Source organism: Pseudomonas sp. PGPPP4 (assembly GCF_002256045.1).
GTDB lineage: Bacteria > Pseudomonadota > Gammaproteobacteria > Pseudomonadales > Pseudomonadaceae > Chryseomonas > Chryseomonas oryzihabitans.
The window spans coordinates 56236-112036 of sequence record NZ_NKID01000012.1 but is presented as its reverse complement, the minus strand read 5'-3'; the positions used below and the strand labels follow the sequence as shown (position 1 = coordinate 112036).

Here is a 55801-nt window from a genome sequence, read left to right as displayed (position 1 = left end):
TACACGCCCTCAGCCACTGGTGCCCTGCCGCTGTATTCGAGCCGCGTCTTGTGCGAGGCTGGTGCCCTAATTCGTAGTACTGAACAGACCGATGAGCGACTGGTTAGACGAGATCCACTGGAACGGCGATGGCCTGGTACCGGCCATCGCCCAGGACCCCACCTCGGGGCGCATCCTGATGATGGCCTGGATGAACCGCGAATCCCTGGCCCTGACCGCCGCCGAAGGCCGTGCGGTCTACTGGTCGCGTTCGCGCAACCGGCTGTGGCGCAAGGGCGAGGAATCCGGGCACGTGCAGCGCGTCCTCGAGCTGCGCCTGGATTGCGATGCCGACGTGGTGGTGCTGCAGGTGGAACAGCTCGGTGGCATCGCCTGCCATACCGGCCGGGAAAGCTGCTTCTATCGCGTGTTGCGCGAAGGCCAGTGGGAGACCGTCGACCCGGTGGTCAAGGACCCCAGCGCCATCTATGCCGGAGGGCACGGCCATGACTGACACTCTCGCGCGCCTGGCGCAGGTGCTGGAAGAACGCAAGCAGGCCACCCCGGACTCCTCCTATGTGGCCAGCCTCTACCACAAGGGTCTGAACAAGATCCTGGAAAAGGTCGGTGAAGAAAGCGTCGAAACCATTCTCGCCGCCAAGGACGCCGCCATCAGCCAGCAGTACGACGACGTCATCTACGAGACCGCCGACCTCTGGTTCCACAGCCTGATCATGCTCTCGGCCCTGGGCCAGCATCCCCAGGCCGTGCTGGACGAGCTGGATCGTCGTTTCGGCCTCTCCGGGCACGCCGAAAAGGCCGCCCGCACTCAATCCTGACCCCAAGCTTCGCAACGAGGAAAGACCATGGGTATCTTCGACTGGAAACACTGGATCGTCATCCTGCTCGTCGTGGTGATCGTCTTTGGCACCAAACGCCTGAAGCATCTGGGCTCCGACGTGGGCGAGGCCATCAAGGGCTTCCGCAAGGCCATGCACACTGATGAGGACGACAAGGCCGAGCAGCCGGCGCCCAGCGCCAGCACGGCCAACCCGAACGCGCCCCTGAATCGTCCCCAGACCTTCGATGCCGAGCACCGCAAGGTCGAAGAGCCGGTGGTGCGCAAGGACTAAGGCCCCGCCATGTTCGGAATCAGCTTTCCCGAAATGATGCTGGTGGGGTTCGTCGCCCTGCTGGTGCTGGGCCCGGAACGCCTGCCCGGTGCCGCGCGCACCGCGGGTCTGTGGATCGGTCGCCTGAGGCGCAGCTTCAACAGCATCCGCCAGGAAGTGGAGCGCGAGATCGGCGCTGACGAAATTCGCCAGCAGCTGCGCAACGAGCATATCCTGTCCATGGAACAGCGCGACAACCGGCCCAAGCCTGCCGCCTCCACCCCGGAAGCCCAGACCCCGCCGGCCGCCGTTGCTCCGCCCATGCCCCAGGACGTGGTTGCCGAACGCCCGCAGGATCCGCCCCAGACGCCGCCAAGAGCACCATGAGCGACAAGCCTTCCGAACACGATGACCAGGAAATGCCCCTGGTCTCGCACCTCACCGAATTGCGTACCCGCATCCTCAGATGCGTGCTGGCGACCTTTCTGATCTTTCTCGGGCTGTTCTACTTCGCCCAGAAGATCTATGCCTTCGCCTCCGAGCCGATCCGCCGCGTCCTTCCCGAGGGTGCGACCATGATCTCCACGGACGTCACCTCGCCGTTCCTCGCGCCCTTCAAGCTGACGCTGGTGGTATCGCTGTTCATCGCCATGCCGGTGATCCTGCACCAGGTCTGGGGGTTCGTCGCGCCCGGGCTCTATCGTCACGAGAAGAAGGTCGCCATCCCGTTGCTGATCTCCAGCATCGTGCTCTTCTACGCCGGCATGGCCTTCGCCTACTTCCTGGTGTTCCCGATCATCTTCCACTTCTTCAGCAGCATCACGCCGGAAGGCGCCATGATGATGCCGGATCTGAACGCCTATCTGGATTTCATCCTGACGCTGTTCTTCGCCTTTGGCGTCGCCTTCGAGATTCCGGTAGCCACCGTGCTGCTGATCTGGATCGGCGTGGTCGACGTGGCCTACCTGAAGAAGATCCGTCCCTACGTCATCATCGGCTGTTTCGTGGTCGGCATGATCCTGACCCCGCCGGACGTCTTCTCCCAGACCATGCTGGCCGTGCCCATGTGGCTGCTGTTCGAGATCGGCCTGCTGTTCGGCCGCTTCGTGCAGAAGCGCGAGCGCCCGCTGGCCGACGAAGACGCCGCCCCCGAAGCCCAGCCGCCCGCCGAACGTCCGTGAATCTGATCCTGCTCGAAGCGGCCGACTTCACGGCCGCTGACCGGGTCGTGCTGCGCGATCCGCGCCGTCTCGCCCATCTGCGCGAGGTCCACCAGGCGGCTGCCGGCGACCGGATGCGCGTCGGCCTGCTGGATGGCCTGATGGGTACCGGCCAGATCGAGTCCCTCGACGCCAGCCAGGCCTGCCTGACCGTCACCCTCGACCAGCCACCGCCGGCCAAGCTGCCGCTCACCCTGCTGCTGGCCCTGCCCCGCCCCAAGATGCTGCGCCGGGTGCTGCAGACCGTGTCCGCCATGGGCGTCGCACGCCTGGTGCTGCTCAACAGCTACCGGGTGGAAAAGAGCTTCTGGCAGACCCCATTCCTGGCGCCCGAGGCCATCGAGGAGCAACTGCGCCTGGGGCTGGAGCAGGCCCGGGACACGGTGCTGCCGGAGGTGCTGATCGAAAAGAGATTCAAGCCCTTCGTCGAGGATCGCCTGCCCGCGCTCGTCGCCGGCACCCGCGGCCTGGTCGGTCATCCGGGCAACTACCCGGCCTGCCCGCGCGCCCTCAGCGAGCCCGTGACGCTGGCGATCGGTCCGGAGGGTGGCTGGATACCCTACGAGGTCGAAAAGCTGCAAGAAGCGGGCCTGGCGCCCGTACAGCTCGGTGAGCGCATCCTGCGCGTCGAGAACGTCGTACCCGCCCTGCTCGCCCGCCTATTCTAGCCCGCCTGTCTTAGCCCAATCAGGGACAAGAAAAAGCCCCGGTGTCTCGCGACACCGGGCTTTTTCCTGGGCGGAGCGCCGCCTCAGGAGGCGGGCCGCGGACTCATGCTGGCCGGACTGGCCGCGGCATCCGCAGCCGAGTCGCTGTGGGAGCGCGGTCGCAGGGTGGCGTAGGCCTCCCGCCAGTTGCGGTGCTCTTCGGCCTTCCAGACCTGCAGGTGCAGTTGCGCCATGCCGTCCGGATCACTGAGCAGACGCCACTGGTCGTCGCCCTTGGTCTTCTCGGGACCGGCGGCCAGTACCCGCGCCACCCGCTCTTCGCGCAGCCGGCGTGCCGGCTCCACCACCTTGCCATGGCGACCGCGGGCCATGCCGATGGCCAGGGCATTGAGCACCGGATCGACGGTGGCGCGCAGGAAGCCCTTGGTCAGGGCGTTGCGGTTGTTCAGATGCAGGTACTCGTCGGTCGCCACCAGCTCGCGCGGCGGAGCGTACTCTTCCGGGATCAGGAACAGGTGATGACGGCGACTGCCCAGGCCCAGGTTGGTCCGGCTGGAAATCACCGACACCGGTGCCGACAGGATCAGCGACACCACGATGGGCGACAGCCACCAGAGGAAACGCGGATCCAGCCAGGCCACGCCGGCGGTCCAGATCAGACCGAGCAGCATCTGCGAACCATGGCGGCGGAAGGCTTCGCTCCAAGGCGTGTCGTTGTCGTCCCGCTGGGGCGAATTCCACTGCACCGACCAGCCCAGGAAGGCGGCGGTCACGAACACCGTGTGGAACAGCATCCGCACCGGCGCCAGCAGCACCGAGAAGAGCATCTCCAGCATCATGGAAAGGAACAGCCGCAGGCCGCCACCGAATTCCTTGGCGCCCTTGGCGATGATCAGCACCACGCTGAGCAGCTTGGGCAGGAACAGCAGGATCAGGGTGGTGGAGAACAGCGCGATCGCCTGCTCCGGATGCCACTGGGGCCAGACCGGGAACAGCTGGCGGGGCTGGAAGAAGTACTGGGGTTCCAGCAGCTTGTGGATCGCCAAGAGCGCCGTGGACAGCACCAGGAAGAGGAACCACAGCGGCGCCGACAGGTAGGACATCACCCCGGTGAGGAACACCGCGCGGTGTACCGGATGCATCCCCTTGACCAGGAACAGCCGGAAGTTCATCAGGTTGCCATGGCACCAGCGACGGTCACGCTTGAGTTCGTCCAGCAGGTTGGGCGGCAGTTCTTCGTAGCTGCCCGGCAGGTCGTAGGCGATCCACACGCCCCAGCCGGAACGCCGCATCAGCGCCGCTTCGACGAAGTCGTGAGAGAGAATCGCACCGGCGAACGAACCCGTGCCCGGCAGCGGTGCCAGGGCGCAGTGGTCGATGAACGGCTTGACCCGGATGATGGCGTTGTGGCCCCAGTAGTGGGATTCACCCAGCTGCCAGAAGTGCAGGCCGGCGGTGAACAGCGGTCCGTACACCCGGGTGGCGAACTGCTGCAGGCGCGCGTACAGGGTGTCCATGCCGGACGCCTTGGGCGCGGTCTGGATGATGCCGGCACGCGGATTGGCTTCCATCAGCCGGACCAGACTGGCCAGGCATTCGCCGCTCATGACGCTGTCGGCGTCGAGCACCACCATGTACTTGTACTGGCTGCCCCAGCGACGGCAGAAGTCGTCGATGTTGCCGCTCTTGCGCTTCACCCGACGGCGACGACGGCGATAGAAGATGTGGCCGAAGCCACCGACCTCGCGGCACAGCTCCAGCCAGGCCTTTTCTTCAGCCACGCATTTGTCCGGATCGTTGCTGTCGCTGAGGATGAAGAAGTCGAAGTGCTCCAGCTCGCCGCTGGCACGGACCGACTCGTAGGTGGCTCGCAGACCGGCGAACACCCGCGGCACGTCTTCGTTGGCGATGGGCATCACCAGGGCGGTACGCGACTGGGGATCGATCGGCTCGGTACCGGTGGAGCTGGCCGAGATGCTGTACTTGTCGCGCCCGCTGAGCAGTTGCCAGAAGCCCATCAGGGCGGTCCAGAAACCGGCGGACACCCAGCAGAACAGCAAGGCGAAGAGCAGCAGGATGCTGGTCTGCACCACATAGGGCAGCACCTGGCGAATGGATTCGCCCCAGCCCTGGCGGTAGACCTCGCTGAGATCAACCAGCGCCCAGCCCTGATAGGGCAGCACAGCCTTCATGTACCAGGTGGCGATGCCGGTCTGCACCAGCATCAGGATCAGCAGGATGAAGCGCCGGAAGGAACCTACCTTGCGCCAGTGCGCATGGGCATCGGCTTCCGGATCGGGTTGCCAACGGCTATGGTCCTTGCGGCCGAGCAGACGCTTCCAGCTCCGCGCCACGGGATTGGTGCGCCAGGGATCGGGCACCATCATGGAGCGGGTCATGGGCGGGGTGGCCTTGATGAACACCCGCCCCTGGGCATCGCTGCCCAGCAGCTCGCCGTCGTCCAGCGTCTCGTCCCAACCGGCGGCCAGGCGCGCCTCGGTGGAGGCGATCACCGCGTCGGCGCCCTGGGCGCCCTCGCCGCGGGCACCGGCCAGTTGCCGGTGCAGCGACTCGACGTCGGCCGTCTGGTCCAGCGCCTGCCGCTGCCCGGCGGGCAACGGCAGGTGTTCGAGGTAGTCGCCAGCAGCGGCGACCGAGGTATCGCGGGTGGTGTTATTCATTGGCAGGTAGCTGGTAAGTCCAGGTTTCGCTGAGCGGTTTGTCACCCTGGGCGAGGTTGGCGCGCATTTCCACCGGCTTGGTCTGATCCTTGACCTTGAGTCTCAAGGTCAGGCGATAGCCCTTGGTAACCGGGTTGTAGCGCACAGAGTTCTCGACCAGTTCACCGTTGGCATCCAGGCTGACCTGGGAGCCGACCTGCGAATCCTCGGGCAGGTCATCGAGGTTCGGACCTTCGAAGTCGATGATGTAGGCCAGGCTGCCATCGGTCTGGCGTACCAGGTTGGACTGGCGCACGTCACCGGTGGACAGACGGGTCTGGGAGACCCAGGCCAGGTCCTTGGTGTGCAGGTTGGGTTCGTCGGTGGTGAAGTGCAGACGATAGCTGACATCGATCGGCTGACCCTTCTCCGGCAGGGTGTCCGGCGTCCAGAAGGCCACGATGTTGTCGTTGGTCTCGTCCGGGGTGGGGATTTCCACCAGCTCGACGTGACCCTTGCCCCAGTCGCCCTTGGGCTCTACCCAGCCGCTGGGACGCTTGTCGTAGCGCTCGTCCAGGTCCTGGTACTTGTAGAACTCGTGGCCACGCTGCAGCAGACCGAAACCACGCGGATTCTCGATGGTGTAGGTGCTGACCGACAGGCGGCGCGGGTTGTTCAGCGGACGCCACAGCCACTCGCCGTTGCCGGCATGGATGGCCAGACCGTTGGAGTCGTGCAGCGCCGGACGATAGTTGACCTGGGCGCTCGGCTGGTTGGGGCCGAACAGGTACATGCTGGTCAGCGGCGCGATGCCGAGCTTGTTGACGTTGTCGCGCAGGAACACCTTGGCTTCGACGTCGACGGTGCTGTCCTTGCCGGGAGTCAGCACGAAGCGATAGGCACCGGTAGCGCGCGGCGAATCGAGCAGCGCATAGATCACCAGGTTGCGGCGATCCGACTGGGGCTGTTCGACCCAGAATTCGGTGAAGCGCGGGAATTCCTCGCCGGACGGCAGCGCGGTGTCGATGGCCAGGCCACGGGCGGACAGGCCATAGACCTGGTTCTTGCCGATCACGCGGAAATAGCTGGCGCCGAGCATGGTCATCAGCTCGTCATGCTTGTCCGCCTTGTTCAGCGGATAGAGCACCTTGAATCCGGCGAAGCCGAGATCCTTGAGCTGGGCCTGATCGACCTGCAGGTTGCCGAAGTTGAACATAGAGGGATCGTATTTGATCTCTTCGACGTTGTTGGCGGTGACCTCGTTGATCTTCACCGGCACGCTGTAGTGCATGCCCTCGTGATAGAAATTCAGGCGGAAGGGCGTCTTGGCATCCTTCCAGTAAGCCTTGTCCTGATTGAAGGTGATCTGCTGATAGTCGGCATACTTCATGCCGCTGAAGGATGCGGGCAGGTTGCTCTTGGGCGCGACGAATTTCTGGCCGGAGAGTTCTTTGGCCTTGGCGGCCACGTCGTCCAGGCTGAAGGCCAGGGCCTGGGCACTGAACAGCCCCAGAGCGACGGAGAGCCCGATCAGGGCGAAGCCCTGCTTGCCCGGCTTAACTTTGGAATGAGATAACACGCAGCCTCCTAAATCAGCGTACGAATACGTTTGGCGACGGGTGGTCGCGAAACGGATAGGCAGAGGTCCGACTCCCGCAGGGGTCAATGATTCCCCAGTTGGACGACCGTTCAAACTCGAACTGCGCAATCATAGACACTTGGCAGGGCGCTGTAAGGGGCGCCCTCACTAAATCGACAATAAAAATGTCACTGGTCCGTCGTTGACCAGGGAAACCTGCATGTCGGCGCCGAAGCGCCCGGTCTGGACCTCGGGATGAAGGTCGCGGGCGAGGCCTACCAGATGGTTGAACAGCCGCTCGCCCTGGGCCGGTGGCGCGGCGCTGGAAAAGCTCGGCCGGCGGCCGCTGCGGGTATCGGCGGCCAGGGTGAACTGGGAGACCAGCAGCAAGCCGCCGCCGACGTCCTGCAGGGACAGATTCATGCGCTGCTCGCCATCGGCGAACACCCGGTACTCCAGCAGTCGCTTGAGCATGCGACTGCAGGCGGCCTCGTCATCCGCCGGTTCGATACCGACCAGGACCAGCAGGCCCGCGCCTATGGCGCCTACCGTACTCCCCTCGACCTCGACGCTGGCGCGGCTGACCCTTTGCAGCAGCGCCTTCACTCGGCCTCCTGGGGCAGATCGAGCAACTGGCGGGCGATCTGGTCGGTCGCCCGCACCAGGGCGTCGCAGATACCGGGCTCGCTGGCCGCATGACCGGCGTCGCGGATGATCTGCAATTCGCTGCCCGGCCAGGCGTGGTGCAGGGCCCAGGCATTGTCCAGCGGGCAGACCATGTCGTAGCGGCCGTGCACGATCACCGCCGGGATATGGGCGATCCGGGGCATGTCGCGCAGGAGCTGGTCGGGTTCGAGGAAGGCATTATTGATGAAGTAGTGGCACTCGATGCGGGCGATGGCCAGGGCGTGCTCGCTGAATTTCTCCAGCACATCGGGATTGGGCCTCAGAGTCACCGTACGCCCCTCCCAGCAGGACCAGGCGCGCGCGGCGGACATCTGTGCCAGTTCGTCCGGACCGGTCAGGCGGCGATAGTAGGCCTGGATGAGATTGCCGCGCTCTTCCTCGGCGATGGGGTGCAGATAGTCCTGCCAGAAATCGGGAAACAGCCGGCTCGCGCCCTCCTGGTAGAACCAGTGCAGATCCACCGGGCGACAGAGAAAGATGCCGCGCAGGACCATGGCCTTGACCCGCTCGGGATGGCGCTGGGCATAGGCCAGCGCCAGGGTCGACCCCCAGGAGCCGCCAAACAGCACCCATTGCTCGATACCCAGGTGTTCGCGCAGGCGCTCGATGTCCTCGACCAGGTGCCAGGTGGTGTTGTTTTCCAGGCTGGCATAGGGCGTGGAGCGACCGCAGCCGCGCTGATCGAAGGTGACGATGCGGTAGAGATTGGGATCAAAGAAGCGCCGGCTCAGGCGATCGCATCCGGAGCCGGGTCCGCCATGGATGAACAGTACCGGCAGACCATCCGGCGAGCCGCTCTCATCGACATAGAGCACATGGGGCGCTTCGACGGCCAGCTCGTGGCGGGCGTAAGGCTTGATTTCCGGATACAGATTCAGCATGTCGCGCTCCGCGGGGCAGGGTCGGCCCCTTCATCATAGACCTGCACCTTACCGGGTTTCCACGCTGCCCGGGCTTGCTTCGCGTCCAATGGCACCCGCACCATCGACGGCCAGTCGCCCGAGGAGATAGCCATGTCCCATGCCAAGCTGCAGTTGCTGCTGATCGATCCGCAAAACGATTTCTGCGACCTGCCGGGCGCGGCCCTGCCGGTGCCCGGTGCGGTGGCCGGACTGCAGCGCGTCGCGGCCCTGATCGAGCGCCTGGGTGCCCGCCTCAGCGGGGTGCAGGTGACCCTGGACTCCCATCAGCCGCTGCACATCGCCCACCCGCACGGCTGGCAGGATGCCCAGGGCCAGCCACCGGCACCCTTTACCCAGATCGATGCGGACGAGGTGGCCAGCGGTCGCTGGCAGGCCCGCGATCCGGCCGAACGCGCCCGGGCGCTGGCCTATGTGCAGGCACTGGAAGCCGGGGGTCGCTATCGCCTGGTGATCTGGCCGGAGCACTGCCTGGTGGGCGGCTGGGGCCATGGGGTGCAACAGGATGTCCATCAGGCGCTCAATGCCTGGGGCCGGCAGCAGGGACGCCTGGTGGATTTCATCGCCAAGGGCGGCAATCCCCATACCGAACACTATTCGGCGCTGCGCGCCGAGGTCCTGGATCCGGCGGACCCGGGCACCGCGGTGGACGCGGGCCTGATCGCCCGCCTCCAGGCGGCCGATACCCTGTTGATCGCCGGCGAGGCGCTTTCGCACTGCGTGGCCAGTACCGTTCGCGATCTGCTGGAGTTCTGGCCAGTGGAGCGGCGCCAGGACCTGGTGCTGCTGACCGACTGCAGTCATTCGGTGCCGGGATTCGAAGCCCAGGGCGACGCCTTCCTCGCCGAGATGCGCGCCGCCGGCATCCGCCTGGCGACCTCGACGGACGCGCTCTAGCCCGTCCGTCCGCGGCCCTACTTGATCTCGTAGAGACCGGTGTAGGTCGCCGAAGCCAGCTGGTTGAGATGGATCATGAAGCGACCGACCGCATTGGTCGCGTCCGCCGGCACCGGCAGCTGATCGACCTTGAGCGCATGCAGCTGGAAGATGTAGCGGTGCGGCTTGTCACCCTTGGGCGGCGCAGCGCCGCCGAAGCCGCGGGTGCCATAGTCGTTGATCAGCTGCAGGGCGCCCGCCGGCAGGCCCGAGCCATCGGCGCGGCCGGCGTCCTCCGCCAGGCCCTGGGTGCCGACCGGGATGTTGACCACCACCCAGTGCCAGAATCCGCTGCCGGTGGGGGCGTCCGGATCGTAGACGGTCAGCGCCAGGCTCTTGGTATCGGCCGGCAGATCGGACCACTGCAGCGCGGGCGAGATGTTGTCGCCGTGGGCACCGAAGTCGGCCACGTCGAATTCGTGGCGCTTGGGCATGAAGGCGTTGTCGGAAAAGGCATCGGTCCAGAGTTTCACGGAGAGCTCCTGTGGCCTAGGGCATGTGGGCGTCGGTCTCGCGCCAGACCAGACGATTAAGGTTGTAGCCCTTCTCGCGGGCGATGCGCAGCAGCTTTTCGCTCTGCGCCGCGGAAATGTCGGGCTTGCGCGCCAGCAACCAGAGGTACTTGCGATCCGGACTGCCGACCAGGGCGGTCTTGTAGTCGTCGTCGACATAGAGGATCCAGTAGGGTCCCTTGGCGACGTTGGGCAGGACACCGCTGAACCAGGTGTCGAAGCGCACTTCCAGGCGATCGGTCACGCCCGGCTTGATCGGGGTGGCGGTGCCGGTGGCCTCCTCCACCTTGCCGTCCAGGGTACGGCAGCGGTTGAACACGGCGACCGAGCCGTCGGCCATGACGTGATAGTTGGCTTCGGACTGGGCGCACTTGCGCTGGAAGAACATCGGCAGCCGCGCCACCTCGTACCAGTGGCCCTGGTAGCGCTGCAGATCGACATTGCCCGCGGTAAGCGGCGGGACTTCGCGCGGGCCGCTGGCGCAGGCCGCGAGCAGTCCGGCGGCACCCGCCAGCAGTAGCAGTTTGGTAGAGGTTTTCATCGCAGACCCTGCCCGGCGAACATCGCCACCTTATCGTTGAGATACTGCACGCTGATGAAGGAGCCGCGATCGCCCCAGGTACAGGTGGTGACGCCCAGGGCGCCCGCGCATTCCGTGGGCGCACCCAGGATCTGCTCCACCTCGGCCTTGGTCTGGCCGGCCTTGAGCCGGGAATAGTTTTCCTGATTGACCTTGCCGCAACCGGCCAGCATCAGACTGCCCACCAGCAACAGCGCCAAGCGCCCTTTCATACTTCTGCTCCTCCATCCTGACGGCAAGGCTATAGAGCCCGCCCGGCCGCCAGGGTTCGCTTCGTCAGAAGCTGTTCACGATTTCGCGAGCTAGAGCCAAGCAAGACGCAACGACCAAAGGGAGTAACAGCCAACGGCTGGCCCGCAGGGTGAGCGCCAGCGAATCAAATGCCTAAGAAAGCGGAATTTACAGATAGTAAATGAGCATTTCGAAGGCATTTTCAACGCCGCTTGGCCGACGCGCAGCAGATCGTGAGCGGCTTCTTAGCTGGCGAGATAGGAGGAGCGGGTCAATCCCAGGCGCATGGCGTCGAGGAACTGGGTGCGCTCTCGGGCGGTGAGGCGCGCACTGGCAACCTTATCGCGGTAGTAGGTCATCAGCTCCTCGGGCGAGAGGTGCACGTACCTGAGCATGTCCTCGATGGTGTCGTGGGTCTCGATGCCGCCGTGGCGCACGCTGCCGTCGGCGTCCTGGTAGACGTTGACCGAATCGGTGTCGCCGAACAGGTTGTGCATGTCGCCGAGGATCTCCTGATAGGCGCCCACCAGGAACACCGCCAGCAGATAGTCCTCGCCCTCGCGCACCTCGTGCACCGGCAGGCTGGTCTCGATGCTCTGCTCGTCGACGTACTGCTTGATCTTGCCGTCGGAGTCGCAGGTCAGGTCCTGCAACACGGCGCGGCGCACCGGCTCCTCGTCCAGGCGGGTCAGGGGCACGATGGGCAGGATCTGGTCGATGGCCCAGGTGTCGGGCAGGCTCTGGAACACCGAGAAGTTGCAGATGTACTTGTCGGCCAGCTTGTCGTTGAGTTCGTCGAGCACCTGGCGGTGGGAGCGCTGGCGCGCCTTGAGCTGGTTGTAGAGGCGACGGCAGATGGCGAAGTAGCACTGCTCGGCGAGGGCCTTGTCGCTCAGGCTCAGGGTGCCGGCGGCGTACTGGGCGGCGGCTTCGCTGACGTACTGGGTGGCGCGCCAGTAGGTCTCGGTGACCATCTCCGGATCGGTGTCGCCGAGCAGCTCGGCCAGCCACTGCACCACCTCGGCCTTGCCTTCGAAGCGCTCGCTGGCCGGCACGCTGTCGTTGTGGCGCTCGACGTCGGTGACCTGCATCACCAGCATGGCGTGGTGGGCGGTCATGGCGCGGCCGCTTTCCGAAAAGATGTTCGGATGCGGCAATTCCTGCTGGTCGCAGAATTCCTTGAGCATGCCGACCACGGTACCGGCGTAGTCGTCCATGTCGTAGTTGATCGAGCTGGCGTTGCGCGAGTGGGTGCCGTCGTAGTCAACGCCCAGGCCGCCACCGACGTCGATGTGGTCCAGCGGCAGGCCCAGGGCGCGCAGTTCGGCGTAGTAGCGGATGGCCTCGCGGAAGCCCTGCCGGTAGTCGGCCAGGTTGGCGATCTGCGAGCCCATGTGGAAGTGCAGCAGGCGCACGCCCTGCTCCAGGCCGGCGGCGCGGAAGCGCTCGATCACCGACAGCAACTGGGCAGCGGAGAGACCGAACTTGGACTTCTCGCCACCGGTGTCGGCCCATTTGCTCGACGCCAGGGACGACAACCGCACGCGCAGGCCGACCTGGGGCGTGACCTTGAGCTCGGCCGCCTCCTCGATCACCAGCGGGACCTCGGATTCCTTCTCGATGACGATGAAGACGCTGTGGCCCAGCTTCTGGCCCATCAGCGCCAGGCGGATGAATTCGCGGTCCTTGTAGCCGTTGCAGACGATGGTGCCACCCTTGGGCGCCAGCGCCAGCACCGCCATCAGCTCCGGCTTGGAGCCGGCTTCCAGGCCGATGGAGACGTCACGGGTGGCGATGATGTTTTCCACCACCGCTTCCTGCTGGTTGACCTTGATCGGATAGAGGGCGGTGTAGCGACCCTGGTAGTCCAGGCGCTCGATGTTGCGATCGAAGGCACCGGTCAGGTGGCGCACCTGGCCCTGGAGGATGTCGGGGAAACGCACCAGCAGCGGCAGCGACAGCCCCGCTTCGCGCAGCTGACCGACCAGCACATGGAGGTCGATCGGCTGGCCGTCCGGGCCGTGGGGGCGGACTTCGACGTTGCCGGCATCGCTGATGGCGAAGTAGCCGGCACCCCAGTGGCGAATACCATAGACGCTGCGGCTGTCCGCCACGGTCCACTGGCTGCCGTCATCTTTGCGCGTGCGTCGTGGGGACATTCGCGGGAATCTCCTGTAGGGAATCTTGCTTTGGATGGACCGCCGCCAGGGGCGGTAAGTTGTACGCGGGGGCTGGAAGGCTTGGCCTAGCCGCCCGACCGCTTGGTCTTGAAGCCGCGTTTTTCGAGTTCGCCGAGCAACAGGTCGACATGGTCGCCCTGGATCTCGATGACGCCATCCTTGAGCGCCCCACCGGTGCCGCAGCGGCGCTTGAGCGCGCTGGCCAGGTCCTTGAGCGCTTCCTCGCCCAGGAGCACGCCGCTGACCGTGGTCACCGTCTTGCCGCCACGGCCCTTGGTCTCGCGGCGCACCCGGGCGATGCCGTCGCCCACCGGAGCCGGCGCCTGGGGTTCTTCCGGGCGAATGCGGCCGACGTCGGTGGAGTACACCAGCCGGCTGAGATCCGACAGCGACGAGGTTTTCTTGCTCAAGGGACGGTCCTCCCAGTCGGGTTCAGGCGCCGGGCGCCTGGAGGAAGCCTTGGACGCAGCGCCGGCCGACACGGGCCGCGCTGGTCCGGGGCCGCGCAATGTAGCAGCATCGTCCGCGGATGCTAAGGCGCGAATGCGAGAAATTAAGGCAGGGATGCGACATCCACGCGGCTGAGCGCCAGTTGCAGGGCTTCCAGCGAATCCGGGCAATAGGGTCGCTGACGCGCGTCATCGAGGATGGCCGCCGGGGCCAGGAAGCGCGCCTCCAGCACCTCTTCCGGTTGCCGCCGCAACGGACCGTTCCAGCGCGCGCTGAACACGCCGCCCCAGAGGCGATTGCCCGGTTCCTCGAAATAGAAGGTGCCATGGGCACGCAGGGGCACGCCGCTGACGCCCAGTTCTTCGGCCAGCTCGCGGGCGGCCGACTCCGCATAGCTCTCGCCCGGCGCCACCATGCCGCCGGCGGCGACGTCCCAGTAGCCCGGGTAGAGCGCCTTGCTCAGGGTGCGCCGGTGCACGCAGAGTTCGCCGGCGTCATTGAACAGCAGGATGAAGGTGCAGCGGCCGATCAGGCCGCGGGCGCGCAATTCCGCCCGCGGCACTTCGCCCTGGATGCGGTCGTCGCGATCGACCCAGACCACCCGTTCCCGGTCGGAGGCGGCGCGATGCGCCGCTTCGCGAGCGTCCGGCGTCATCAGCCCTGTTCCAGCAACTGGCGCAGATCGATGATGGCGGCGTTGGCGCGGGAAATATAGTTGGCGATCACCAGCGAATGGTTGGCCAGGATGCCGAAGCCGCTGCCGTTGAGGATCATCGGACTCCAGACCGGCTGCTGCGCCGCTTCCAGTTCGCGGATGATCTCGCGCACGTTCACCGTGGCGTTTTTCTTCGCCAGGGTGTCGGCGAAGTCGACCTCGATGGCGCGCAGGATGTGCGACAGCGCCCAGGCCTGACCGCGGGCCTCGTAGAAGACGTTGTCGATCTGCAGCCAGGGCGTCTCGACGCGCTGCTCGTGCACCTCCGGCACCTGGCCGGCGGGGATGTCCTGGTTCGGCCGCGGCTCGGCGTCCAGGCGCACCCGACCGACGCTGGCGGACAGCCGCTGGGACAGCGAACCCAGGCGGGTCTCGACGTCACCCAGCCAGTTGCGCAGGTTGTCCGAACGCGAATAGAAGTAGGCGGTGGGCTGGCCCTGGGCATTCTGGCCACCCAGGCGCGCCAGGTAACGGTCCAGGGAGGCGATGCCGGCGCGGTATTCCGATTCCGACGAGGGCATGGCCCAGCTGTGGTTGTCGAAGTTGAAGCGCGGCTCGGCCTGGGCCAGGTCGACGTCCTCGGTGGACTGCGACTGGGAACGGGCGAAGTCCTTGCGCAGGGCGCGCGCCAGGTCGCGGGTCTGCACCAGCACGCCGTATTCCCAGGACGGCATGTCGTCGAGCCAGAGGCCCGGCGGGAAGATGTCGTTGGAGAGATAGCCACCCGGCTTGTCCAGCAGGGTACCGGCTACCTGCTTGAGGGTCTCGACCGTGGTGTAGCCGAGCACCAGCTTGCGCCCGCTGGCCGCGGCCGCCTCCTGGGCATGCTGCTGCACCGGGAAGAAATCCGGTTCGCGACTCCAGTACCAGCCTATCGCCAGGGTGACCAGCAGGTAGAGCGCGACCAGCACTGCCACCAGCCGGAGCCATCCCGACCTCAAGTTCCACTCCCGCATGGGCAATTCCTTGCAATGTTTTCAAAGGTGTTGGCGCTTGGACCCCTGCCTGCGGCGCCGGTTGCGCAGCCTTGGCGGCCGGCGCGGGCGCCATGCACCCGGGCAGCCGCTTCCGAGACTAGGGTAACAGGCGACGGACGCTACTCCAGAAGCGACCGACAGTATCCATGCGAGCGGCATGGCCGCCGCTAACCAGGGTACCGCCTCTCCCCTGCCTGCCAGCAATTGGTAGCATAGGGCCACCACCTCAAGAATGACGGAACAATTCGTGAGCGAACCAGATGATCCGAGCCGGGACCGCCTCAAGCTGCACTTCGCGCAACGGGTCATCCACCAGTCGCGCCAGGTGCTGGAGATCTGGCAACGGCTGCAACGAAACGAGTGGACGGCCGGCAGCCTGGTCGAGCTGACCGACGCCAACACACGCCTGCTGCAATACGCCAAGCGCTTCGAGCAGCAGGGCCATGCCGAACTCGCCGAGGCCATCGGCGCCTCCCTGGCCCAGGTCGCCGCCAATCGCGGCCGTCTCAACAGTCAGGCCATCACCGAACTCAGCCTGGCGATGCAGAGCCTGTCGCGCACCGGGCTGCGCCAGGGTGACCAGCTGGAAACCACCAGCCTGCCACCGCTGCGCAAGCCGATCTACATCGCCCTGGTCGACACCGAGCGCGCCGAGCGCCTGGCGCAGCAGATGGAATACTTCGGCGTCACCATCCAGATCATCCACGGCGCCGACGACTTCCGCGCGATGATGGACAGCCGTCACCCGGCGGTCATCGTCATGGACGTGGACTTCGGCGGCGCGGGCGCCGGCATCCAGCTCGCGCTGGAGGCCCAGACCGGTCTGGAGCGCAAGCTGCCGATACTGTTCTACAGCCACCAGGAAGCCGACACCCCCTTTCGTCTGGCCGCGGTCCGCGCCGGCGGCCAGGAGTTCTACACCGGCACCCTGGATTCGGCGCGGCTGCTGGAAAAGATCGAGACCCTCACCCGCACCGTCTATTACGATCCGATCCGTGCCCTGGTGGTGGACGACTCCCGCGCCCAGGCCATGGCCACGGAAATGGCGCTCAACAGCGCTGGCATCGTCACCCGCACCCTGATGCAACCTGGCGCGGTGATGGCGCACCTCGCCGAGTTCGTGCCTGACCTGATCATCCTCGACATGTACATGCCCGAGTGCACCGGCACCGAGCTGGCCAAGCTTATCCGCCAGCACGAGCGCTATGTCAGCGTGCCCATCATCTACCTGTCGGCCGAGGACGACCTCGACAAGCAGCTGGACGCCATGAGCGAAGGCGGTGACGACTTCCTCACCAAGCCGATCAAGCCGCGTCACCTGATCGCCACAGTGCGTACCCGCGCGGCCCGGGCGCGCAGCCTGCAGGCGCGCATCGTCCAGGACAGCCTCACCGGTCTGTACAACCACACCCACACCCTGCAACTGCTGGAAGACGCCTGCTTCCGCGCCCGGCGCAGCCAGCGGCCGATCACCTTCGCCATGCTGGACATCGACCACTTCAAGCAGGTCAACGACCACTACGGCCATCCCATGGGCGATCGGGTGATCAAGAGCCTGGCGCTGTTCCTCAAGCAGCGCCTGCGCAAGTCCGACCACATCGGCCGTTATGGCGGCGAGGAATTCGCCATCGTGCTGCCCGACACCGACCTCGCCACCGCCACCCGCCTGATCGACGAGATCCGCCAGCGCTTCGCCGAGATCCACTATCCGGCACCACCTAAGGAGCTCAGCTGCACCTTCAGCGCCGGCGTGGCGCAGCTGCAGCCCGGCCAGGAGATGCCCGCGCTGGCCAAGCAGGCGGACGAAGCCCTCTATGCCGCCAAGCATGCAGGGCGCAATTGCGTACGCCAGTACGGCCAGGACTGACCAGCCAGATGCCTCTGCTATGATCGGCCGCTGCCGATCGCCGAGAAGCCCATGCGTGTCCTGCTGCTCCTGCTCACCCTGCTGCTGACCCTGCCCGCCGCCGCCGGGCTGTTCGATGCGCCGCGCCCGAGCGCCGCGCTGGGCCTGGACGGTCAGCGCCCCAGTCAGCAATTCCTGCCGGTGGATCAGGCCTTCCGCCTGGAGCAGCGCCGCGACGCCGAGGGCCGCCCCCAGTTGCGCTTCACCATCGCCGAGGGCTACTACCTCTATCGGCAACGCTTCGCCTTCGACACCGACCCCGGTCTGCTCACCGCGCCGGTGGCCCTGCCGCCCGGCGAGCCCAAGCACGATGAATGGTTCGGCGACGTCCAGGTCTATCACGCCGGCGTCGACATCCCCCTGCCCCTGGCGCCCGACCGCGGCGGCCAGATCCGGGTGACCTACCAGGGCTGCGCCGATCGCGGCCTCTGCTATCCGCCGGAAACCCGAACCCTGGACATCGCCGGCCCTGCGCTGGCGACCCCGGTGGCCGCCGCGTCCGTCCCCGCTCAGCTCGACTGGAACCGGATCCTGCTGGCCTTTCTCGCCGGACTCGGGCTGACCTTTACCCCCTGCGTCCTGCCGATGCTGCCCATCGTCTCGGCGGTGGTCCTGGCCGGCAAGGCGCGCCCAGGACGTGGCCTGCTGCTGGCGCTGGCCTACGTGGTGCCCATGGCCCTGAGCTTCGCCGCCCTGGGCGCGCTCATGGGCGTCTTTGGCGCCAGCCTCAATCTGCAGGCGCAATTGCAGTCGGCCTGGGTGCTGATTCCCTTCGCCGCGCTGTTCGCGCTGTTCGCCCTGGCCATGTTCGGTCTCTTCGAACTGCGCCTGCCGGCGGTCCTGCGCGAGCGCCTGGAACAGCTGGCCAGCGGCACCCGCGGCGGTTCCCTGGGTGGCGCGGCCACCCTGGGCGTGCTCTCCAGCCTGATCGTCTCGCCCTGCGTCTCGGCGCCCCTGGCGGGCCTGCTGCTCTATATCAGCAGCACCGCCGACTGGCTTGGCGGCGGACTGGCGCTGTTTGCCCTGGGCCTGGGCATGGGTGCCCCGCTGATCCTCATCGCCGCCGGCGGCGGCGCCCTGCTGCCACGCAGCGGCGCCTGGCTGGTGGGCATGCGCAATGCCTTCGGCGTCCTGCTGCTGGCGGTGGCCCTGTGGCTGCTCGAACGGCTGCTGCCGGGGCCGCTGGCGCTGGCCGCCTGGGGCTTGCTGGCGGCCGGCGTCGGGCTGTTTCTCGGCGCCCTGGAATTCGTGCCCAAGCCACCCCGCCAGCGGCTGCTGCAACTGGCCGGCCTGACCCTGGTGGTCTATGGCGCGGCCGCCGGCATCGGCGCCCTGCGCGGGGCCAACGATCCCCTGCGACCGCTGGGCGATGCCGCGGCACCTGCCGTGGCCGGCCGCGCGGACGTCATGCACAGCCTCAGCGATCCGGCGGCCCTGGCCAGCCGTCTCGGCCAGGGGCGACCGGTGCTGGTGGACGTCTATGCCGACTGGTGCATCAGTTGCAAGCTGATCGAGCGCGAGGTGTTCGGCGATCCCGAGGTCCAGGCGCACTTGCGCGACTTCACGCTGATCCGCTTCGACATGACGCAAAGCACCCGGGAACAGAGGCAGTGGCTGGAACGGCAGGGACTGTTCGGTCCGCCAGCGATCCTGTTCTATGCCGACAATGGCCGGGAGCAGGCCCAGGCGCGCATCGTCGGCGAAATCGACGCCGCGGGATTTCTCGCCCGACTCGGTGAAGCAAAAAGGCTTATCGCCAGCGATTAAAAGAATTTCGCCCAACGTGCGGGCATTTCCGGCAAACGTCTAGCGACTGGACAGTCACCTCTGGTTGCGGCATAGTCCGCGGCCAATCTGGTTGCGAAATCGCGAGGCAAGTGGCTATGGCGCATCTGCTGGTACTGCACGGGCCCAACCTGAATCTCCTGGGCACCCGCGAGCCGGGCGTCTACGGGGCCACCACCCTGGCCCAGATCAACGCCGATCTCGAAGCCCGCGCCACCGCGGCGGGGCATCGCCTGCAGTATCTGCAAAGCAACGCCGAGCACCTGCTGATCGAACGCATTCATGCCGCGCGTGACGAAGGGGTGGATTTCATCCTCATCAATCCGGCTGCCTTCACCCATACCAGCGTCGCCCTACGTGACGCCTTGCTCGCGGTGAGCATCCCATTCATCGAAGTGCACCTGTCGAACGTGCACAAGCGCGAGGCCTTCCGCCACCACTCCTATTTTTCCGACGTGGCGGTCGGTGTCATCTGCGGGCTCGGTGCCAGTGGCTATCGCCTGGCCCTGGAAGCCGCCTGCGAACAGCTCGCCGCCCGCGGCTGAGCGCGACTCAACATCCAGAACATCACCAGAACCCGAGGGGAGAGCCAACGCCAATGGACATCCGTAAAGTCAAGAAACTGATCGAGCTGCTGGAAGAGTCCGGTATCGACGAGCTGGAAATCCGCGAAGGCGAAGAATCCGTCCGCATCAGCCGCAATACCGGCCGCGGCCAGGGCATGCAGACCGTCTACGCCGCTGCTCCCGCTCCGGTCGCCGCCCCGGCCCCGGCTGCCGCGCCGGCCGCTGCCGCTGCCCCCGCCAGCGAAGCCGCCGCGTCGCAACTGACCGGTAACGTGGCTCGTTCGCCCATGGTCGGCACCTTCTACCGCGCCTCCTCGCCCACCACCCCGGCCTTCGTCGAAGTCGGCCAGCAGGTGAAGAAAGGCGACATCCTGTGCATCGTCGAAGCCATGAAGATGATGAACCACATCGAAGCCGAAGCCAGCGGCACCATCGGCCAGGTACTGGTCGAGAACGGTCAGCCCGTCGAATTCGACCAGCCGCTGTTCACCATTGTCTAAGCCCGTGGAGCCCACGATGCTGGAAAAAGTCCTGATCGCCAACCGCGGGGAAATCGCCCTGCGCGTGGTGCGTGCCTGCAAGGAGCTGGGCATCAAGACGGTGGCGGTTCATTCCACCGCCGACCGCGAACTGATGCATCTGTCCCTCGCCGACGAATCGGTGTGCATCGGCCCGGCCCCCTCGCCCCAGTCCTACCTGAACATCCCGGCCATCATCAGTGCCGCGGAGGTCACCGGCGCCACCGCCATCCACCCCGGCTACGGCTTTCTCGCCGAGAACGCCGACTTCGCCGAGCAGGTGGAGCAGTCCGGATTCGCCTTCGTCGGCCCCACCGCCGACGTGATTCGCCTGATGGGCGACAAGGTGTCCGCCAAGAACGCCATGAAGCAGGCCGGTGTTCCCACCGTGCCGGGCTCCGACGGCGCCCTACCGGATGACGAGGCCGAGTGCCTGCGCATCGGCCGCGAAGTCGGCTATCCGGTGATCATCAAGGCCGCCGGTGGCGGTGGTGGTCGCGGCATGCGCGTGGTCGAGGACGAGGCCGAGCTGATCAAGTCGATCAAGCTGACCCAGACCGAAGCCGGCGCCGCCTTTGGCAACTCCATGGTCTACATGGAGAAATTCCTCGGCAATCCGCGTCACGTGGAAGTCCAGGTGCTCTCCGATGGCCAGGGCAACGCCGTGCACCTCTATGACCGCGACTGCTCGCTGCAGCGCCGTCACCAGAAGGTCATCGAAGAGGCGCCTGCGCCCCAGATCGACGAGAAGGCCCGCGAAGAAGTCCTGGCACGCTGCGTCAAGGCCTGCATCGACATCGGCTACCGTGGCGCCGGCACTTTCGAGTTCCTCTACGAAGACGGTCGCTTCTACTTCATCGAGATGAACACCCGCGTGCAGGTGGAGCATCCGGTGACCGAGATGATCACCGGCGTCGACATCGTCAAGGAGATGCTCAGCATCGCCGCGGGCAATCCGCTGTCGATCAAGCAGGAAGACATCAAGATCACCGGTCACGCCATCGAGTGCCGGATCAACGCCGAAGATCCCAAGACCTTCATGCCCTCTCCGGGCCTGGTCAAGCACTACCATGCACCGGGCGGCAACGGCGTGCGGGTGGATTCGCACCTGTACAGCGGATACAAGGTTCCGCCGAACTACGATTCGCTGATCGCCAAGCTGATCACCTGGGGCAAGACCCGCGACGAGGCCATGGCCCGGATGCGCAACGCCCTGGACGAGCTGATCGTCGACGGCATCAAGACCAATGCCGATCTGCACCGGATGCTGACCCGCGACCAGGCCTTCGGCCAGGGCGGCGTGAACATCCACTACCTGGAGAAGAAGCTCGGCCTGCGCCACTGAGTGCATGACGAGCGCTGATTCAGCGAACGGGCTGCCCTCGGGCAGCCCGTTTTCATTTACCCTCCCCGCTTTGACCCGATTCAGGTAGCCCACCATGTCCTGGCTGCAAGTCCGCCTCGCCCTCACCCCCGCCCAGGCGGAAACCTACGAAGACCTCATGCTCGAACTGGGCGCCGTCTCGGTGACCTTCATGGACGCCGAGGACCAGCCGATCTTCGAGCCGGATCTCGGCACCACCCCGCTGTGGTCCCAGACCCACCTGCTGGCGCTGTTCGAAGGCGATACCGACGCCGCCGCTCTGGAACAGCGCGTGCAGCTCCTGGCCAACGGCCTCGTCTACGAGGTGGAGCGCCTGGAAGACCAGGAATGGGAGCGCAGCTGGATGGACAACTTCCAGCCCATGCGCTTCGGCCAGCGACTGTGGATCGTGCCCAGTTGGCACGAGGCCCCGGAACCCGAGGCGGTCAATCTGCTGCTGGATCCAGGCCTGGCCTTTGGCACCGGCACCCACCCCACCACCTCGCTGTGCCTGCAGTGGCTGGACGGCGAACCGGTCCAGGGCCTGCAGGTGCTGGATTTCGGCTGCGGCTCGGGCATCCTCGCCATCGCCGCCCTGCTGCTGGGCGCCGCGCGCGCCGTGGGCACCGACATCGACGTCCAGGCCCTAGAAGCCTCGCGGGAGAATGCCAATCGCAACGGCATCGACCCGGCACGCTTTCCGCTGTACCTGCCCGCCGATCTGCCAGGCGAGCCGGCCGACGTGGTGGTGGCCAACATCCTCGCCGGTCCGCTGGTCGGCCTGGCCGAGCAGATCACCCGCCTGACCCGCATCGGCGGGCGCCTGGCCCTTTCCGGCATCCTCGCCGAGCAGGCCGAGGATGTGCGCGCTGCCTACGCCGGCTGCTTCGACCTGGAACCCACCGCCACCCTGGACGGCTGGGTGCGCATCAGCGGCACCCGCCGTCGCTGATCGATCAGGGCGCCACCGGTCCGCTCACCCAGCGGCCCGGTGCAAGCCCTTCTTTCGCCAGGGCCTTCGGGTACACTAGCGCGCTTCACTCCCTGGCTGTCGCCTCGCCATGACCGAATCCCTCGTCGCCCAGTGTCCGCATTGCCATACCCGCTTCCGCGTCACCCAGGAACACCTGGCTGCAGCGGACGGCGACGTACGCTGTGGCGTCTGCCTGGAAGTGTTCAACGCCAGCAACCAGGCCGCACCCCTGACGGCGCCGCAGCCCATGCCCGTGCCACCTGCGCCCGTGGCCGAACCGGCGCCGACGCCCAGCGAAGCGGCCTGGCCCCATGACGAACTGGACCTGAGCCACCTGGAGCTGGACGCCGAGGTCGCCCGCCTGGGCGCCCTCGAAGAACAGCGCCGCGCGCCGGTCGCGCCGGCAGCCCCGCCCGCGGAGGCAACGCCGCCTGCCGTGGCCACGCCGCGGGAAGAACCGGCGCCGGTCCAGGGCCTGGCGGCCCACCGCTCCCAGGACGACGAAGCCCCCTTCGAACTGCCGTCGCTCGGCGCCGCCTCCGCCGAGCGCGAACCTGAGCCGGAATCCCTGCGCCTGCCGGCCGAACCCGAGGTGGAGTTCGAACCGCAGCCCGACCCCTTGCCGCTTCCCGCCGCCGAACCGGAACCGGAGCCCGAGCCCGAGCCCGCCGTGGAGGCCCGGCCGGAGCCGGACATCGCTCCCGTGCCGACGGCCGCACCGGTGGCACCGCTCGCGGCCACCCGCGCCCCGCTGAAGCCTGCCCCGGCCACGCCGCCCGCGCCCCTCAACGCCGCGCCGGTCGAGCGCCAGGAGCCCGCGCTCGGCCGCGTCGAAGCCGACGACGACGAACGCGCCGAACCCGGCCTGGGTCGGCTCTACGACTGGCAGGAGCCCGTTGCCGAACCCCTTAGCGCCGCGCGCGACGGCGACGACGACGAGCCACTGCCAGCCAAGGCCACGACCGCCCTGCGCAGCGAACCGGAATGGCAGGACGATCCCTTGCTCGACCTGCACGACGATCCGCTGCAGCTGGACAGCCAGCCACGGCGCCCGCACTGGGGTCGCCGCTTGCTGTGGATCCTGCTCTGCCTGCTGGCGCTGCTCGGCCTGGCCGGCCAGTACGTCTATTACCACTTCGACGAACTGGCGCGGCAGGACAGCTATCGCCCGCTGTTCGTCCAGGCCTGCGCCAGCCTGGGCTGCAAGGTGCCGTCCAAGGTCGATGTCCAGCAGATCCGCAGCAGCAACCTGGTGGTGCGCAGCCATCCGCAATTTTCCGGGGCCCTGCGCGTCGATGCCATCCTCTACAACCGGGCGCCCTTCTCGCAGCCCTTTCCGCTGCTGGAATTGCGCTTCGCCGACCTCAACGGCCAGTTGCTCGCCAGCCGCCGTTTCAAGCCCGGCGAGTACCTGAACGGCGAGCTCAAGGGCCAGGACGAGATGCCGCCGCAGACGCCGATCCACATCGCCCTGGACATTCTCGACCCCGGTCCGCGCGCGGTGAACTACAGCCTGAGCTTCTTCTCGCCGGAGTAGCGCCAGGGCGAATTGCTCATAAACTAGCCAACTCGCGCTTTATCCGGAGGCGGCGAGCGGGTATCATTCCCAACCCTTTTCAAGCACAGCAGCCCCTGTCCGCGGCCGGTTTCCGGCGCAGGCGGAACAGGCGCCTATTCGCCAGGGAAAAAGATATGTCGATGGTACGCATCGGCCCTTATACCTTGCCCAATCCGCTGATTCTCGCGCCCATGGCCGGGGTCACCGACCTGCCCTTCCGGCGCCTGTGCCTGGCACTCGGCGCCGGCATGGCCGTGTCGGAAATGGTGACCAGTGACGTGCGGCTCTATGACAGCCGCAAGTCGCGGCTGCGCCTGATCCACGCCAGCGAGCAGGAACCGCGCTCGGTGCAGATCGCCGGCGGCGATCCGGCAATGCTGGCCGAAGCGGCCCAGCGCAATGTCGAACTGGGTGCCCAGATCATCGACATCAACATGGGCTGCCCGGCGAAAAAGGTCTGCAACAAGGCCGCCGGCTCCGCGCTGATGAAGGACGAGGTCCTGGTGGCCGAGATCCTCGCCGCCGTGGTGGCCGCGGTGGACGTTCCGGTGACCCTGAAGATCCGCACCGGCTGGAATCCCGAGAATCGCAACGGCCTGCGCATCGCGCAGTTGGCCGAAGCCGCCGGCATCCAGGCGCTTGCCGTGCACGGCCGCACCCGTGACGACAGATTCCTCGGTGCCGCGGAGTACGACACCATCGCCGCGATCAAGCAGGCGGTCGGCATCCCGGTGTTCGCCAATGGCGACATCGACAGCCCGGAAAAGGCCCGGCGCGTGCTCGAGCACACCGGCTGCGACGGCCTGCTGATCGGCCGCGCTGCCCAAGGCCGCCCCTGGATCTTCCGCGAGATCGCCCACTACCTGGCGACCGGCGAGCACCTGGCGGCGCCGAGCGATGCCGAGGTGGAGGCCATCCTGCTGGAGCACCTCGACGCCCTGCACGCCTTCTACGGCCCGGAAATGGGCGTGCGCATCGCCCGCAAGCACGTCGGCTGGTACCTGGCCGACCGGCCGGGCGCCGCGGAATCGCGCGCCCAGTTCAACCGACTGCAAGACACCCAAGCCCAGCACGCCAGCATTCGCGCGTTCTTCGCGCAGCCCCCGATCGGGAAGCAGGTGGCATGAATTCGATGACCGAGACTTTGACTGGAACAGCGCCCGTGAGTGACAACGGCGACCTCAAGCAGCACCTGACCGCTCCCCTGCAGGAGGGCCAGACGCTGCGCGACAGCGTGGAAAAGGCGCTGCGCAACTATTTCGCCCACCTCGATGGGCAGCCGGTGACCGACGTCTACAACATGGTGCTCTGCGAAGTGGAAGCACCCCTGCTCGAAAGCGTGATGAATTACGTCAAGGGCAACCAGACCAAGGCATCGGAGATGCTCGGGCTCAATCGCGGCACCCTGCGCAAGAAGCTCAAGCAATACGACCTGCTCTGATCCGCCTCATCGCCGGCGGCCCAGGGGGCTTGACCGGCGGTCTCTCTCCTCCTGATGGACATGACCATGACCGACCAGACCTCTCGCCTCCCCGTCCGCCGTGCGCTGATCAGCGTGTCCGACAAGACGGGCGTCGTCGACTTCGCCCGTGAACTCGCGGCCATCGGCGTGGAAATCCTGTCCACCGGCGGGACCTACAAGCTGCTGCGCGACGAAGGCATCCCGGCGGTGGAAGTCGCCGACTACACCGGTTTCCCGGAAATGATGGACGGCCGCGTCAAGACCCTGCATCCGAAGATCCACGGTGGCATCCTCGGCCGTCGCGGCATCGACCACGAGGTCATGAGCGAGCACGGCATCCGCCCGATCGACCTGGTCGCGGTCAATCTCTACCCCTTCGCCGCCACCGTGGCCAAGCCCGGCTGCAGCCTGGCCGACGCCATCGAGAACATCGACATCGGCGGTCCGACCATGGTCCGCAGCGCGGCCAAGAACCACAAGGACGTCGCCATCGTGGTCAATGCCAGCGACTACGCGGCCATCCTCGACGACCTCAAGGCCGGTGGCCTGACCTACGCCCAGCGCTTCGACCTGGCGCTCAAGGCCTTCGAGCACACCGCCGCCTACGACGGCATGATCGCCAACTACCTGGGCAGCATCGACCAGCAGGCCGAGACCCTGTCCACCGAAGGCCGCGCCGCCTTCCCGCGTACCTTCAGCGCCCAGTTCATCAAGGCGCAGGACATGAGATACGGCGAGAACCCGCACCAGCAGGCGGCCTTCTACGTCGAGCACGCCAGCGAAGCCTGCGTGGCCACCGCCACTCAGCTGCAGGGCAAGGAACTGTCCTTCAACAACGTCGCCGACACCGACGCCGCCCTGGAAACCGTCAAGAGCTACGAAGAGCCGGCCTGCGTCATCGTCAAGCACGCCAACCCCTGTGGCGTGGCCGTGGCCGGCGACATCCGCCAGGCCTATGAACTGGCCTATGCCACCGACAGCGAGTCGGCCTTTGGCGGCATCATCGCCTTCAACCGCGAACTGGACGCCGAGACCGCGCGCGCCATCGTCGAGCGCCAGTTCGTCGAGGTGATCATCGCCCCGCGCGTCAGCGTCGAGGCCCGCGAGGTCGTTGCGGCCAAGGCCAACGTCCGCCTGCTGGAGTGCGGCGAGTGGCCCGCCGAGCGCAAGCCCGGCCTGGACCTCAAGCGTGTCAACGGCGGTCTGCTGGTGCAGAGCCGCGACATCGCCATGATCACCGCCGCCGACCTCAAGGTGGTGACCCAGCGCGCGCCCAGCGAGCAGGAACTGCAGGACCTGATCTTCGCCTGGAAGGTAGCCAAGTTCGTCAAATCCAACGCCATCGTCTACGCCAAGGGCCAACAGACCGTGGGCATCGGCGCCGGCCAGATGAGCCGCGTCAATTCGGCGCGCATCGCCGCCATCAAGGCCGAGCACGCCGGTCTGGCCGTGGCCGGTGCGGTCATGGCCTCGGACGCCTTCTTCCCCTTCCGTGACGGCATCGACAACGCCGCGGCCAATGGCATCACCGCGGTGATCCAGCCGGGCGGCTCCATGCGCGACGCCGAGGTCATCGCCGCCGCCGACGAAGCCGGCATCGCCATGGTCTTTACCGGCATGCGTCACTTCCGCCACTAAGGGCCCGTCACGGCGAGGCCGCACGCGCCTCGCCGTCGCTCCAATTTCACGTGCGGACGCCACCCGGCGGTCGCCAGAGGAACACTGCATGAACGTACTCATCATCGGCAGCGGCGGTCGCGAACACGCCCTGGCCTGGAAGGTCGCCCAAGACACCCGGGTCACCAAGGTCTATGTGGCCCCGGGCAACGCCGGCACTGCCACCGAAGCCAAATGCGAGAACGTCGCCCTCGACGTCCTGGCCCTGGAACAACTGGCCGACTTCGCCGCCGCCAACGTCGAGCTGACCATCGTCGGCCCCGAGGCGCCGCTGGTGGCCGGCGTGGTCGACCTGTTCCGCAGCCGCGGCCTGCCCTGCTTCGGCCCCACCGCCGGTGCGGCCCAGCTGGAAGGCTCCAAAGCCTTCACCAAGGATTTCCTGGCGCGCCACCAGATCCCCACCGCCGCCTACGCCAACTTCACCGAGGTGGAGCCGGCCCTGGCCTATCTGCGCGAGCAGGGTGCGCCCATCGTGATCAAGGCCGACGGCCTGGCCGCCGGCAAGGGCGTGATCGTCGCCATGACCCTGGCCGAAGCCGAGGACGCGGTGCGTGACATGCTCTCCGGCAATGCCTTCGGCGATGCTGGGGCGCGGGTGGTGATCGAGGAATTCCTCGACGGCGAGGAAGCCAGCTTCATCGTCATGGTCGACGGCAAGCACGTGCTGCCGATGGCCACCAGCCAGGATCACAAGCGCGTCGGCGATGGCGACAGCGGTCCCAACACCGGCGGCATGGGCGCCTATTCCCCGGCGCCGGTGGTGACCCCCGAGGTCCACGAGCGGGTCATGCGCGAGATCATCGAGCCCACCGTGGCCGGCATGGCCAGCGAAGGCAATGTCTACACCGGCTTTCTCTATGCCGGTCTGATGATCGACCAGAGCGGTGCGCCCAAGGTCATTGAATTCAACTGCCGCTTCGGCGATCCCGAGACCCAGCCGGTGATGCTGCGCCTGCAGTCCAGCCTGGTGCTGCTGGTGGAGGCCGCCCTGGCCGAGGCCCTCGACAAGATCGAAGCCTGCTGGGATCCGCGTCCAAGCCTGGGCATCGTCCTGGCCGCTGGCGGCTATCCGGGCGACTACGCCAAGGGTGACGCCATCGCCGGTCTCGACGCCGCCGCGGCGCTGCCGGGCAAAGTGTTCCACGCCGGCACCAGTCTGCGCGATGGTCAGGTCGTCACGGCCGGCGGTCGGGTGCTGTGTGCCACGGCCCTGGGCGAAACGGTCTCCGCCGCCCAGCAGAACGCCTATGCGCTGGCCCGGGAAATCACCTGGAAGGGCGGCTTCTACCGTAGCGACATCGGCTACCGCGCCATCGCCCGCGAGCGACAGTGAAGCTCGCCTAAGGGATCAGCCTGTTACACTGTTACGTCAACAGACGTGACGGGCTGATCTATACTCGACGTCCGCATTTGCGAAGGGAACTCTCGTGCACCGGCTCTGGATCGCCATAGGCTTTGTGGTCAGCTGGCTGCTGTTGCTGCTGGTGGCCAATTCCGTGCAGGCCGAGAATTCGCCGGATGCGGGCTGGGCGCAATACGAGGATGCTACCGGCGAATTCTCGCTCGACGACGTCCGTGACCGGCTGTCCGCCTTCAAGCCGCTGACCACCGCCCGCGCCCACCGCCCCGCCGGTCCCGGGGCGCTCTGGCTGCACACCCGCATCCAGCCCGACACCCAGCAGCGCCTGCTGCGCATCATTTCGCCCAATGTCGGCTATCTTGACTTCTTCGCCTATCGCGACGACCAGTTGCTCAGCGAGATCCGCGATGGTCTGTCGCGGCCGCTGCTCAATCCGCAGCAACTCAGTCGCGACTTCGTCTTTCCGATTCCGCAGAGCGACCAGCCGCTCGACCTCTTCCTGAGATTCGAATCGCCCCAGCCGATGCGGATCGCCCTGACCCTGAGCAGCAGTGCCGAAGCCGAGATCACCCATCGGCTGGTGATGTTCGGCGTGCTGCTCGGCTGCCTGGCCATGCTGGCGCTGTACAACGGCGCCCAGCTGCTCTATCACCGCAGCCGCGCCACCAGCGCCCTCACCCTGCTGCTGGTGATGCTGGTCTGCGTGGCCCTGAACATCTTTGGGCTGAGCAAGTTCTTCCTCGGCAGCTTCAAGGGCCAGACGCCGCTGCTGACCGATCTGTCGGTGCTGGCCTGCAGCGCCGCCGGGTTGAATTTCGTGGGCGCCTTCTTTGGCTGGCGGCGACTGCCGCTGTGGATCCGCCGCACGCTCAGGGGCCTGCTGGCCCTGGTCGCCCTGGCCGCCGTGGTGCGCATCGCCGCCGGCGAATTCTATGTCGGCGACTGGCTGATGGTGGTCAATGCCCTGGCGTTGTTCGCCTGCCTGAGCATCGCCCTGGAGCGCTGGCACCAGGGCGCCCGCTATGCGCGGCTGCTGGTGGTGAGCTGCGCCTTGCTGGCCCTGGCCGGGCTGATCGCCCTGCCGATCCTGGCCGGTTACGCCAATCCGCCGGTGTGGATGGGCCGCGGCCTGATCGCCAGCTGCATGCTCAGCGGCATCCTGCTCACCCTGGCCCTGGAGGAGCGCCGTCGCTTTCTACGTGAGGAGCACTTCACCCGCACCCGCGACAGAGCCGCCAACCATGCGGAGCTCAAGGGCAAGGCCGAATTTCTCTCGCGCATCAGCCACGAGATCCGCACCCCCATGAACGGCGTGCTGGGCATGACCGAACTGCTGCAGGGCACGGCGCTGTCGGCCAAGCAGCGCGACTATGTGCAGACCATCCACAGCGCCGGTGCCGAGCTGCTCAACCTGATCAACGAGATCATCGACATCACCCGCCTGGAAAGCGGCCAGATCGAACTGGAAGAGGTCACCTTCGACCTCAATGCCCTGCTCGACGACTGCCTGGACATCTTCCGGCCGCGCGCCGAGGAGCACCGGGTCGAACTGCTCAGCTTCATCCAGCCCCAGGTGCCCCGCCGCTTCATCGGCGATCCGACCCGCCTGCGCCAGATCCTGCTGAACCTCCTGGAAAACGCCTTCCAGCGTACCGAGGAAGGCGAGATCCTCCTGGTGATCTCCCTGGAAGAGGCCACCGGCCAGCCGCCGCGCCTGCGCATCTCGGTGCAGGACAGCGGCACCCCGCTGGACGCGGCCCTGAGTCGCCAGTTGCTGTCCACCCACCTCGACCGCCGCGACTTCCTCGCCAGCGACACCGACAGCCTGGACTTCGGCCTGATCATCGCCCGCCAGCTGGTGCTGCTGATGCAGGGCGACTTCGGCATCCAGAACAACGCCGAGGGCGGTTCCAGCTTCTGGATCAGCCTGCCCATCCCGGCCCAGGCGCTGGTGCTGTCGCGCGGCGACAGCGACTATCCGCTGCAGGACGTGCGGGTGCTGGTGGTCGACGACAACGAGCTCTGCCGCAAGGTCCTGCAGCAGCAGTGCAGCGCCTGGGGCATGCAGGCGGTCACCGCCGCCTCCGGACGCGAAGCCCTGGCCCTGCTGCGCACCCAGTCGCACCTGCGGGAATACTTCGACGTGGTGCTGCTCGACCAGCAGATGCCGGGCATGACCGGCATGCAGCTGGCCGCGCGCATCAACGAAGACGAGAATCTCAACCACGACCTCTTGCTGATCATGCTCACCGGCCTGAGCAATGCGCCGAGCAAGGTCATCGCCCGCAACGCCGGCATCAAGCGGGTGCTGGCCAAGCCGGTGGCCGGCTATACCCTCAGGGCGACCCTGGCCGACGAGCTGTCGCGCCGCGGCCAGCGGGTCAGCGAACCCGAGCCCGAGGAGCAGCCCAGCGGCATCCCCAGCGATTTCCGCGTGCTGGTGGCCGAGGACAACAGCATCTCGGTCAAGGTGATCCGCGGCATGCTGAAAAAGCTCGGCGTCGAACCCGACACCGTGAGCAACGGCCTGGAAGCCTTCGAAAAGCTCCAGCAGAACACCTACGACCTGATCCTGATGGATTGCGAGATGCCCCTGCTGGACGGCTTCGGTGCGACGCGCCGGCTAAGGGCCTGGGAACAGCAGAATCATCGTTCGCGCACCCCGGTGGTGGCCCTCACCGCGCACATCCTCGCCGAGCACAAGGATCGTGCCCAGGAGGCCGGCATGGACGGCCACATGGGCAAGCCGATCGAACTCTCGCAGTTGCGCGAGCTGCTGCTCTACTGGGCCGAGCGACGGCGGCTGGACGTGACCCGCGCGGGCCTCAAGGCGACTCCTTGAACCTGTCCTTGACGTAGGTGATCTCGGTCTTGCCGTGAGGGACCGGATTGCCGTCCTCGTCGAGATTGACGAAGACGATCTTGTCGATGGTGAGGATGCTCTTGCGGGTGATCTTGTTGCGCACCTCGCATCTGAGGGTGATGGAGGTACGCCCGAACTCGGTGGCGGTGATGCCCAGCTCGATGATGTCGCCCTGGCGCGAGGCGCTGATGAAGTTGATCTCCGAGATGTACTTGGTCACCACCTTGGGATTTTCCAGCTGCACGATGGCGTAGATCGCCGCCTCCTCGTCGATCCACTTGAGCAGGCTGCCGCCGAACAGGGTGCCATTGGCGTTGAGGTCTTCGGGTTTCACCCACTTGCGGGTATGGAAGTTCATCAGGGCTCCTTGAATTTCCAGGGTCTTAAGGCATCAGATCAGGGCGCGCGCGGTAGATTCCGGTCGACATGAGGCAGAGCGCCACCCTTTGGGTTTATCGCGATCCTCGTTATACTGCCCGCGCATCGCGGCCACCAGGCCGCCCCGCCTTCCGTTCGAGGGGCGCTGCAGCACGCTGCGTTATCCCATCCTAGCCGACCCGCCGCTGGCGCGGGACCCTCGGCGGGCATGACGCCAGACGTTGTCAGGCTCGAGCGGAGCGTTATCAGAACGCATCAACGGCGCCCATTCGCACCTAACGAATGGAGACTCTTCAATGAGCGCTGTCCTCACGCCTGCCGCTTTCAACGATTTCAAGGTCGCCGACATCTCCCTGGCCGACTGGGGTCGTCGCGAAGTCATCATCGCCGAATCGGAAATGCCCGCCCTCATGGGCCTGAGACGCAAGTACGCCGGCGAGCAACCCCTGGCTGGCGCCAAGATCCTCGGCTGCATCCACATGACCATCCAGACCGCCGTGCTCATCGAGACCCTGGTGGCCCTGGGCGCCGAAGTGCGCTGGTCGAGCTGCAACATCTTCTCCACCCAGGACCAGGCCGCGGCCGCCATCGCCGCCGCTGGCATCCCGGTGTTCGCCTGGAAGGGCGAGACCGAAGCCGAATACGAGTGGTGCATCGAGCAGACCATCCTCAAGGATGGCCAGCCCTGGGACGCCAACATGGTGCTGGACGACGGCGGTGACCTGACCCAGATCCTGCACGACAAGTATCCGCAGGTGCTGGAGCGCGTGCACGGCATCACCGAAGAGACCACCACCGGCGTGCACCGCCTGCTGGACATGCTCAAGGACGGCACCCTCAAGGTCCCGGCGATCAACGTCAACGACTCGGTCACCAAGAGCAAGAACGACAACAAGTACGGCTGCCGCCACAGCCTCAACGACGCCATCAAGCGCGCCACCGACCACCTACTGTCCGGCAAGCAGGCGCTGGTGATCGGCTACGGTGACGTGGGCAAGGGCTCAGCCGCCTCGCTGCGTCAGGAAGGCATGATCGTCAAGGTCTCGGAAGTCGATCCGATCTGCGCCATGCAGGCCTGCATGGACGGCTACGAGCTGGTCTCGCCCTATGTCGACGGCCTCAACGACGGCACCGAAGCCTCCGTGGATCGCGTGCTGCTGGGCAAGATCGACCTGATCGTTACCACCACCGGCAACGTCAACGTCTGTGACGCCAACATGCTCAAGGCCCTGAAGAAGCGCGCCCTGGTGTGCAACATCGGTCACTTCGACAACGAGATCGACACCGCCTTCATGCGCCAGCACTGGGGCTGGGAAGAGGTGAAGCCGCAGGTGCACAAGATCCACCGCACCGGCCTGACCGTCGATCCGGCCAACGACGACTACCTGATCCTGCTGGCCGAAGGCCGCCTGGTGAACCTGGGCAACGCCACCGGTCACCCCAGCCGCATCATGGACGGCTCCTTCGCCAACCAGGTGCTGGCGCAGATCCACCTGTATCAGGAGAAGTTCGCCGACCTGCCGGTCGCTGAGAAGACCGCCAACGTCACCGTCATGGTCCTGCCCAAGAAGCTCGACGAAGAAGTGGCGCTGGAAATGGTGAAGGGCTTCGGTGGTGTGGTGACCCGCCTGACCGAGGCTCAGGCCAAGTACATCGGCGTGACCCAGGAAGGCCCCTTCAAGCCCGACAGCTACCGCTACTGATGGCCAGCCCCGCCCGCCAGGGCGGGGCCGCTCACGAGAGAGACGCCGTGAAACCCAGTCTGAGTTTCGAATTCTTTCCCTGCAAGACCGAAGCGGGCCACGAGAAGCTGATCGCCACCGCGCGGCAGCTGGCGAGTCATGGGCCGGAGTTCTTTTCCTGCACCTATGGCGCCGGCGGCTCCACCCGCGACGGCACCTATCGCACCGTGCGCCAGCTCAACGACGAGGTCGGGGTACCGACCGCGCCGCACCTGTCCTGCGTCGGCGACAGCAAAGCCAAGCTGCGCGAGCTGCTGCAGCAGTACCGGGAAGCCGGCATCAACCGCATCGTCGCCCTGCGCGGCGACCTGCCGTCCGGCATGGGCCTGTCCGGTGGTGGCGAACTGCGTTATGCCAGCGATCTGGTCGCCTTCATCCGCGAGGAAACCGGCGATCACTTCCATATCGAGGTCGCCGCCTATCCGGAAACCCATCCGCAGGCGCGCAGCTTTACGGACGACGTGCGCAATTTCGTGTACAAGATGCAGACCGGTGCTGACCGCGCGGTCACCCAGTACTTCTTCAACGCCGACTGCTACTTCCATTTTGTGGAACGTGTCCGCAAACTGGGAGTCGAAGCCCCAGTGATCCCTGGCATCATGCCGATCACCAACTACAGCAAGTTGGCGCGCTTCTCCGATGCCTGTGGCGCTGAACTGCCACGCTGGCTGCGGAAGCAACTGGAAGCCTACGGTGACGACACCCAGAGCATCCAGGCCTTTGGCGAAGAAGTCATGACCGCCCTCTGCGAGCGACTGCTCGAAGGCGGGGCACCCGGTGTGCACTTCTACACCCTGAACCAAGCGGAGCCGTGTATCGCCATCTGGCGAAACCTCGGTTTTTGAAGTCGGCCACGCGAACTGGCGGCGACTTCACCCAATCGTGATTACCGCTACCGGTCATCGCCCGACTCTTCATCCAGCGCAGGATGACGAGGGCGGGCGAGACGTCCGAAACCTTTCGGACGTCAACCGGAAGCGCAACCGCGCCCCCACGTCGGCGGGACGCCGACAGAGACAGGAACCCCGCATGTCCTTCATTTCCCTCGGTCTCTCCGAGGCCCTTGCCCGCGCCGTGGAAGACGCTGGCTACACGAATCCCACTCCTGTTCAGCAACGCGCCATTCCGGCCGTCCTGCAGGGTCGCGATCTGATGGTGGCTGCCCAGACCGGCACCGGCAAGACCGGCGGCTTCGCGCTGCCGGTGCTCGAGCGCCTGTTTCCCAACGGTCATCCCGATGGCCGCCAGCACGTGGCCAGGCAGCCGCGCGTACTGGTCCTGACGCCGACCCGCGAACTGGCGGCCCAGGTCCACGACAGCTTCAAGGTCTATGCCCGTGACCTGCCCATGCGCAGCGCCTGCGTCTTCGGTGGCGTCGGCCTCAAGCCGCAGGTCACCGCCCTGGCCAAGGGTGTCGATGTGCTCGTCGCCTGCCCGGGTCGTCTGCTGGACCTTGCCGGTCAGCAGAGCGTCGACCTGTCCGCCGTCGAGATCCTGGTGCTGGACGAAGCCGACCGCATGCTCGACATGGGCTTCATCCACGACGTGAAGAAGGTCCTGGCCCGTCTGCCGGCCCGCCGCCAGAACCTGCTGTTCTCGGCCACCTTCTCCAAGGACATCACCGACCTCGCCGGCAAGTTGCTGCAGGATCCCGAGCGGATCGAGGTCACCCCGCCGAACACCACCGTCGAGCGCATCGAGCAGCGGCTGTTCCGTATCCCCGCCAATCAGAAGCGCGCCCTGCTCGCCCACCTGATCACCCTGGGTGCCTGGGAACAGGTGCTGGTGTTCACCCGCACCAAGCACGGCGCCAACCGCCTGGCCGAGTACCTGAACAAGCATGGCCTGCCGGCCGCGCCGATCCATGGCAACAAGAGCCAGAACGCCCGCACCAAGGCCCTGGCCGACTTCAAGAGCAACGAGGTCCGCGTCCTCGTCGCCACCGACATCGCCGCCCGCGGCCTGGACATCGACCAGTTGCCCCACGTGGTCAACTTCGAGCTGCCCAATGTCGAGGAAGACTATGTCCACCGCATCGGCCGTACCGGTCGGGCCGGACGTAGCGGCGAAGCCATCTCCCTGGTTTCGCCCGACGAAGAGAAGCTGCTCAAGGCCATCGAGCGTCTGACCAAGCAGAGCATCCCCGACGGCGACATGCAGGGTTTCGACCCGCAGTCCGTACCGCCGGAACAGCCGGAAGTGCGTGCCCCGCGCGAGCCGCGTGGCAAGCCGCAGCAGAATCGCCAGAAAAAGGCCGACAAGCCGGCGCGCAGCGAAGGCAAAGGCCAGAATCAGGGCCAGGGCAAGGCCGCCAGTGGCGAGCAGTCCGGTGCCCAGCCCCAGGGCGAGCGCAAGGGCCGTACCCGCAATCGTCGCGACCGCCGTGATCGCGACGACGCCGGTCAGGCCACTGCGCAACCTGGCCAGGCCGCGGCCCAGCAGCCGCGCAATCGCGATCCGGAAGAATTCCTGGACGACGATTACGACAACTTCGGCAACAGCGTCGACTACGTCAGCCCCTACCAAGGCAAGGGTCGCAACGGCCAGCGCCGTGGCAACGGCGGCAACGGTGCCCGTCCGGCGGCCGCGAACAGCAACGGTCAGCAGCCCCGTCAGGGTCAAGGCCAGGGCCAGGGCGCTGCCCGTGCCCAGCGTGGCCAGCAACAGCAGCAGCCCGGCAAGCGCCGTGGCCAGAATGGCCAGCCCCGCGCCGCTCGCCCCTACGAGGCCGCCCCCAGCGAGCCGCGGGCCTATGCCCAGGAAGAGCGGGCATCGAGCAAGCCGCAACCGAAGATCGTGCACAAGCCGTCGCGTGCCGACCGCCTGCCGACCCTGGAGCAGCTGGAAGACCTGCCGAGCCGGCCGCGCAGCGAGAAGCCCGCGCTGCTGACCCGCAACCGCGAAGCCTGATGAAGTGCGGGCCGCTCAGGCGGCCCGAACTCCGGGCAAAAAGAAACCCCGCCTTGGCGGGGTTTCTTTTTTAAGCTCGCTTGAGAAGTCGCCGAGCGAAGGTCAGGCAAGGCAAAAATCGGCGAGGAAGCGGACCGGGCTCGCGCTCGAGTTTACACAGGGTAAATGAGCATTACGACCGAGCTGGCGATCCAGCCGGTTTTTAACGCAGCATGACCAAGCGCAGGCACTTATCAACCGAATCAGGCGTGGGCGGCGCGCAGGGCGTCAATATAGGGCTCGGCCTGGCGATGGCTGCGGATCAGCTCGATGAAGTCTTCACCCTGATCGTTACGGGCATCCAGATCGTAACCGGCCTCGACGAAGAAGCCGACGAAGCGCTCGAAATCGTCCGGACGCAGACCGCGATAGGCCTTGACCAGCTTGTGCAGAGACGCGGGGGTATCGTCCGCCGGCTCGACCGCGAGAAACAGCTTGATCTGCTCGTCGCTGATCTCTTCACCGATGACCTGCTTTTTATCCTTGCGCATCCTTTGGCTACCTGTGCTGGGGGATTCTTTGGAGAAAAGGAGGACCGATTCTAACCCTGCCCTTCGCCTGCCCGCCAGTGACAAAGCCAAGGCAATACCGCGACTCCGATCAAAAGTTCAATCGAATTGAGCGCACATCCAGCGGCGATAGCGCTCGGCATCGGCGGCGCCTTCCAGCGGTGCCCAGGCTGGTCGCTCACCCTCGCCCAGGGGCACGAAGGGCCCGGCCTTGCATTCGAAGAACAGGCAATCGCCCTCCAGGGCGACCAGCGCATGGTAGTGCCCGGGGGCGAGATCGACGCCCGGGCAACCGGCGCTCTGAGACAGCTCGCGGCGCAGCAGCACCTCACCCGCTTCATCGAAGGTCAGCAGCCCGAGTCGCCCCTGCAGCACCAGCAGACTCTCGGCCTTGCGCGGATCCAGGTGGCGATGGGGCGGGATGTAGCTGTCCTCGCACATCCCCACCACCAGCCGGTGACAGGGCTCGTCCATGGCGTGCAGGTTGTGATGGGCGCGCCGGCGCGGACTGGCCTTCGCCTGCCGGAGCAGGTCGGCGAACAGCGCCTGATCGAACAGCCGGGCGGTCACAGCCCCTTCACGGCGTAGATGCCGGGCGCATTGCGCCAGTAGCCCTTGTAGTCCATGCCGTAGCCGAAGATGTAGCGATCGATGCAGGGCAGGCCGACATAGGTGGCTTCCAGGCCCTTGACCTTGCGGTCGTGAGTCTTGTCGATCAGCACCGCGGTATGGACCTCGCGGGCACCGGCGTGGCGGCAGAAGTCGATGATGGCCTTGAGGGTGTGGCCCTCGTCGAAGATGTCGTCGACGATCAGGACATCGCGGTCGATGAAGGACACCTCGGGCTTGGCCTTCCAGAACAGCTCGCCGCCGGTGGTCTCGTTGCGATAGCGGGTGGCGTGCAGATAGGACATTTCCAGCGGGAAATTCAGCCGGGTGGCCAGCTTGCCGGTCAGGATCAGGCCGCCATTCATGACGCAGAAGACCACTGGATTGCGCTCGGCGAGATCGGCGGTGATAGCCGCGGCGATCCGGTCGATGGCCGCTTCGACCTGGGCTTCGTCATACAGGCAATCGGCTTCCTGCATGACCTGGCGGATGTGGGCGAGATCGGCGGACATGGGGCTTCTCCGGGGGACGGGGCGCCTGCCGGGTGGTTGGCGCGGATAAAAGGCGGCAAAGGTACAGACACCGCGGACCGATCTCAAGCGCCGCCAGGCGGCTACTATTGTCGCAGGGTACTGCCCACCTCGAGTCGGATGCTTTAATGTACCGCGGTTTTTTTGTGCGCCTGCCCTTCCTGCGGCAGGCCTTCGGGCCGCCGGTCGTACCGAAACCGCCCTCGATCCGCTGCCCTACCGTCTCTGGAGAATCCCATGCCCGTCCACGAAATCCGCCACCCGCTCATCCGTCACAAGCTCGGTCTGATGCGGCGCGCCGACATCAGCACCAAGAACTTCCGCGAACTGGCCCAGGAAGTCGGTGCCCTGCTGACCTACGAGGCGACCAAGGACCTGCCGGTGGAAGAGGTGGACATCGAGGGCTGGTGCGGCACCGTCAAGGTGGAAAAGATCTCCGGCAAGAAGGTCACCGTGGTGCCCATCCTGCGCGCCGGCATCGGCATGCTCGACGGCGTGCTCAGCCTGATCCCCAGCGCCAGGGTCAGCGTAGTGGGCCTCGCCCGCAACGAATCCACCCTGCAGGCCCACACCTACCTGGAAAAGCTGGTCGGTGAACTGGACCAGCGCCTGGCCATGATCATCGATCCCATGCTGGCCACCGGCGGCTCCATGATCGCCACCATCGATCTGCTGAAGAAGGCCGGGGCCAAGGAAATCCGCGCCCTGGTGCTGGTCGCGGCGCCCGAGGGCATCGCCGCGGTCGAGCAAGCCCATCCGGACGTGCGCCTCTACACCGCATCCATCGACGAGCGCCTCAACGAGCACGGCTACATCCTGCCGGGCCTGGGCGATGCCGGTGACAAGATCTTCGGCACCAAGCAGAAGGACGCCTGAGCGTGACCGCGCGGGAACCGCTCTGGCGGGAGATCCTGGTCGGCGCCCAGATGCTCTTCGTGGCCTTTGGCGCCCTGGTGCTGATGCCGCTGATCACCGGCATGGACCCCAATGTGGCCCTCTTCACCGCAGGCTTCGGCACCCTGCTGTTCCATCTGGTCACCGGTCGTCAGGTGCCGGTGTTCCTGGCCTCGAGCTTCGCCTTCATCGCCCCGATCATCGCCGCCAAGGCCGAATTCGGTCTGCCGGCGGTGCTGGGCGGGGTGGTGGCGGCCGGCTTCGTCTACACCTTCCTGGGGCTGGCGGTGAAGCTGCGTGGCGTGGGCTTCATCGACCGCCTGCTGCCGCCGGTGGTGATCGCCCCGGTGATCATCTCCATCGGCCTGGGCCTGTCGCCGGTGGCGGCCAACATGGCCATGGGCAAGGCCGGTGACGGCAGCGCCCAGCTGGTGCCCTATGCCACGGCGATGATGATCTCCATGCCGGCGCTGGTCACCACCCTGCTGGTGGCCATCTACGGCAAGGGCATGTTCCGCCTGGTGCCCATCCTCGCCGGGGTCTTTGTCGGCTACGCGCTGGCCTTCGTCTTCGGCATCGTCCATACCGAGGGCATCGGCGCTGCGCCCTGGCTGGCGATCCCGGCCTTCGTCGCACCGGAATTCCATTGGGGCGCCATCCTGTTCATGGTCCCGGTGGCCCTGGCGCCGGCCATCGAGCATGTCGGCGGGGTGATCGCGGTGGGCGGGGTGACTGGCAAAAACTACCTCAAGCAACCCGGTCTGCACCGCACTCTGCTGGGTGACGGCCTGGCCACCTCCTCCGCCGGCCTGTTCGGCGGACCGCCCAACACCACCTACGCCGAGGTGACCGGCGCGGTGATGCTGACCAAGAACCACAATCCGCGGGTCATGCTGTGGGCGGCGGGCTTCGCCATGGTGCTGGCTTTCATCGGCAAGTTCGGCGCGGCGCTACAGACCATCCCGGTGCCGGTCATGGGCGGCATCCTCTGCCTGCTGTTCGGCTCCATCGCGGTGGTGGGCCTCAACATCCTGATCCGCCACCAGGTGGATCTGTCCGAGGCGCGCAACCTGGTGATCGTCTCGGTGACCCTGGTGTTCGGCATCGGTGGCATCGTCTTCGGCAACGGCGAGATCGGCCTCAAGGGCATCTCCCTCTGCGGCCTGATCGCCATCGGCCTCAACCTGGTCCTGCCTGGGCACAACGCCTGGAAGAAGGACGCCGAACCCCCAGAGCGTCCGCTGCTCTAGGGAGTGGCCTCAGGATGCCGGTCTAGGCCGGCATCCGGGGTTGCTCGATCGGCTGCGGCGGCAGCTCCGCCACCTCTTCGCACAGTTCTACCAGCGCCTGCGCCCAGGCCGGGTTGTCGTTGACGCAGGGAATCAGCACCAGCTCCCGGCCACCGGCTTCGATGAACTGCTCGCGCCCGCGATCGCCGATCTCTTCCAACGTCTCGATGCAGTCGGCGACAAAGGCCGGGCACATCACCAGCAGACGCTTCACGCCGGCCTTGGCCAGCTCGTCCAGCCGCGCCTCGGTGTAGGGCTCGATCCACTTGTCCTTGCCCAGCCTTGACTGGAAGGACACCGACCACTTGCCATCGGGAATGCCCAGGCGCCGGGCCACCAGCTCGGCGGTGCGCTGGCACTGGCTGCGATAGCAGACGGCCAGGGCCTTGGCGGTGACCTTGCTGCTGTCGGGCGCGCGCAGGTCGTGGCTGCGATCCTTGACCAGCTTGCGGATGTGCCGCTCGGGCAGGCCGTGGAAGGACAGCAGCAGGTGGTCGTAGGGCTCCGCGAGATAGGGCTCGACGCTGGCCGCCAGCGCCGCCTGGTATTCCGGGCGGTCGTAGAAGGGCGGCAGGATCTTCAGCGTCAGCGGCAGCTGGTGGGCCTCGATCACCCGGCGTGCCTCGACGATGGCGGTGGTGGTGGTGCTGTCGGCGAACTGCGGATAGAGCGGCGCATAGGTCACCTCGCGGATGCCCTGGCTGGCCAGGCGCTTGAGCACCGATTCCACCGAGGGCTCGCCGTATCTCATGCACAACTCCACCGGACCGTGGCGCCAGAGGGGCCGCACGGCCTCCTGCAGGCGGCGGCTGAGCACGATCAGCGGCGAGCCGTCGTCCCACCAGATCGACTCATAGGCCTCGGCCGAGGCGGCGGGTCGCTTGATCAGCACCAGGGACACCAGCAGACGGCGTAGCGGCCAGGGCAGATCGACCACATAGGGGTCCATCAGGAACTGGTTCAGATAGCGCTTCACGTCGGGGACGTGGGGCGAATCGGGCGAACCCAGGTTGGCGAGCAGCAGAGCGTTGGTAGTCATCGTGAATCCTTGGCAGCGAGCAGGTCGGCCAGGGCCGCATCCAGCTCGGGATAGCGAAAGACATACCCGGCCGCGAGCAGGCGCTCGGGTCGGGCGCGCTGACCACCCAGCAGGAGGATGGACAGCTCTCCCATCAGGCGCAGGGCGAAGGCGGGAATCAGCAATCGCGCCGGGCGCCGCAAGGCCCGCCCCAGCGCTTCGGTGAACTCGCGGTTGCGGACCGGCTGGGGGGCACAGAGATTATAGGGACCCCGGGCGTCGCTTCGGTTGAGAAGAAAATCGATGGCCCCGATTTGATCCTGTAAATGAATCCAGGGCATCCATTGGCGTCCGTTGCCCAGACGCGCGCCCAGGCCGAAGCGGAAGGGTGGCAGCAGGCGCAGCAGGAAGCCGTCGTCGGCGGCCAGCACCAGCCCGGTACGCAGATTCACCACGCGAATGCCCAGCGCCTCGGCCTCGTTGGCGATCTGCTCCCAGGCCAGGCACAACTCACCGGCGAAATCGGCACCGGCCAGGCTGTCCGCCTCGCTCACCGGCTTTTCGCCGCTGTCGCCATAGAAGCCGGTGGCCGAGCCGGAGAGCAGGACCGCGGGTTTCTGCGGGCGCCCGCGCAGCCACTCGATCAGCCGCTCGGTGGTGCCGATGCGGCTCTGCCAGAGTTCGGCCTTGCGACTGCGCGTCCAGGGCTTGTCGGCGATGGGCGCGCCGGCCAGGTTGACCACCGCGTCCAGGTGTTCGTCGCCCAGCGCGTCCAGCTGGGCGATGCCGCGCACGCCGGGTCCGCATTCGCGCGCTACCCGCGCCGGGTCGCGGCTGAGCACGGTGAGCTGGTGCCCGGCAGCCGCCCATTGGCGGCACAGCGCGCGGCCGATCAATCCGGTGCCACCTGTCAGCAGGATATGCATGTCGTCACTTCCTTCTCGTATTGCCCTGCCGCCCGTATGCATCTGAACGAAGGGAAGAGGATTGTTTGGTATGGTCGTGGGTCGAAAGATCCAGAACGGTTGCCAGTCGTAGCCGTAGAGCCCTTGCGCACGCAAACGTTCGACAAGGGCGAATCGTCAGACAAGCGAGGTCCATCATGACTGCCCCCATCGCCATCGTTGGCGCAGGAATAGCCGGACTTGCCGCGGCCCAGACGCTGATTCGCGCCGGGCAGCAGGTCCAGATCTTCGACAAGAGCCGCGGCAGCGGCGGCCGCATGGCCAGCAAGCGCAGCGAAGCCGGTGCCCTGGACCTGGGCGCCCAGTATTTCACCGCCCGCGACCGGCGCTTCATCGACGCCCTCAACGAGTGGCGGCGAGCCGGTTGCGCGGCCGAATGGAATCCGGTGCTCTACCAGTATCGCGACGGGCGCCTGAGTCCCTCCCAGGACGAGCAGCCGCGCTGGGTCGGGGTGCCGCGCATGAGCGCCATCACCCGCCACCTGCTGGCCGATCTGCCGGTCACCTTCGACTGCCGCATCACCGAGGTCTTTCGCGGCGCCCAGCACTGGCATCTGCTGGACGCCAGCGGCGAGACCCACGGCCCCTTCGCTCAGGTCGTCATCGCCATGCCGGCGCCTCAGGCCACCGCCCTGCTCTCCAGCGTGCCCAAGCTGGCAGCCACCGTGGCCGGCGTCAGCATGGAGCCGACCTGGTCGGTGGCCCTGGCCTTCGCCACGCCCCTGCAGACCCCGGTGGAAGGCTGCTTCGTGCAGGGCAGCGAACTGGACTGGCTGGCGCGCAATCGCTGCAAGCCCGGGCGCGACACCACCCTGGACACCTGGGTGCTGCACGCCACCAGCGCCTGGAGCAAGGCGCACCTCGACGCCTCCAAGGACGAGGTGATCGAACGCCTGCATGGCGCCTTCGCCGAACTGATCGGCTGTCCGCTGCCGGCCCCGGCCTTTACCCTGGCCCATCGCTGGCTCTATGCACGCCCCGCGCAACCCCACCAGTGGGGCGCCCTGGCCGATCCCGACATGGGCGTCTTCGTCTGTGGCGACTGGTGCTCCAGCGGGCGGGTGGAAGGGGCCTGGTTGAGTGGTCATGAGGCTGCGCAGCAGCTCCTGGGCAGTCTGGATTAATCGACGAAGCGCACGCCGTCTGTAACCTGCGGCGAATCTTTTGCCGCAGCCCCCTGTCGAAAGTTGCACCAAACTTGTACAAATAGGAAAACCTTGTACAAGAAAATACACGACAGGGGATCTCCATGCTTGCCAACGCCTCCTCCAGCCTGCCCCGCCCGCGCCTGGGCATCAGTGCCTGCCTGCTGGGTGACGAAGTCCGCTACAACGGTGGACACAAGGAATCCCGGCTCTGCAGCCAGACCTTCGCCGAGCACTTCGACTTTGTCCGGGTCTGCCCGGAAATGGCCATCGGACTCGGCACGCCGCGCGAACCCATCCGTCTGGTGGGCGACTCCCAGGCGCCGCGCGCGGTGGGCACCGTCGACCCCAGCCTGGACGTGACCGCCGCCCTGACCGGCTACGGGGAAAAGATGGCGGGCGAGCTTGACGACCTGTCCGGCTTCATCTTCATGCAGAAATCGCCCTCCTGCGGCATGGAAAGGGTCAAGGTCTATCACGCCAATGGCCAGGGCAGCGAAACCGACGGTCGCGGCCTGTTCGCCGCCGCCATCATGCGTCTACGACCGGACTTGCCGGTGGAAGAGGCCGGGCGCCTGAACGATCCGGTGCTGCGGGAAAACTTCGTCACCCGCGTCTTCGCCCACGCCCACTGGCTGCAACTGGTGCAACAGGGTCTGACGGCACGGGCGCTCCTGTCCTATCATTCACGCTACAAGTACCAGCTCATGGCCCACGACGCCCATCGCGCCCGGGCACTGGGGCAACTGGTCGGCAGCATCGGCCAGCGCAATCTGGACGAGCTGGGGCAGGAGTACTTCAGCGGCCTGATGGCTGCCCTGAAGAAGTGTGCCACCCGGGGTACCCACTGCAATGTGCTCTATCATCTATTCGGTTATCTGCGTCGGGTCCTGAGCGACAGCGAGAAGCAGGAAATGCAGCAGCTGATCGAGCAGTACCACGAGGGCATCGTGCCTCTGGTGGTGCCCCTGACGCTGCTCAAGCACCACTTCCGCCAGCATCCGGATCGTTATGTGAACGAGCAGGCCTATCTTCAACCGCACCCCGAACGTCTGAGTCTGCGAAATGCCATCTAGCGCCTCTCCCTTGCCTTCGTCATCCAACGCCGAAGATCAGGACTACCAGTCCGCCCTCCATGAGGGCTGGCTGCCCATCCGGGAAATCGCCCGGCGCACCGGCGTGAACGCCGTGACGTTGAGGGCCTGGGAGCGGCGCTATGGCTTGCTGGTGCCCAAGCGCACCCCCAAGGGCCATCGGCTGTACAGCGAGGCCCATGTGGTCCGGGTGCAGCAGATCCTCGCCTGGATCGCCCGCGGCGTGGCGGTCAGCCAGGTCAAGGGCCTGCTCGACGAGCAACGGCCCGCTGCGATACCCAGCGACACGCCCTGGCAGGGCATCCACCAGGAGATGATGGACGCCATCGGCCGGCTCGCCTCGCGTGCCCTGGACGAAGCCTACAACCGCGCCGCCTCGCTCTATCCTCCGCGGGTGCTGCTGGACCAGCTGCTCTGGCCGCTGCTGCGGGAGCTGGAGCGGCTGAGCCAGGCCACCGACGAGGGCCGCTTGCAACAGGTGTTCTTCCAGTCCTGGCTGCGCAGCAAGCTGGGCGCGCGGATCTACCACAGCCAGCACAGCCTGAGAGGCGCCCCTCTGGTGCTGCTCAATCTCGACGACACCCCGATGAATGTCTCCCTGTGGCTCTGCGCCTGGCTGATCAGCGCCGCCGAGTGCCCGGTCGAGATCGTCGAATGGGCGGTCCCCGCAGGCAATCTGGATCGCCTGGTCGAGCAGCTGGAACCCCGGGCGCTGGTGCTCTGCCGTGACAGCCGACCCGACAGCGAGCTGCGCCGCCAGCTGCAGACCTTCGCCACCCGCCATGCCCGCCCCTGCCTGACCCTGGGCGCCCTGGGCGAATCCCTCACCGCCGACGCCGCACCGGCGCGCAGTCCTGGCGAGGCCTTTGATCGCCTGCAGAGTGCCGGCCTCCTGCGTCAGGAACGCCCTGCATGAGTCAGCTCGTCTGGTTTCGTACCGACCTGCGCACCCTCGATCATCCCGCTCTCCACGCCGCCGCCGAACAGGGTCCGGTGGTGGCCGTCTTCCTGCCGAGTCCTGCACAGTGGCAGGAACATGACGAGGCGGCGGTCAAGGTCGATTTCTGGCTGCGCAATCTCGCCGAACTGGGCAAGACGCTCGGCTCTCTCGGTATCCCCCTGCTGGTGCGCAGCGCCGAACGCTGGGAACAGGCGCCCCAGGTATTGCTCGATCTGGCCAGGGAACTGGACGTCGAACACCTGCACTTCAATGACGAATACGGGGTCAACGAAGCCGCGCGCGACGACGCCGTGGCTGAAGCCTTCGAAGCGGCGGGGCTGACGGCCCATCGCTATCTGGACCAGACGCTGTTCGCGCCGGGTACGGTGCTGACCAAGAGCGGTGGCTATTTCAAGGTCTTCGGCCAGTTCAAGAAGACCTGCCTGGCGCGCCTGGAAACCGGTCTACCGACGCCCCTGCCCGCTCCCGGCAAGCAGAAGAAAAATCGGGTCCAGGCGGATGAGCTGCCCACCTCGGTCGCCGGCTTCGCGGCCATTCCGGCCGAGGTGCAACAACTGTGGCCGGCCGGTGAAGAGGCCGCCCTGCAACGTCTGCAGGCCTTTATCCACGACGACCTGGAAGACTATCACCAGGCGCGGGACATTCCCTCTACGCCCGGTACCAGCCAGCTGTCCGCCTACCTCAACGCCGGCGTGCTGACACCCCGGCAATGCCTGCAGGCGGCCGTCCAGGCCAACGACGGCCTGCTCAGCGGCGGCAAGCAGGGGGCGGCCACCTGGATCACCGAGTTGCTCTGGCGCGAATTCTATCGCCACGTGCTGGTGGGCTATCCCTGGGTCTCGCGGCACCAGCCGTTCAACCGGGACCTGGCCGCCCTGCCCTGGCGCGACGACCCCGAAGGCCTCGACGCCTGGCAACAGGGGCGCACCGGGATTCCCATCATCGATGCCGCCATGCGCCAGCTCCTGCAGACCGGCTGGATGCACAACCGCATGCGCATGCTGACCGCCATGTTCCTCTGCAAGAATCTGCTGATCGACTGGCGTAAAGGTGAACGCTGGTTCATGCGGCACCTCATCGACGGTGACCTGGCCTCCAACAACGGCGGCTGGCAGTGGAGCGCCTCCACCGGTACCGATTCGGTGCCCTATTTCCGGGTGTTCAATCCCCATACCCAGGCGCTCAAGATCGATGCCCGGGGCGACTATGTGCGCACCTGGGTACCGGAGCTGGCCGACCTCAAGGGCAAGGCCGTGCACACTCCCGGGGGCCGCTACCTGACGCCGCTGGTGGACCTGGGCGAGAGTCGCCAGCGCGCCCTGGCCGCCTACCGCGGCATGGCGCGCAAGACGGAAACGAAAAAGCCGGACTAGGTCCGGCTTTTTTTCACAGCAGCCCTGGATCAGAGGGTGTGGCTGTAGAACAGCGCATAGGACTCGATGCCATCGTTGGGCTGCTTGATGCCGGCGTTGGAATAGTGGGTCGCACGGATGCCGACGCGCTGGGTATCGCCGATCTTCAGGCCCAGACCGATGCGGTCTTCGAAGTTGAAGGCCGAACCCAGGTCCTGCTCGCCGACCTTGGTGCTGGAGAAGACCGAGACGCCGATACCGGCCTCGACGAAGGGCTTCACCTGGCCGTGGCCGAATTCGTAGACGAACACCGGGGCGAAGGACAGCGAATGCTGGTCGGAAGAATGGCCGTTGTCACCTTCCCAGTAGGTGTAGCCCGCGTCCCAGTAGCCGGTCAGGCGTCCGGTGGAGCTCTGCCACCAACTCTTGTCCCAATTCCAGCCGGCACCGATGCGGTAGGTCATGCCGCTCTGGCTGGTGGCGCCGACCGCCCCGGTGATTTCCACAGCCTGTGCCGATGCCACACCACCCAGCGCAAGCGCGGCGGCTACTGCGAGCGAAAGCAATTTGTTCATGAGAGTGCCCTTATGGATGTTTCTAGTTTTTACGAACTGCCAGCATTGACCGCTAAGACGTGAAGGCGTTCACAGGCTTGGATTTATTTACCTACAGGGTCGGATGCTAGTCGCTGGACGGGACTTTGGCGAGCGAAACCAGGGGAGAAAGTCAGACGAACGCCCGTACCTCGGCCCCTGCCGGCCAGAGCTGGGGCAGTACCCCGGTCAGCGCGACGGGATCGCCCGAGGTCCAGAAGCGCGTCGGGCCGGCCGACCCTGCGGCCAGGCGCCCGTCTTGTGCCAGCAGACTCTGCAGTCGGCGCGCCACCGCAGCGCCGGTGTCCACCAGGATGACCTCCGGCGGCACCAACTCGGCCAGCAGCGGACGCAGGAAGGGATAGTGGGTACAGCCGAGGATCAGGGTGTCGCAGTCCGCCGCCAGCAGCGGCTCGAGAAAGCCCTGCAGCAAGCGCCGGGTCTCGGGGCCGTGCAGATCGCCGCGCTCGACCTGCTCCACCAGTCCCGGGCAGGGCTGGGTGAGGACCTGGACGCCCAGGGCGAATCGGTCCAGCAAGGCGGCGAACTTGGCGCTCTGCAGGGTGCCCGTGGTCGCCAGCACCCCGACCCGGCCATTGCGGGTGGCTGCGGCCGCCGGCTTCACCGCCGGCTCCATGCCGACGATGGGCCAGCGGGGATAGCGCTCACGCAGATCGGCCACCGCCGCCACGGTGGCGGTGTTGCAGGCCACCACCAGGGCCTTGGCGCCCTGGGCATGCAGCCGCGCCGCGATCAGCTGGCAGCGCTCGCGGATGAAGGTGGGGGTCTTTTCCCCATAGGGGATATGGCCACAGTCGGCGATGTAATGCAGGGTCTCCGCCGGCAACAGCTGGCGGATCTCCGCCAGCACCGACAGGCCGCCGACGCCCGAGTCGAAGACTCCGACCGGCGCCTCGTCAGCCATGGCGGGCGCCGCACACCGGGCAGCCCGGATCGCGCTTGACCCGCAATTCACGGAAGCGACTGCCGGCCGCATCCACCAGCAGCAGTCGTCCCACCAGGGGCTCGCCAAAGCCGGCCAGCAGCTTGAGGGCTTCCAGTGCCTGCAGACTGCCCACCAGCCCCACCACCGGACCAAGCACCCCGGCTTCGCTGCAACTGAGCTCGGCTTCGCTGCCCTCGCCATAGAGGCAGTGGTAGCAGGGACTGTCGGCGCGACGTGGATCGAAGACGCTGAGCTGGCCTTCCAGGCGAATGGCCGCGCCACTCACCAGCGGCCGCCCGGTGGACACGCAGGCAGCGTTCACCGCCGCCCGGGTAGCGAAGTTGTCCGAGCAGTCCAGCACCAGGTCCACCGCGGCGATGCGCGCCGCCAGGCTGTCGGCGTCCAGCGCCTCGCGCAGCGGCACCAGGCGTACCTCGGGATTGAGCGCCGCCAGCCGCTGCAGGGCGGAATCCACCTTGCCCTGGCCAATGCGGCTTTCGTCGTGCAGCACCTGGCGTTGCAGATTGCTCAGGTCGACCTGGTCGAAGTCGGCCAGGTGCAATTCGCCGACGCCGGCCGCGGCCAAGTAGAGCGCCACCGGCGACCCCAAACCGCCGAGGCCGACGATAAGCACCCTGGCGTCCTTCAGCCGCAATTGTCCGGCGATATCCACCTGGTCCAGCAGGATCTGCCGGCTGTAGCGCAGCAGTTCGCCGTCGCTCAGCATGGCCAGCGGCCTCCGCTGATACGCGCGTGACCACCCAGGTCCTGGCGACTCTCGACCTCGATGAAGCCCTGGCGCACCAGCAGTTCGCGTACCGCGGCGGCCTGCTCGAAGCCGTGTTCCAGCCACAGCCAGCCACCCGGCTGCAGGTGCGCGGGCGCCGCTGCGATCAGCTCGCGGATGTCGTCCAGGCCATCGGCGCCGGCCACCAGGGCGCTGCGCGGTTCGAAGCGCACATCGCCTTCGTCGAGATGGCGATCGCTGCCGGCGATATAGGGCGGATTGCTGACGATCAGCTCGAAACGCTGTCCGGCGAGGGCGGCGAACCAGTGACTCTGCTGGAAGCCGACGTTGCCCAGCCGCAGACGCTGGGCGTTGCGTTGCGCCAGTTCCACCGCCGCCGGGATGCGATCCACGCCGCTGACCTGCCAGCGCGGTCGTTCATGGGCCAGGGCCAGGGCGATGGCGCCGGTCCCGGTGCCCAGATCCAGCACCCGCACCTCGTCGGCCAGGGGCAGCGCCAGGGCGGTTTCCACCAGCACCTCGGTGTCGGGACGCGGGATCAGGGTGTCGGGGCTGACCTCCAGGTCCAGCGACCAGAAGCCCTGCTGGCCGAGGATATAGGCCACCGGCTCGCCCTGCCGGCGGCGTTCGAGATCGGCCTGGAACCGTGCCAGGGCTTCGCGCGGCACCAGCTTTTCCGGCCAGGTGCGCAGATAGCTGCGTGGCTTGTCCAGGGCGGCGGCCAGCAGCAGCTCCACGTCGAGGCGGGCGCTGGGCGAATCCGGCAACTGGCTTTCGCGCACCAGGGCGCCGATGGTGGCCATGGTTCAGTCTCCCAGGGCCGCCAGCTGGTCGGCCTGGTATTCCTGCAGCAGCGGGTCGATGACCTGCTGGACGTCGCCGTTGACCACCTCGCCGAGGGAATAGAGGGTCAGGTTGATGCGGTGATCGGTCACCCGCCCCTGGGGGAAGTTGTAGGTGCGGATGCGCTCGGAGCGGTCACCCGAACCCACCAGCAGCCGGCGGGTGTCGGACATTTCCTTGTGCGCCGCCGCGTCCTGCTGGTCGTTGAGCTTGGCCGACAGCCAGGCCATGGCCTTGGCGCGGTTCTTGTGCTGGGAGCGTTCTTCCTGGCATTCCACCACGATGCCGGTGGGCAGGTGGGTGATGCGCACCGCGGAATCGGTCTTGTTGACGTGCTGACCGCCCGCGCCGGAGGAGCGATAGGTGTCGACGCGCAGATCGGCCGGATTGATCTCGATGGCCTGCTGCTCGTCGGGCTCGGGCAGCACCGCCACGGTACAGGCCGAGGTGTGGATACGACCCTGGGATTCGGTTTCCGGCACCCGCTGCACCCGGTGCGCGCCGGACTCGAACTTGAGCTTGGCATAGACGTTGTCGCCCTCAACCCGGGCGATGACCTCCTTGAAGCCGCCGTGCTCGCCCTCGTTTTCCGAGAGCACCTCCAGTCGCCAGCCCTGGCGTTCGGCATAGCGCGAATACATGCGGAACAGATCGCCGGCAAAGATCGCCGCCTCGTCGCCGCCGGTACCGGCGCGGATTTCCAGGAAGACGTTGCGGCCGTCGTTGGGATCGCGCGGCAGCATCATGCGCTGCAATTCGTCTTCCAGTTCCTGCAGGCGCACCTTGGCGGTGCCGACCTCTTCCTCGGCCATCTCGCGCAGATCCGGATCGCTGTCCTTGAGCAGCGCCTGGGCGCCCTCCAGGTCGGCCTGCACCTTGCGGTATTCGGTGAACGCCTGGCTGACCGGCTCGAGTTCGGCGTATTCCTTGGAATAGGCACGGAACTGGGTCTGGTCGCTGATGACTTCGGCGTCGCCCAACAGCGCGGTCAGCTCCTCGAAGCGGTCCTGCAGACCGTCGAGCTTGTGCAACAGAGAGGTCTTCATGTCTTGTCCAAACCCTCGTCGAGGGCGAAGAGTTCCTGAGCCAGGGTCAGCGCATCGACGCGTCCCTCGGCGGATAGTTTCTTGAGCTGCACGCTCGGTGCGTGCATCAGCTTGTTGGTGAGGCTGCGCGCCAGGGCGGCCAGGGCTTCCTGGGGATCGGCGCCATTGGCCAGCTGGCGCTGGGCGCGGGCCAGTTCGTCGTCGCGGATCTGCTCGCCCTGCTGGCGATAGGCGCGAACCACATCCACCGCGGCGCGCTCGCGCAACCGCTGCATGAAGTCGTCGACCCCGGCCAGCACCAGCTTCTCGGCGGCCTGGGCCGCGCCCTGACGACTCTTGAGATTTTCCGCCACCACCTCGTGCAGGTCGTCCACCGTATAGAGGTAGACGTCTTCCAGCTCGCTCACCTCCGGCTCGATGTCGCGCGGCACGGCGATGTCGACCATGAAGATGGGCTTGTGCCGACGCTGCTTGAGCGCCCGCTCCACCGCACCCTTGCCGAGGATGGGCAACTGGCTGGCGGTGGAGCTGATGACGATGTCGCTGTTGACCAGTTCGTCGGGAATGTCGGCCAGGAGCACGGTATGGGCGCCGAATTCTTCGGCCAGGTGGCTGGCGCGCTCCAGGGTGCGGTTGGCGACGACGATGCGGCGCACGCCCTGCTCATGCAGATGGCGGGCGACCAGGGTGATGGTCTCGCCGGCGCCGATCAGCAGCGCCTGGCTGCGGCTGAGGTCGCTGAAGATCTGCTTGGCCAGGCTGACCGCGGCAAAGGCCACCGACACCGGATTCTCGCCGATCGCCGTGTCGGTGCGCACCGCCTTGGCGGTATTGAAGGTGGCCTGGAACAGCCGGCCCAGCAGCGGACCCACGGTGCCGGCCTCGCGGGCCACGGCATAGGCCGACTTGAGCTGGCCAAGGATCTGCGGCTCGCCCAGCACCATGGAGTCCAGCCCGGCGGCCACTCGCATCATGTGGCGCACCGCGGCTTCGTCCTGGTGCAGATAGATGCTGGCGCGCAGGTCTTCCAGGGGCACCCGGTGGTACTGGGCGAGCCAGGCCAGCACGGCGTCCGCCAGACTGGGCTCCAGCTCCAGATAGAGTTCGCTGCGATTGCAGGTGGACAGAATCGCCGCTTCGCGACTGTGGGTGGCCTGCTCCAGCTGGCGCAGGGCCTCGACCGTCTGCTCCGGAGTGAAAGCCACGCGTTCGCGCACCTCAACCGAGGCGGTCTTGTGATTGATGCCGAGCGCGAGAAAGGCCATGGACGCAAGCAGTCGAACGGATTGGGAAAGCCGAACATTGTCCTACGCGCGGGCGGTGGCGACAACCAGCAGCGACGAGACGTCGGACAATCGCCGTCATAGCCTGGGCGAATGAATCTTGCCGGGCAAAAGGCGTCAACAGCCTCGACCACCGCACTTCTCGGCCCGCCGCTCCGCATGTGCGACGCGGCCACGGCGACTCTTGTGGCATGATGGACCGACTGTAAAAAGGCCGCCCTGACCCTATGACCAGATACCTTGCGCTGCTGACGACCGCCCTGCTGCTCGCCGGCTGCCAGAACCTCGGCCGGCAGCCAACGCCCGCCGCCGCCATCCCGCCACCCACCGCCAAGACCAGCACGCCGCAACCGGCCGGCTCCTTTCGCGAAGACACCCTCTATGACCTGCTGGTCGGCGAGCTGGCCGGTCAGCGCAACCGTTTCGACATCGCCCTGACCAACTATGTCGAGCAGGCCAAGTCGACCCAGGACCCGGGGGTCGCCGAGCGCGCCTTCCGCATCGCCGAATACCTGGGCGCCGATACCCCGGCGCTGGAAACCGCGCAGATCTGGGCGCGCAACGCCCCCGATAACCTGGATGCCCAGCGCGCCGCCGCCATCATGCTGGCCCGCGCCGGTCGCTATGACGAATCCATGGCCTATATGGAGCGCGTGCTCCAGGGCCAGGGCGACACCCACTTCGATTTCCTCGCCCTGTCCGCGGCGGAAACCGACGAGACCACCCGCGCCGGGCTGCTCAAGAGCTTCGATCGACTGCTGGCCAAGTATCCGCGCAACGGCCAGCTGCTGTTCGGTAAGGCGCTGCTCTTGCAGCAGGACGGTCGCACCGACGAGGCGCTGAAACTGCTGGAGCGCAACCCGGCGGCCAAGCGCGAGGTCGCCCCGCTGCTGCTGCGCGCGCGCCTGCTGCAGAGCCAGGACCGCAGCGCCGAGGCCCTGCCGCTGCTCGAAGCCGGCATCCGCCAGCACCCGGAAGACCGCCGCCTGCGCCTGGCCCATGCCCGGCTGCTGGTGGAGCTGGATCGCCTGGACCAGGCCAAGCGCGAATTCGCCGAGCTGGTCACCCAGTTCCCGGATGACGACGATCTGAGATTCTCCCTGGCGCTGGTCTGCCTGGAAGCCCAGGCCTGGCGCGAAGCCCAGATCTATCTCAAGGAACTGCTCGACCGCGGCAGCCATGTGGACGCCGCGCACCTCAACCTGGGGCGCAGCTACGAAGAACTTGACCAGCCCGAACAGGCGCTGGCCGAATACGCCCAGGTCGGACCGGGCACCGACTACCTGGCCGCCCAGCAGCGCCAGGCGGAAATCCTGCTGGGCAGCGGGCGCATCGCCGAGGCCCGTCAGCGCCTGGCCGACGCCCGCAAGCGCCAGAGCGAATACGCCGTGCCGCTCTATCTGCTGGAAGTCGAAGGCCTGGCCAGTGCCGACCAGACCGCCCTCGCCGACCAGACCGTGCAGCAGGCCCTGCAGCAGTATCCCAACGACCTCAACCTGCTCTATGTCCGCTCCATGCTGGCGGAAAAGCGCGGTGATCTCGGCCAGCTGGAAGCCGATCTGCGCTACATCATCGCCCACGACCCCGACAACGCCATGGCGCTCAACGCCCTCGGCTACACCCTCGCCGATCGCACCCCGCGCCTGACCGAGGCGCGCCAGCTGATCGACAAGGCGCACCAGTTGAGTCCGGACGATCCCGCCATCCTCGACAGCATGGGCTGGATCCGCTATCGCCAGGGCCAGCTGGCCGACGCCGAACGCTATCTGCGCCAGGCCTACGAACGCTTCCCCGATGCCGAGGTGGCGGCTCACCTGGGCGAGGTGCTCTGGGCCCAGGGCAAGCGCAGCGAAGCGCGCAAGGTCTGGCGCGTGGGCCTCGACGCCGACGCCGATGACGCCATCCTGCGCAGTACCCTCAAACGCCTGACTGGAAGCGAAACCCTCCGATGATCCGCCTGCGTACCCTCTTCACCCTGTTGCTGCTCGCCCTGCTGGCCGGTTGCGCCAGCACCTCTCGCCAGGAGGCCGTGGAAGGCCAGGGCAACGCCGCCCAGTGGCAGGCCCATAAAAAACGTATTGCCGCCCTCGACGGTTGGCAGATCGACGGCAAGGTCGGCATCCGCGCGCCGCGCGATTCCGGCAGCGGCACCCTGTTCTGGCTGCAACGCCAGGACTACTACGACATCCGTCTGGCCGGCCCCCTGGGGCGCGGCGCCACCCGCCTCACCGGGCGTCCGGGCGCCGTCACCCTCGACGTCTCCGGCCAGGGCAGCTACCAGGCCGACTCCCCCGAGGCCCTGCTGGAACAGCAGCTCGGCTGGCGCCTGCCGGTGTCGCATCTGCTCTGGTGGGTGCGCGGCCTGCCGGCCCCGGACAGCCGCAGCCAGCTGACCCTGGACGCCGACAGCCACCTGGCGCGCCTGGTGCAGGACGGCTGGACCGTGGAATACACCCGCTACACCGAGCAGAACGGCTACACCCTGCCCGAGCGCCTCAAGCTCACCGGCAAGGACCTGGAAGTCATCCTGGTGGTGAAGACCTGGCAGCCGCGCGAGCTGGGCAAATGATCCCAGCGCCCGCCTTCACCCTGCCGGCGCCGGCCAAGCTCAATCTCTTCCTGCACATCCTCGGGCGCCGCGCGGACGGCTATCACGAACTGCAGACGCTGTTTCAGTTTCTCGACTGGGGCGATGACCTGGGCTTTGCCGGACGCGACGACGGCGAATTGCAGCTGCACGACGGCCTGCCGGGCGTCGCCCCCGAGCAGAATCTCATCCTGCGCGCCGCCCGGTTGCTGCAGCAGGAAAGCGGTACCCGGCAGGGCGCCGATCTCTGGCTGACCAAGCGGCTGCCCATGGGCGGCGGCATCGGCGGAGGCAGTTCGGATGCCGCCACCACCCTGCTCGGCCTGAATCACCTCTGGGGTCTGGGCGCCAGCCTCGACGACCTGGCGGCCCTGGGACTGCGCCTGGGCGCCGACGTACCGGTGTTCGTCCGCGGCCAGGCCGCCTTCGCCGAGGGCGTGGGCGAAAAGCTCACCCCGGTCGCACCGCCGGAACCCTGGTATCTCGTGGCCGTGCCGCAAGTCTCTGTAAGTACAGCAGAAATTTTTTCAGATCCGCTGTTGACACGGGACACTCCCGCCATTAAAGTTTGCGCCGTTCTCAAGTGGTCAGGTCGAAACGACTGCCAGAGTACGGTCGAAAGGCGTTACCCAGAAATTCGTAACGCTTTGATCTTGCTAAACAAATTTGTTTCAGCTAGATTAACCGGCACTGGAGGTTGCATATTTGGAAGCTTTCCAAATAAGACCGAAGCTGATACAGTAGCAAGCCAGCTACCAGCATCACTTCCAGGCTTCGTAGCCAAAGGCAGCAACACTTCCATGTTGCACCGGGCGCTAGCAAGTCTGACCAGAGAATGAGTACAGCTAGTACTCTGCAAGATACAGGGGCGTCGCCAAGCGGT

54 protein-coding genes, 1 tRNA gene and 1 riboswitch (1 of these 56 cut by a window edge) are annotated in these 55801 nt (G+C 66.5%); of the genes, 32 read left to right on the top strand and 23 right to left on the bottom strand.

Features of this window, described 5'->3' with window-relative positions; genetic code table 11:
- Positions 1-91: 91 nt before the first annotated feature.
- Genes hisI through CFE50_RS19470 form a run of 6 tightly spaced genes read left to right on the top strand, consistent with a single transcriptional unit; the run spans position 92 to position 2979 of the window.
- Positions 92-493, top strand: coding sequence for a phosphoribosyl-AMP cyclohydrolase (gene hisI / locus CFE50_RS19495; protein ID WP_286736869.1), 402 nt, complete (start codon positions 92-94; stop codon positions 491-493).
- Positions 486-818, top strand: coding sequence for a phosphoribosyl-ATP diphosphatase (locus CFE50_RS19490; protein WP_286736866.1), 333 nt, complete (start codon positions 486-488; stop codon positions 816-818). Before hisI ends, CFE50_RS19490 begins: the two co-directional genes overlap by 8 nt.
- A 27-nt stretch (positions 819-845) precedes the next feature.
- Complete coding sequence (locus CFE50_RS19485) at positions 846-1112, top strand: twin-arginine translocase TatA/TatE family subunit (RefSeq protein ID WP_286736865.1); 267 nt, start codon at positions 846-848, stop codon at positions 1110-1112.
- Between the two features lie 9 nt (positions 1113-1121).
- A complete protein-coding gene (gene tatB, locus CFE50_RS19480; protein WP_007161604.1) occupies positions 1122-1478 on the top strand; it encodes a Sec-independent protein translocase protein TatB in 357 nt (118 codons plus the stop codon).
- On the top strand, positions 1475-2272 hold the full coding sequence (gene tatC / locus CFE50_RS19475) for a twin-arginine translocase subunit TatC (RefSeq protein ID WP_007161603.1): 798 nt from the start codon (positions 1475-1477) through the stop codon (positions 2270-2272). Before tatB ends, tatC begins: the two co-directional genes overlap by 4 nt.
- On the top strand, positions 2269-2979 hold the full coding sequence (locus tag CFE50_RS19470; protein WP_286736862.1) for a 16S rRNA (uracil(1498)-N(3))-methyltransferase: 711 nt from the start codon (positions 2269-2271) through the stop codon (positions 2977-2979). The genes tatC and CFE50_RS19470 overlap by 4 nt, the downstream gene beginning before the upstream one ends.
- 83 nt (positions 2980-3062) lie before the next feature.
- Here the strand turns inward: CFE50_RS19470 and mdoH are convergent, their stop codons facing one another.
- The 4 genes from mdoH to pip all read right to left on the bottom strand — a co-directional run bounded on the left by mdoH (position 3063) and on the right by pip (position 8786).
- On the bottom strand, positions 3063-5660 hold the full coding sequence (gene mdoH, locus CFE50_RS19465) for a glucans biosynthesis glucosyltransferase MdoH (RefSeq protein WP_286736861.1): 2598 nt from the start codon (positions 5658-5660) through the stop codon (positions 3063-3065).
- Positions 5653-7173, bottom strand: a complete 1521-nt coding sequence (locus CFE50_RS19460; protein ID WP_186354039.1) for a glucan biosynthesis protein G — start codon at positions 7171-7173, stop codon at positions 5653-5655. Before CFE50_RS19460 ends, mdoH begins: the two co-directional genes overlap by 8 nt.
- Before the next feature lie 213 nt (positions 7174-7386).
- Positions 7387-7824 carry a D-aminoacyl-tRNA deacylase gene (gene dtd / locus CFE50_RS19455; protein ID WP_286736859.1) on the bottom strand — a complete coding sequence of 146 codons (438 nt, stop codon included), beginning with the start codon at positions 7822-7824 and terminating at the stop codon, positions 7387-7389.
- Positions 7821-8786 (bottom strand): prolyl aminopeptidase, encoded by a 966-nt coding sequence (gene pip, locus CFE50_RS19450; RefSeq protein WP_286736858.1) that lies wholly within the window; start codon positions 8784-8786, stop codon positions 7821-7823. Before pip ends, dtd begins: the two co-directional genes overlap by 4 nt.
- A 132-nt stretch (positions 8787-8918) precedes the next feature.
- On the opposite strand from pip, the gene CFE50_RS19445 reads away from it, so the two are divergent.
- Positions 8919-9722 (top strand): cysteine hydrolase family protein, encoded by an 804-nt coding sequence (locus CFE50_RS19445; RefSeq protein WP_286736857.1) that lies wholly within the window; start codon positions 8919-8921, stop codon positions 9720-9722.
- 17 nt (positions 9723-9739) lie between these two features.
- Here the strand turns inward: CFE50_RS19445 and CFE50_RS19440 are convergent, their stop codons facing one another.
- From CFE50_RS19440 to CFE50_RS19410, 7 genes are all read right to left on the bottom strand, one after another.
- Positions 9740-10234: a YbhB/YbcL family Raf kinase inhibitor-like protein gene (locus CFE50_RS19440; RefSeq protein ID WP_027602891.1), complete on the bottom strand. Its 495-nt coding sequence runs from the start codon at positions 10232-10234 to the stop codon at positions 9740-9742.
- 16 nt (positions 10235-10250) lie between these two features.
- Positions 10251-10814, bottom strand: coding sequence for a lipocalin family protein (locus tag CFE50_RS19435; protein ID WP_007161595.1), 564 nt, complete (start codon positions 10812-10814; stop codon positions 10251-10253).
- Positions 10811-11065 carry a hypothetical protein gene (locus tag CFE50_RS19430; RefSeq protein WP_007161594.1) on the bottom strand — a complete coding sequence of 85 codons (255 nt, stop codon included), beginning with the start codon at positions 11063-11065 and terminating at the stop codon, positions 10811-10813. Before CFE50_RS19430 ends, CFE50_RS19435 begins: the two co-directional genes overlap by 4 nt.
- A gap of 264 nt (positions 11066-11329) precedes the next feature.
- On the bottom strand, positions 11330-13243 hold the full coding sequence (gene speA, locus CFE50_RS19425; RefSeq protein WP_144956264.1) for an arginine decarboxylase: 1914 nt from the start codon (positions 13241-13243) through the stop codon (positions 11330-11332).
- 86 nt (positions 13244-13329) lie between these two features.
- The gene (locus tag CFE50_RS19420) at positions 13330-13674 is read right to left on the bottom strand and encodes a translation initiation factor Sui1 (protein ID WP_286736851.1); all 345 of its coding nucleotides are present in this window, start codon (positions 13672-13674) and stop codon (positions 13330-13332) included.
- Between the two features lie 143 nt (positions 13675-13817).
- Positions 13818-14369, bottom strand: coding sequence for an NUDIX hydrolase (locus CFE50_RS19415; RefSeq protein ID WP_286736849.1), 552 nt, complete (start codon positions 14367-14369; stop codon positions 13818-13820).
- Positions 14369-15385 (bottom strand): DUF2333 family protein, encoded by a 1017-nt coding sequence (locus CFE50_RS19410; RefSeq protein WP_145155365.1) that lies wholly within the window; start codon positions 15383-15385, stop codon positions 14369-14371. The genes CFE50_RS19415 and CFE50_RS19410 overlap by 1 nt, the downstream gene beginning before the upstream one ends.
- Before the next feature lie 268 nt (positions 15386-15653).
- On the opposite strand from CFE50_RS19410, the gene CFE50_RS19405 reads away from it, so the two are divergent.
- From CFE50_RS19405 to CFE50_RS19350, 12 genes are all read left to right on the top strand, one after another.
- A complete protein-coding gene (locus tag CFE50_RS19405) occupies positions 15654-17273 on the top strand; it encodes a response regulator (protein WP_286736847.1) in 1620 nt (539 codons plus the stop codon).
- A 51-nt stretch (positions 17274-17324) separates the two neighbouring features.
- Positions 17325-19079 (top strand): protein-disulfide reductase DsbD, encoded by a 1755-nt coding sequence (gene dsbD, locus CFE50_RS19400; protein WP_241809030.1) that lies wholly within the window; start codon positions 17325-17327, stop codon positions 19077-19079.
- Positions 19080-19195: 116 nt separating this feature from the next.
- Positions 19196-19642 (top strand): type II 3-dehydroquinate dehydratase, encoded by a 447-nt coding sequence (gene aroQ / locus CFE50_RS19395; protein WP_007161587.1) that lies wholly within the window; start codon positions 19196-19198, stop codon positions 19640-19642.
- Positions 19643-19695: 53 nt separating this feature from the next.
- Positions 19696-20163 (top strand): acetyl-CoA carboxylase biotin carboxyl carrier protein, encoded by a 468-nt coding sequence (accB, locus tag CFE50_RS19390; protein WP_241809032.1) that lies wholly within the window; start codon positions 19696-19698, stop codon positions 20161-20163.
- A gap of 16 nt (positions 20164-20179) precedes the next feature.
- Positions 20180-21526, top strand: coding sequence for an acetyl-CoA carboxylase biotin carboxylase subunit (gene accC, locus CFE50_RS19385; RefSeq protein WP_027598936.1), 1347 nt, complete (start codon positions 20180-20182; stop codon positions 21524-21526).
- 94 nt (positions 21527-21620) lie between these two features.
- Positions 21621-22496, top strand: a complete 876-nt coding sequence (gene prmA / locus CFE50_RS19380; RefSeq protein ID WP_007161584.1) for a 50S ribosomal protein L11 methyltransferase — start codon at positions 21621-21623, stop codon at positions 22494-22496.
- 109 nt (positions 22497-22605) lie between these two features.
- The gene (locus CFE50_RS19375) at positions 22606-24054 is read left to right on the top strand and encodes a DUF3426 domain-containing protein (protein WP_286736843.1); all 1449 of its coding nucleotides are present in this window, start codon (positions 22606-22608) and stop codon (positions 24052-24054) included.
- A gap of 155 nt (positions 24055-24209) precedes the next feature.
- Entirely contained in the window at positions 24210-25202 is a 993-nt protein-coding gene (gene dusB / locus CFE50_RS19370) for a tRNA dihydrouridine synthase DusB (RefSeq protein ID WP_027598939.1), read from the top strand.
- Complete coding sequence (gene fis / locus CFE50_RS19365; RefSeq protein ID WP_026083845.1) at positions 25199-25516, top strand: DNA-binding transcriptional regulator Fis; 318 nt, start codon at positions 25199-25201, stop codon at positions 25514-25516. The genes dusB and fis overlap by 4 nt, the downstream gene beginning before the upstream one ends.
- A 66-nt stretch (positions 25517-25582) precedes the next feature.
- Positions 25583-27175: a bifunctional phosphoribosylaminoimidazolecarboxamide formyltransferase/IMP cyclohydrolase gene (purH, locus tag CFE50_RS19360; RefSeq protein WP_286736838.1), complete on the top strand. Its 1593-nt coding sequence runs from the start codon at positions 25583-25585 to the stop codon at positions 27173-27175.
- 88 nt (positions 27176-27263) lie between these two features.
- Positions 27264-28547: a phosphoribosylamine--glycine ligase gene (gene purD, locus CFE50_RS19355; protein WP_286736837.1), complete on the top strand. Its 1284-nt coding sequence runs from the start codon at positions 27264-27266 to the stop codon at positions 28545-28547.
- A 94-nt stretch (positions 28548-28641) separates the two neighbouring features.
- Positions 28642-31416, top strand: a complete 2775-nt coding sequence (locus tag CFE50_RS19350) for a response regulator (RefSeq protein ID WP_286736835.1) — start codon at positions 28642-28644, stop codon at positions 31414-31416.
- On the opposite strand, the gene CFE50_RS19345 is transcribed toward CFE50_RS19350, so the two are convergent.
- Positions 31400-31795: an acyl-CoA thioesterase gene (locus CFE50_RS19345; protein ID WP_058792716.1), complete on the bottom strand. Its 396-nt coding sequence runs from the start codon at positions 31793-31795 to the stop codon at positions 31400-31402. The genes CFE50_RS19350 and CFE50_RS19345 overlap by 17 nt on opposite strands.
- 151 nt (positions 31796-31946) lie before the next feature.
- Positions 31947-32089: riboswitch (S-adenosyl-L-homocysteine riboswitch) on the top strand.
- Between the two features lie 22 nt (positions 32090-32111).
- On the opposite strand from CFE50_RS19345, the gene ahcY reads away from it, so the two are divergent.
- The 3 genes from ahcY (at position 32112) to rhlE2 (ending at position 36467) form a co-directional block, all read left to right on the top strand.
- On the top strand, positions 32112-33518 hold the full coding sequence (gene ahcY / locus CFE50_RS19340) for an adenosylhomocysteinase (protein ID WP_286736834.1): 1407 nt from the start codon (positions 32112-32114) through the stop codon (positions 33516-33518).
- A 47-nt stretch (positions 33519-33565) separates the two neighbouring features.
- On the top strand, positions 33566-34402 hold the full coding sequence (gene metF / locus CFE50_RS19335) for a methylenetetrahydrofolate reductase [NAD(P)H] (protein WP_502694718.1): 837 nt from the start codon (positions 33566-33568) through the stop codon (positions 34400-34402).
- 184 nt (positions 34403-34586) lie between these two features.
- Complete coding sequence (gene rhlE2, locus CFE50_RS19330) at positions 34587-36467, top strand: RNA helicase RhlE2 (protein WP_286736832.1); 1881 nt, start codon at positions 34587-34589, stop codon at positions 36465-36467.
- 242 nt (positions 36468-36709) lie between these two features.
- On the opposite strand, the gene CFE50_RS19325 is transcribed toward rhlE2, so the two are convergent.
- The 3 genes from CFE50_RS19325 to CFE50_RS19315 all read right to left on the bottom strand — a co-directional run bounded on the left by CFE50_RS19325 (position 36710) and on the right by CFE50_RS19315 (position 38136).
- Entirely contained in the window at positions 36710-36997 is a 288-nt protein-coding gene (locus CFE50_RS19325; RefSeq protein WP_007161573.1) for a PA4642 family protein, read from the bottom strand.
- A gap of 117 nt (positions 36998-37114) precedes the next feature.
- The gene (locus CFE50_RS19320) at positions 37115-37585 is read right to left on the bottom strand and encodes a WbuC family cupin fold metalloprotein (RefSeq protein WP_241808418.1); all 471 of its coding nucleotides are present in this window, start codon (positions 37583-37585) and stop codon (positions 37115-37117) included.
- Positions 37582-38136 carry a hypoxanthine-guanine phosphoribosyltransferase gene (locus CFE50_RS19315; protein ID WP_241808419.1) on the bottom strand — a complete coding sequence of 185 codons (555 nt, stop codon included), beginning with the start codon at positions 38134-38136 and terminating at the stop codon, positions 37582-37584. Before CFE50_RS19315 ends, CFE50_RS19320 begins: the two co-directional genes overlap by 4 nt.
- 255 nt (positions 38137-38391) lie before the next feature.
- Here CFE50_RS19315 and upp point away from each other — a divergent pair, with 255 nt between their 5' ends.
- Both upp and CFE50_RS19305 read left to right on the top strand, forming a co-directional pair.
- Positions 38392-39030 carry a uracil phosphoribosyltransferase gene (gene upp / locus CFE50_RS19310; protein WP_007161570.1) on the top strand — a complete coding sequence of 213 codons (639 nt, stop codon included), beginning with the start codon at positions 38392-38394 and terminating at the stop codon, positions 39028-39030.
- A 2-nt stretch (positions 39031-39032) separates the two neighbouring features.
- Positions 39033-40298, top strand: coding sequence for a uracil-xanthine permease family protein (locus CFE50_RS19305; RefSeq protein ID WP_502694717.1), 1266 nt, complete (start codon positions 39033-39035; stop codon positions 40296-40298).
- 22 nt (positions 40299-40320) lie between these two features.
- Here CFE50_RS19305 and CFE50_RS19300 read toward each other — a convergent pair whose 3' ends face one another.
- Positions 40321-41376 carry a ferrochelatase gene (locus tag CFE50_RS19300; RefSeq protein WP_286736830.1) on the bottom strand — a complete coding sequence of 352 codons (1056 nt, stop codon included), beginning with the start codon at positions 41374-41376 and terminating at the stop codon, positions 40321-40323.
- Complete coding sequence (locus tag CFE50_RS19295) at positions 41373-42281, bottom strand: TIGR01777 family oxidoreductase (RefSeq protein WP_286736828.1); 909 nt, start codon at positions 42279-42281, stop codon at positions 41373-41375. Before CFE50_RS19295 ends, CFE50_RS19300 begins: the two co-directional genes overlap by 4 nt.
- A gap of 152 nt (positions 42282-42433) precedes the next feature.
- On the opposite strand from CFE50_RS19295, the gene CFE50_RS19290 reads away from it, so the two are divergent.
- The 4 genes from CFE50_RS19290 to phrB all read left to right on the top strand — a co-directional run bounded on the left by CFE50_RS19290 (position 42434) and on the right by phrB (position 46893).
- The gene (locus CFE50_RS19290) at positions 42434-43444 is read left to right on the top strand and encodes an NAD(P)/FAD-dependent oxidoreductase (RefSeq protein ID WP_353744016.1); all 1011 of its coding nucleotides are present in this window, start codon (positions 42434-42436) and stop codon (positions 43442-43444) included.
- A 125-nt stretch (positions 43445-43569) separates the two neighbouring features.
- Positions 43570-44541 carry a YbgA family protein gene (locus CFE50_RS19285; protein WP_286736825.1) on the top strand — a complete coding sequence of 324 codons (972 nt, stop codon included), beginning with the start codon at positions 43570-43572 and terminating at the stop codon, positions 44539-44541.
- A 10-nt stretch (positions 44542-44551) separates the two neighbouring features.
- Positions 44552-45475, top strand: coding sequence for a MerR family transcriptional regulator (locus CFE50_RS19280; protein ID WP_286736823.1), 924 nt, complete (start codon positions 44552-44554; stop codon positions 45473-45475).
- Positions 45472-46893: a deoxyribodipyrimidine photo-lyase gene (phrB, locus tag CFE50_RS19275; protein WP_286736821.1), complete on the top strand. Its 1422-nt coding sequence runs from the start codon at positions 45472-45474 to the stop codon at positions 46891-46893. Before CFE50_RS19280 ends, phrB begins: the two co-directional genes overlap by 4 nt.
- A 29-nt stretch (positions 46894-46922) precedes the next feature.
- Here the strand turns inward: phrB and CFE50_RS19270 are convergent, their stop codons facing one another.
- From CFE50_RS19270 to hemA, 6 genes are all read right to left on the bottom strand, one after another.
- Entirely contained in the window at positions 46923-47447 is a 525-nt protein-coding gene (locus tag CFE50_RS19270; RefSeq protein WP_241808425.1) for an acyloxyacyl hydrolase, read from the bottom strand.
- 151 nt (positions 47448-47598) lie between these two features.
- On the bottom strand, positions 47599-48390 hold the full coding sequence (gene murI, locus CFE50_RS19265; protein WP_286736820.1) for a glutamate racemase: 792 nt from the start codon (positions 48388-48390) through the stop codon (positions 47599-47601).
- Entirely contained in the window at positions 48383-49138 is a 756-nt protein-coding gene (locus CFE50_RS19260) for a molybdopterin-synthase adenylyltransferase MoeB (protein WP_241808427.1), read from the bottom strand. Before CFE50_RS19260 ends, murI begins: the two co-directional genes overlap by 8 nt.
- Positions 49132-49962: a peptide chain release factor N(5)-glutamine methyltransferase gene (prmC, locus tag CFE50_RS19255; protein WP_042136575.1), complete on the bottom strand. Its 831-nt coding sequence runs from the start codon at positions 49960-49962 to the stop codon at positions 49132-49134. Before prmC ends, CFE50_RS19260 begins: the two co-directional genes overlap by 7 nt.
- 3 nt (positions 49963-49965) lie before the next feature.
- Positions 49966-51048: a peptide chain release factor 1 gene (gene prfA / locus CFE50_RS19250; RefSeq protein ID WP_241808428.1), complete on the bottom strand. Its 1083-nt coding sequence runs from the start codon at positions 51046-51048 to the stop codon at positions 49966-49968.
- The gene (gene hemA / locus CFE50_RS19245) at positions 51045-52313 is read right to left on the bottom strand and encodes a glutamyl-tRNA reductase (RefSeq protein ID WP_007161557.1); all 1269 of its coding nucleotides are present in this window, start codon (positions 52311-52313) and stop codon (positions 51045-51047) included. The genes prfA and hemA overlap by 4 nt, the downstream gene beginning before the upstream one ends.
- Before the next feature lie 245 nt (positions 52314-52558).
- Between hemA and CFE50_RS19240 the strand changes: the two genes are divergently transcribed.
- The 4 genes from CFE50_RS19240 to CFE50_RS19225 all read left to right on the top strand — a co-directional run.
- Positions 52559-54283 carry a tetratricopeptide repeat protein gene (locus tag CFE50_RS19240; protein ID WP_286736819.1) on the top strand — a complete coding sequence of 575 codons (1725 nt, stop codon included), beginning with the start codon at positions 52559-52561 and terminating at the stop codon, positions 54281-54283.
- A complete protein-coding gene (gene lolB / locus CFE50_RS19235; RefSeq protein ID WP_037007293.1) occupies positions 54280-54900 on the top strand; it encodes a lipoprotein insertase outer membrane protein LolB in 621 nt (206 codons plus the stop codon). Before CFE50_RS19240 ends, lolB begins: the two co-directional genes overlap by 4 nt.
- The gene (gene ispE / locus CFE50_RS19230; RefSeq protein WP_027598960.1) at positions 54897-55757 is read left to right on the top strand and encodes a 4-(cytidine 5'-diphospho)-2-C-methyl-D-erythritol kinase; all 861 of its coding nucleotides are present in this window, start codon (positions 54897-54899) and stop codon (positions 55755-55757) included. Before lolB ends, ispE begins: the two co-directional genes overlap by 4 nt.
- A 25-nt stretch (positions 55758-55782) precedes the next feature.
- Positions 55783-55801: transfer RNA gene (locus CFE50_RS19225), tRNA-Gln, on the top strand (it continues 56 nt past the right edge of the window).

What these genes read in the sequence shown, in the direction of transcription:
- prmC (WP_042136575.1), bottom strand. Translation starts at nt 49,962, where the DNA reads ATGGCCACCATCGGCGCCCTGGTGCGCGAAAGCCAGTTGCCGGATTCG.
- CFE50_RS19315 (WP_241808419.1), bottom strand. Translation starts at nt 38,136, where the DNA reads ATGTCCGCCGATCTCGCCCACATCCGCCAGGTCATGCAGGAAGCCGAT.
- CFE50_RS19260 (WP_241808427.1), bottom strand. Translation starts at nt 49,138, where the DNA reads ATGCTGAGCGACGGCGAACTGCTGCGCTACAGCCGGCAGATCCTGCTG.
- ahcY (WP_286736834.1), top strand. Translation starts at nt 32,112, where the DNA reads ATGAGCGCTGTCCTCACGCCTGCCGCTTTCAACGATTTCAAGGTCGCC.
- accC (WP_027598936.1), top strand. Translation starts at nt 20,180, where the DNA reads ATGCTGGAAAAAGTCCTGATCGCCAACCGCGGGGAAATCGCCCTGCGC.
- accB (WP_241809032.1), top strand. Translation starts at nt 19,696, where the DNA reads ATGGACATCCGTAAAGTCAAGAAACTGATCGAGCTGCTGGAAGAGTCC.
- CFE50_RS19295 (WP_286736828.1), bottom strand. Translation starts at nt 42,281, where the DNA reads ATGCATATCCTGCTGACAGGTGGCACCGGATTGATCGGCCGCGCGCTG.
- fis (WP_026083845.1), top strand. Translation starts at nt 25,199, where the DNA reads ATGAATTCGATGACCGAGACTTTGACTGGAACAGCGCCCGTGAGTGAC.
- CFE50_RS19300 (WP_286736830.1), bottom strand. Translation starts at nt 41,376, where the DNA reads ATGACTACCAACGCTCTGCTGCTCGCCAACCTGGGTTCGCCCGATTCG.
- dsbD (WP_241809030.1), top strand. Translation starts at nt 17,325, where the DNA reads ATGCGTGTCCTGCTGCTCCTGCTCACCCTGCTGCTGACCCTGCCCGCC.
- purD (WP_286736837.1), top strand. Translation starts at nt 27,264, where the DNA reads ATGAACGTACTCATCATCGGCAGCGGCGGTCGCGAACACGCCCTGGCC.
- ispE (WP_027598960.1), top strand. Translation starts at nt 54,897, where the DNA reads ATGATCCCAGCGCCCGCCTTCACCCTGCCGGCGCCGGCCAAGCTCAAT.
- CFE50_RS19410 (WP_145155365.1), bottom strand. Translation starts at nt 15,385, where the DNA reads ATGCGGGAGTGGAACTTGAGGTCGGGATGGCTCCGGCTGGTGGCAGTG.
- CFE50_RS19445 (WP_286736857.1), top strand. Translation starts at nt 8,919, where the DNA reads ATGTCCCATGCCAAGCTGCAGTTGCTGCTGATCGATCCGCAAAACGAT.
- upp (WP_007161570.1), top strand. Translation starts at nt 38,392, where the DNA reads ATGCCCGTCCACGAAATCCGCCACCCGCTCATCCGTCACAAGCTCGGT.
- purH (WP_286736838.1), top strand. Translation starts at nt 25,583, where the DNA reads ATGACCGACCAGACCTCTCGCCTCCCCGTCCGCCGTGCGCTGATCAGC.
- CFE50_RS19435 (WP_007161595.1), bottom strand. Translation starts at nt 10,814, where the DNA reads ATGAAAACCTCTACCAAACTGCTACTGCTGGCGGGTGCCGCCGGACTG.
- dusB (WP_027598939.1), top strand. Translation starts at nt 24,210, where the DNA reads ATGTCGATGGTACGCATCGGCCCTTATACCTTGCCCAATCCGCTGATT.
- tatB (WP_007161604.1), top strand. Translation starts at nt 1,122, where the DNA reads ATGTTCGGAATCAGCTTTCCCGAAATGATGCTGGTGGGGTTCGTCGCC.
- prmA (WP_007161584.1), top strand. Translation starts at nt 21,621, where the DNA reads ATGTCCTGGCTGCAAGTCCGCCTCGCCCTCACCCCCGCCCAGGCGGAA.
- speA (WP_144956264.1), bottom strand. Translation starts at nt 13,243, where the DNA reads ATGTCCCCACGACGCACGCGCAAAGATGACGGCAGCCAGTGGACCGTG.
- CFE50_RS19415 (WP_286736849.1), bottom strand. Translation starts at nt 14,369, where the DNA reads ATGACGCCGGACGCTCGCGAAGCGGCGCATCGCGCCGCCTCCGACCGG.
- aroQ (WP_007161587.1), top strand. Translation starts at nt 19,196, where the DNA reads ATGGCGCATCTGCTGGTACTGCACGGGCCCAACCTGAATCTCCTGGGC.
- pip (WP_286736858.1), bottom strand. Translation starts at nt 8,786, where the DNA reads ATGCTGAATCTGTATCCGGAAATCAAGCCTTACGCCCGCCACGAGCTG.
- phrB (WP_286736821.1), top strand. Translation starts at nt 45,472, where the DNA reads ATGAGTCAGCTCGTCTGGTTTCGTACCGACCTGCGCACCCTCGATCAT.
- CFE50_RS19430 (WP_007161594.1), bottom strand. Translation starts at nt 11,065, where the DNA reads ATGAAAGGGCGCTTGGCGCTGTTGCTGGTGGGCAGTCTGATGCTGGCC.
- murI (WP_286736820.1), bottom strand. Translation starts at nt 48,390, where the DNA reads ATGGCTGACGAGGCGCCGGTCGGAGTCTTCGACTCGGGCGTCGGCGGC.
- mdoH (WP_286736861.1), bottom strand. Translation starts at nt 5,660, where the DNA reads ATGAATAACACCACCCGCGATACCTCGGTCGCCGCTGCTGGCGACTAC.
- hisI (WP_286736869.1), top strand. Translation starts at nt 92, where the DNA reads ATGAGCGACTGGTTAGACGAGATCCACTGGAACGGCGATGGCCTGGTA.
- lolB (WP_037007293.1), top strand. Translation starts at nt 54,280, where the DNA reads ATGATCCGCCTGCGTACCCTCTTCACCCTGTTGCTGCTCGCCCTGCTG.
- prfA (WP_241808428.1), bottom strand. Translation starts at nt 51,048, where the DNA reads ATGAAGACCTCTCTGTTGCACAAGCTCGACGGTCTGCAGGACCGCTTC.
- CFE50_RS19485 (WP_286736865.1), top strand. Translation starts at nt 846, where the DNA reads ATGGGTATCTTCGACTGGAAACACTGGATCGTCATCCTGCTCGTCGTG.
- CFE50_RS19490 (WP_286736866.1), top strand. Translation starts at nt 486, where the DNA reads ATGACTGACACTCTCGCGCGCCTGGCGCAGGTGCTGGAAGAACGCAAG.
- CFE50_RS19325 (WP_007161573.1), bottom strand. Translation starts at nt 36,997, where the DNA reads ATGCGCAAGGATAAAAAGCAGGTCATCGGTGAAGAGATCAGCGACGAG.
- CFE50_RS19270 (WP_241808425.1), bottom strand. Translation starts at nt 47,447, where the DNA reads ATGAACAAATTGCTTTCGCTCGCAGTAGCCGCCGCGCTTGCGCTGGGT.
- CFE50_RS19285 (WP_286736825.1), top strand. Translation starts at nt 43,570, where the DNA reads ATGCTTGCCAACGCCTCCTCCAGCCTGCCCCGCCCGCGCCTGGGCATC.
- CFE50_RS19375 (WP_286736843.1), top strand. Translation starts at nt 22,606, where the DNA reads ATGACCGAATCCCTCGTCGCCCAGTGTCCGCATTGCCATACCCGCTTC.
- hemA (WP_007161557.1), bottom strand. Translation starts at nt 52,313, where the DNA reads ATGGCCTTTCTCGCGCTCGGCATCAATCACAAGACCGCCTCGGTTGAG.
- CFE50_RS19345 (WP_058792716.1), bottom strand. Translation starts at nt 31,795, where the DNA reads ATGAACTTCCATACCCGCAAGTGGGTGAAACCCGAAGACCTCAACGCC.
- rhlE2 (WP_286736832.1), top strand. Translation starts at nt 34,587, where the DNA reads ATGTCCTTCATTTCCCTCGGTCTCTCCGAGGCCCTTGCCCGCGCCGTG.
- CFE50_RS19240 (WP_286736819.1), top strand. Translation starts at nt 52,559, where the DNA reads ATGACCAGATACCTTGCGCTGCTGACGACCGCCCTGCTGCTCGCCGGC.
- tatC (WP_007161603.1), top strand. Translation starts at nt 1,475, where the DNA reads ATGAGCGACAAGCCTTCCGAACACGATGACCAGGAAATGCCCCTGGTC.